We start from the raw sequence: 54,574 nt of genomic DNA, 5'->3' as shown, positions 1-54,574 counted from the left end.
GATGGCCCAGCCGGTCCGCCCCGCGAGCGTGAAGGCGACCGTCCCGAAGAGCGCCCAGACCAGCCCCCACAAGCTCAGCCAGAAGCGCGCCCGCAGGGCACTGCGCGCGGTCGTCGGTTCACTGCCTGTACGCATCTCGATCTCCGCTCCTCTCTGCAACGTACTCCTCGCCGCGGGCGCCGACCAACGGGGGAGCGGGGCCGGCGCGGGACGTCGTTCACTCGGGCGGGTGAACTCGGCGGGGACGGGAACGGGCGTGCGGGTGCGGTCCGTTGGGCGGGCATGGAGCTGAAAATGCGTGAGGGGTACGAGGGGACGGGACCCGGGGCCATCACCCCGGACGGCTGCGCGGTCGAGCTCTACTCACGGCTGCCCGTCGGGGACGAACCGGAGATCATCGCGGCGGCCGTGCCGGTGGGCGCGCGCATCCTGGAGCTGGGCAGCGGCGTCGGGCGCATGACCCATGCCCTCCTGGAGCGCGGGTTCGAGGTGACTGCGGTGGACGAGTCCGCCGAGATGCTGGAGCGCGTACGCGGGGCGCGGACGATATGCAGCCCGATCGAGGACCTGGACCTGGGCGAGAGGTTCGACGTGGTGCTGCTCGCGTCGTTCCTCGTGCACGCCGGGGACGCCGATGTGCGGCGGGGCCTGCTGCGCACGTGTGTGCGGCACGTTGCGGAGGGCGGCTCCGTGCTGATCCAGCGGGAGGGCGAGGACTACCACGCGAACGTGCCGCGCGAGCGGGTGGACCCCAGCGGATTCACCGTGCGGATCGTGTCGTCGGAGCCAGTCGGCGACGGGGTCAACTCGGTACGCGCGGAGTACGAGTTCCCGGACGCGGTCTGGACCCAGACGTTCCGGGCACGACCGCTGACCAGGGAGCAGTTCGAGGAGGCGCTGGAGGAAACGGGCCTGAAGGTGGGCCAGTACCTGACGGAGGACCGGATCTGGGTGCGGGCGGTGCCGGACGTTCCAGGCGGCGGCTGAGGTGTGTGAGAGGTCGTACGGGTGGGGGAGGCCGGGCGGCCGACCCACTTCGATCGGCTCGAGTCGGTGAAAATCCGCCGGAGGGCGATGAGTTCCAGGACGAGGGGCGGTCTATCCCTGCGACATCATCACGGATCGCTTCCCCCGGGAGACCACCATGTCCGAGACCAACGCTCCCGCCACGGCCGCCCTCTCGGCCCCGGCCGGTGTCGTCGTCGCCGAGTCCGCGACCGCCCGCGGGCGGCGTGCCCGGATCGCGCTGCGCGGTCTCCAGGTGCTGCTCGCCCTCTTCTTCGGGATCGCGAGCGCCGTGCCCAAGCTGATCGCACACCCGTCGGCTGCCGAGTCGTTCGAGAAGCTCGGCTGGGGCAACGCGGGGATGTACACCATCGGCGTGCTCGAACTGGCCGGAGCGGTCGCCCTGTTGATCCCCGCGCTCCAGTCGGTGGCGGCCATGGCGCTGGGCGCGCTGATGGTGGGCGCGTTCGTCGTCCAGATCGCCGTCATGGACGGGCAGTACGCGGCGACGCCGATCATCCTGCTGGTGCCGCTGGTCCTCATCGCCTGGGCGCGGCGGAAGCACAACGCGGAACTGCTGCGCCTGCTGCGGCTCCGGGCGTGACCGTGCCAGGTGCGCTGCTCACGGCCTCGGTTTGCGCGACCCTCCACCGGGGCCGGGGCCGGGGCCGGGGCCGGGGCCGGGTGCGGGGCCTGGACCGGGGCCGGCCAGGCCGCGCAGGCGTTCCATTTCGCGGCGGTCCCGCTTCGTCGGGCGGCCCGCGCCGCGGTCGCGGATGCCGGCCGGGGCGATGGCCTCGCGGGGCGGGGGCGGCGGCGAGTTGTCGACGTAGCACTGGGCGGCCACGGGGGCGCCGACCCGCTTGCGGATCAGCCGTGTGACGACGACGACCCGCTCCCGGCCCTCGTGCCGCAGGCGTACCTCGTCGCCGACGCGTACCGCGTGGGCGGGCTTCACACGTTCGCCGTTGACGCGGACGTGCCCGCCGCGGCAGGCGGTGGCGCCCAGGGAACGGGTCTTGACCAGGCGTACGGCCCAGATCCAGCTGTCGACGCGGACGGTCTGGCCGCTCTGCGGCCCGGCGGACTCGGCAGCGGCGATGGCCGCCGCGATCTTCGGGTCCATGGCCTTCGGGTCCGTGGCCTTCGGGTCTGTGGCCTTCGAGTCCACGGCCTTCGTGTCGCCCGCCCCGTCGTACTCCGCGCCTTCAGAAGCCATGTCCCCGACCTTAGTCCTTCGAGTCACCTGTTTTCGGGCCGTCCGGGCGGGGAAACTGCCTCCAGGCGTCTCCACAAAGCAAGTTTTGCAAAAACTATTTTGGTAAATGCCCGTGGCGACCTACTCTCCCGGCATGGACAGCGACGAGCACAAGCGCGTACTCGACCCCGAGCACGACACGGACGCCCTGAAGGCCCTCACCCACCCCCTGCGCATCCAGCTGCTCGGGCTGCTGCGGCAGGACGGGCCCGCCACGGCCAGTGAGCTCGCCGCGCGGACGGGGGAGTCGTCGGCGTCGACCAGTTACCACCTGCGGGTGCTGGCGAAGTACGCGTTCATCGCCGAGGCCGAGCACCGCGACGGGCGGGAGCGGCGCTGGCGTGCCCGGCACACCGTGACGTCCTGGAGCAACGAGGCGATGGAGTCCTCCGAGGCGGGCCGTGCCTTCGTCAGCCTGGCGCGGCGGCGGCAGCTGGAGCACCTGGAGACGTCCCTCGCCCGGCACGAGGCGGACATGGCCGCCGGGCGGTTCGGCCAGGAGTGGGTGGAGCCGTCCGGGATCAGCGACCTCATGCCCCGGCTGACGGCCCAGTCGCTCACCGAGCTGTGGGACGCCGTGGCCCGGAAGCTGGAGGAGCTGACGGCCCGGGACGCGGACGACCCCCGCGCCGAGAACGTCCTGTTCCTCGCCGCCGGACTGCCGCTCGCCCCGCACGACCGCAGGGACACGGACCCCGAGGAGACGGACCGCGAGGACGCCTCGTGACCGAGCTGACCCAGCTGACCGAGCTGCGGACGGTCCGCCGCCGCTACGTCACCGTCTGCGCGCTCTTATGGCTGCCGGCGGGCCTCGGATTGGCCTCGATGGTCCTGCTGTTCGGCGACCGCGGCATGTCCCTGGCCGCGGTCGCGGGGCTCTTCGCCGCCCACTCGCTGACCGTGGCCGCGCTGGAGCTGCCCACGGGCGGGCTGTCCGACGTCGTCGGACGCCGGCCGGTCCTGGCCACGGCCGGCGTACTCAACGTGGTCGCCTGCGTCCTGGTCGGCCTCGGTACCACCGCATGGGTGCTCACCGCCGGCATGGTGCTCATGGGCGTGGCCCGGGCCCTGGCCAGCGGCACCGCCGAGGCCTGGTACGTCGACACCGTCCAGGAGCGCTCCGGCCGGGACGCCGAGCTGCGCACGGGCCTTGCCCGGGGCGGCTCCGCGACCTCCGCCGCGCTCGCGGCCGGCATCCTGCTCGGTGGTGCCCTGCCCTGGCTGCTCGGTCTCGGGCCCGACCTCGGCGGCCGGTTGAGCGAGGCGACATCCGGTGCGGTACTGCCCTTGTCCGTGCCCATCCTGCTGGCGGCTGCCGTCAGGGTCGTCTTCGTCTGCTACGTGCTGGCCGTGCTGCGGGAGCCGCCGCGACCGCCGGCCACCCTGCGTTCGGTGCTGCGCGGCGTCCCGGTCACCGTCCTGGACGGGCTGCGGCTGGGCGGCCGGGACACGCTGGTCCGCCGGGTCCTGCTCACCGCCGCGGCCGTGGGCTGCGCCCTGGCCACCATCGAACTGCTCATCCCGGGCCGCACCGTAGAGCTGACCGGAGCGCCCGGCTCCGGAGCGATGGTGTACGCCGCGCTCTCCTGCGCGGGCTTCGTCTGCAACGGTGTCGGCAGCCACCTCGCGCCGCTCGCCGCCCGGATCGCGGGCAGTGGCGAGCGGGCCGTGCTGGTCTGTCTCGGGACGGGCGCGGGCGGCATGCTGCTGCTCGGTGTCACCGCGCCCACCACGCACCCGCTCGCCACGGCCCTCGCGGTCGTCGGCTTCTGCTTGCTCTACCTCGGCATCGGCGCCGCGTCCCCGAACCAGAACGACCTGCTGCACCGCCGCGTGGCCAGCGCCGGCCGCGCCACCGCCCTGTCCGTCCAGTCCCTCGCCCTGCAACTGGTCGGCGCGCTCACCGGCCTCGTCGTCGGCGCGTTGCGGCCGGGCCCGCTGCCGTGGCTGCTGACCGGTGCGGTGCTGTTGTCCGGTGCCCTGCTCTGGCCACGCCGCGTCGAGGCACGGTCCGCGCCGGACACGGCCATCACCCCGGAATCGCGTGCCGGCCTGTCCTGAGCCTTCTGCCTCCCGGTGAGGGGGGCGGTCCGAGCTGCCGCCTACGGTGGAGTCATGGACGCCAGCGGTCTTCCTCTCCTGGACCAGCGCATCGCGGACTGCCGGGCCTGTCCGCGACTCGTCTCCTGGCGGGAGGAGGTTGCCCGGGTGAAGCGAGCCGCCTATGCGGACTGGACGTACTGGGGGCGGCCGGTGCCCGGGTTCGGGCCGGCGGACGCCCGGCTGCTGATCGTCGGACTCGCCCCCGCCGCGCACGGCGGCAACCGCACCGGCCGGATGTTCACGGGCGACCGCTCGGGGGACGTCCTGTACGAGGCGCTGTACGACGTCGGCCTGGCCTCCCGGCCCACCGCCGAGCACGCCCACGACGGCCTGGAGCTGTACGGCGTACGCGTCACCTCGCCCGTGCACTGCGCCCCGCCCGCGAACAAACCCACCCCTCAGGAGCGGGACACCTGCCGCCCCTGGCTCGTGCAGGAGCTGCGACTGCTGCGTCCGACGCTGCGGGCCGTGGTCGTGCTCGGCGCCTTCGGCTGGCAGGCCGCGCTGCCCGCGTTCGCCGAGGCGGGCTGGTCCGTGCCCCGGCCCCGGCCCGCCTTCGGCCACGGCGCCCGGTACCACCTGGACGGCCTGGAGCTCTTCGGCTGCTTCCACGTCAGCCAGCGCAACACCTTCACCGGACGGCTCACCCCGGCGATGCTGCGTGACGTCCTGCGGACGGCCGCGCGGGCGGCGGAACTGCCCGCCGAAAGCGGCTAAGGAGCCTCCTCCCCGGAAGCCTCCTCCCCGAACAGATGCCGCACCGTGGAGCGGTAGTTGGTCCGTACGTGCGTGAGCGCGTGCGCGCGGGCGCGGTCCGGGTCGCCCGAGGCGATCGCCTCGTACAGCTCGCGGTGCTCCACGAGGAGCTGCGGCCACTCCTCGTTGCGCCGGGTCATCCAGCGCAGCCGGCCGGCGACCGGTTCCAGGGCCTCGGTCAGCAGGCTGTTGGCGGCCATCGCCACGATGCGGTCGTGCAGGCGGCTGTTGAGGTCCGTGATCAGCTCGGCGTCCCCGGCCTCGGTGGCGGCGGCCGCGCGGTCGAGGAGCTCCTGGACCTCGGCCAGGTCCTGCGGTGTCGCGCGGGACGCGGCGAGTCCGGCGGCGTAGACCTCCAGGGCCTCGCGCAGTTCGAACAGTTCCTTGACGTCGTTCGGGGTGAGACGGCGTACGACCGTGCGGCGGGGCGTCTCGAAGTGGACGAAGCCCTCGGCGACGAGCGCCCGGATCGCTTCCCGGACCGGAACGCGCGAGACGCCGAAGCGCTCCGCCAGCTCGCGTTCGACCAGGCGGTCGCCGGGACGGAGGCTGCCCGCGATGATTTCCTGCCGCAGGTCGGCCGTGACGCGTTCGCGCACCGCTCCGAGGGGTTCGATCTTCGTCATGAAGCCCATCCTCGCCGACGCGGAGGGTCTTTTACGGAGCGTCAACAAGAGCGACATCGGTCAGAACGGTTGACGGGGAGACCATGTGCGCAGTTTGGTATACCAAACCCTCGTAGAGCAGTCCTCCTTCGTCCCCTTGCTCATGGAGGCCCCCGTGTCCCTCGCCGACCGTGCCGAAGCCACCGGCACACCAGCGTTCGTCCCCGACCCCCGGCTCACCAACGAAGACCTCGCGCCCGCCAAGAAGCGCAACTGGAAGGTCTTCGACCTCTTCGCCATGTGGATGTCCGATGTCCACAACCTCGGCAACTACACCTTCGCCGCCGGACTGCTCTTCCTCGGCATGAACGTCTGGCAGATCTTCACGTCCCTGCTCGTCGGGTTCGTGATCATCTACATCGGCATGAACTGGATGGGGAAGATCGGGCAGCGCCACGGCGTACCCTTCCCGGTCGTCAGCCGGATCGCCTTCGGCGTCTGGGGCGCCAACATCCCGGCGCTGATCAGGGCCGTGATCGCCATCATGTGGTACGGCATCCAGACCTACCTGGCCTCCGTCGCCGTCAACGTGATGCTGCTCGCGGCCTGGCCGGGCCTGGAGTCGTGGACGCACAACTCGTTCCTCGGGCTGGACGCGCTCGGCTGGGTCTCCTTCATCGCGCTGTGGCTGGTCCAGGCGGCGATCATCAGCCGGGGCATGGAATCGGTCCGCAAGTTCCAGGACTTCTGCGGTCCGGCGATCTGGCTCGTGATGATCGCGCTGGCCGTGTGGATCCTCGCCAAGGCCGGCTGGACGATCTCGCTCACCTCCACCCCGCACCCGGTGTCCGTGGGTGAGCAGTGGCGCCAGTGGTTCGGCGCGATCGGCCTGGTCCTCGCCACGTACGGCACGCTGATGCTCAACTTCTGCGACTTCTCCCGCTTCGCGCCCGACTACAAGTCCGTCAGGCGCGGCAACTTCTGGGGCCTGCCCGTCAACTCCACGGCCTTCGTGATCGTGTCGGTCATCGTCACCGCGGGCGCCTTCGAGGTCTTCGGCAAGGAGATCACCGACCCGGCCTACCTCGTCGCGGAGATCGGCAACACCTGGGTGCTGGTGCTGGGCGCGCTGACCTTCGCCATCGCCACCATGGGCGTCAACATCGTCGCCAACTTCGTCTCGCCGGCGTACGACCTCGCCAACGTCTGGCCGCAGAAGATCACCTTCAAGATCGGCGGCATGATCAGCACGGTGGCGGCCCTGCTCGTCACGCCCTGGAACCTCTTCTCCAACCCGACCGTCGTGAACTACTTCCTCGGCGGCCTCGGCGCCTTCCTCGGCCCGCTGTTCGGCGTGATCATGGTCGACTACTACTGGGTCAAGCGCGGCCGGGTGAACGTGGACGAACTCTTCGACGCCACGCCCGGCTCCCGCTACCACTACCGCAAGGGCTTCAACCCGAAGGCGCTGTGGGCGTTCCTGCCGGCGGCCGGTGTCGCGGCGGTCCTCGCGCTGGTGAAGACCTTCAGCGACGTGGCGCCCTACTCCTGGTTCATCGGCACGGCCATCGCGGCCGGCCTGTACGCGGCCCTGTGCCGCCCCGAGCGCGCCACCGCGGAGGTCTGAGAAACGTGCGAATCGTCGTCACCAACTGCAACACCACGCAGGAGATGACCGAGGAGATCGTACGAGGTGCCCGGGCCGCCGCAGGCCCGGGCACCGCCGTGACCGGACTGACCCCCGACTGGGGGCCGGAGTCCGCGGAGGGCTGGCTCGACAGCTACCTGTCCGCCGCGGCCGTCCTGGACATGCTGCGCACGTACGACGGACCGCCGTACGACGCCGTCGTCATGGCCGGCTTCGGGGAACACGGGCGCGAGGGCGTCCGGGAACTGGTGGACGTACCGGTCGTCGACATCACCGAGGCGGCGGCGCATCTGGCCTGTCTGCTGGGCCGCCGCTACGGCGTCGTCACCACGCTGGCCAGGTCCGTCGGCCAGATCGAGGACAGCCTGGAGACGGCGGGCGTGGCCCGGAACTGCGCCGCGATCGTCGGCACGGGCCTGAACGTGCTCGACCTCGGCGACGACGAGCGCACCGAGACGGCGTTCCTGGCCGCTGCGGAGCGGGCGTGCGCGGCGGGGGCCGAGGTGCTGGTGCTGGGCTGCGCCGGTATGACGGGGTTGCAGCGGGTGGTCGGTGAGAAGCTGGGCCTGCCGGTCGTCGACGGGGTCGCCGCGGCGGTCAAACTGGCGGAATCGCTGGTGGCGCTGGGGCTGACGACGAGCCGGGCGGGGAGCTACGCCGAACCGCTGGCGAAACGGAGGGTGTGGGGGCGGCCCGCACCGGACCAGGTCATGCCGGGCCGTCCAGTGTGACGTCGTCGCGATGAGCGCCGTACAACGCCACCTGGCGGGCCATGACCTCCCGCATCGAGGTACCGCGCGGGATGCCGTACACCGTGCCGGGGAAGTCCAGCGCCTCCTGCACCTGCCACAGTTCGTCGTGCTCGCCCGGGGCGAAGAGCCGGGCCCGGGACGCTCCCGCCGCGATCCAGCCGATGGGCAGGACGGTGCCGGGCGGCAGCACGGAGTTGACGTGCAGCACGCTGTGGATCCGCAGTTCGGATCCGGCGCTCGCGACGGCGCCCGGGAAGACGCAGGCGCCGGTGGCCACGAAGACCTCGTCCTCCAGGGTCGCCCCGTTGACATGGGCGTGGGGGCCGACGAGCACGGCGTCACCGATCACCGCGGGGTGCCCGGCCCGCCCCCGCACGAGCGCGTTCTCCATGACGACGACGTCCGAGCCCACCCGCACCTCCCCGTCCTCGGCGGTGAGTACGGCCCCGTGCAGCACCCGGCTGCGCTCACCGAGGACGACGGCCCCGCACAGGACGGCCGTCGGGGCGACGTACGCGGACTCGGGGACGACGGGGCGCCGCCCTCGGTGTTCGATCAACATGGCGCTCTCCTCAGGCCTCAGGCCGGCGGCTCGCCGGGCACGACCGCTGTCGCCGTAATCTCCACCAGCTGATCCGTGTACCCGAGGCACGCCACGCCGATCAGCGTCGACGAGTGCGGACCGGCACTGAGCCCGGACGCCTCGACGACGTCCCACACGGCGGACAGCACGGCCGGCTCACTTCCCACGACGTACACGTCGCTCGCCACGACGTGCGCCAGGTCGCTGCCGACGGCGCGTAGTTGCTCGCGAAGGTTGTCGATCACCTGTTCGGCCTGCCGCACGGGATCCCCGGGGCCGACGAGTGCGCCGTCGGCGTCCAGCGGGACGGACCCGGCGAGGAAGGCGAGTTTCGTGCCGGCCTCCACGACGGAGGCGTGGGAGTACGTGGGCGGCGGAAACAGGCTCGGGACGGTGACTCGCTGGATCACGGGGGTCTCCGATCTAGGGGCGGCAGCCGAGGGCAACCCACCGATCATGCGAGCCCCGGCCCGCGGACGCATCCGTATTTCGGTTCACCCCGACCGGGCCGTCCTCCTACGCTTCTCCGGACACCGTCACCCGCCCGCCCAGGAGCAGTGCCCGTGCCCACCCTCCCGGACCAGACCTTCCTCGGCACCACCGCCGACCGCCTCGCCGCCCTCCCGGCCGTCAGGGCCGTCACCCTCGGCGGCTCCCGCGCACAGGGCACCGAACGCCCGGACAGCGACTGGGATCTGGCGATCTACTACCGGGGCGCCTTCGATCCGGAGGACCTCCGGGCCGTCGGCTGGGAAGGCGAGGTCTCCGAACTCGGCGCGTGGGGCGGCGGCGTCTTCAACGGCGGCGCCTGGCTGACCGTCGACGGCCGGCGCGTGGATGTGCACTACCGCGATCTCGACGTCGTCGACCACGAGGTGGCGGAAGCGGAAGAGGGCCGCTTCCGGGTCGAGCCGCTGATGTTCCACCTGGCGGGCATCCCGACGTACCTGCTCGCCGCCGAACTCGCGATCAACAAGGTACTGCGGGGGGAACTGCCGCGCCCCGCGGCCTACCCGCCGGCCCTGCGCGAGACCGCCTCTGCCCATTGGCACGGCATGGCCACGGCCACCCTCGCGTATGCGAAGGCGGGCCACGCCCCGAAAGGCGCCGTCACCCAGGTCGCGGGCGCGATCGCCCTCGCCGCGACACAGACGGCGCACGCGGTGCTGGCGGCACGGGGGGAGTGGGTCACGAACGAGAAGGGCCTCGTCGCGCGTGCCGGGCTGGACGAAGCGGACGCACTGGTCACGAATCTGACGTCGAGACCGGACACCCTCGCCCGGGCGGTCGCCGACGCGGAAGCACTCTTCGCCCGCGCCGTGGAGCCGGCCCCCTGAACGCCGGCCCGTGGGACGCGACGCGGTGCACGACAGCTGACGGCTGCCTTCACGCGAGCACGGTCCACGTCGTGATGCCGAGCGAGAGCGCGGCGATCGCTGTGGGCCAGGCCAGTCTCGACAGGCGTCCGGACTCCAGGAAAGCGGCTGCCAGCACCTCTGCCACCAGCGCCAGCGCGGTGGCTGCGGCAAGGTACAGGCCTCGATCACCGGCCGCGTCCGCCGCCTCCTTGTGGCGGTTCTGCTCGGCCCGCATCTCCGGCCAGTCTTCGGGCCGGGCCCGCAGGGCGACCACGGACGCGGAGGAAACACCGTCGCCGACGCCGGGTGGGCGGCCCATGTACTCCGCCGTGAGACGCAACCGGGAGGCATGCCGCGTCTCGGCTGCGGCGACGGCCCGTTCGTGTACTGCGCCGGGAGTGTCCTCCTGGTAGAGGACCGCGGCTTCGCGGGCCGCCGCATGGATGTCGGCGACCTGGGACGCGGTGACGGCTTGCGCCAGAAAGGCCTGCCGCTGTCCGCTGGCCACGATGGCGGCTCCGAGCCGGAGTGCCTGGCGGGACGCCTCGGCCTGCGCACGCTGCTCGCCGGAGGCGGCCGCCAACTGGAGCAGAGGCAGCAGGAACAGCAGCAGGACCACGAGCAGGTGCATCCGGGTGCCGCGTCGCTGTGCGGAAGGGGCGGTCGCCGGCTGCGGAATGGGGTCGACACCTCTCAGGAAGCGGCGCGGCCGACCGGTGGGTGGCGGGTTGCGCCACGCCTCAGGGCGCAGAACGCTCGCGGCGACCAGTGCCGAGAGGATCGCCACGCCGGCCACGACCAGGGAGACACGTCCCCACGCCGCCCAGCTGTCGCCCTCCGCCATCGTCTTGTCCGGTGAGAGGCGGTAGATGCCCGGAGTCCGTTCCTCCTGGTGTGCCAGGCGACGGGGAACGTCGTAGCCCTTGCGGGGATCCAGGTACTGATCGGTGCCGATGATGCTCTCGGGGGCGGCACTGTGACGGAGGCTGACCGCCTCCTGCTCGGCGAGATAGAACTCCGATGCCGCGAGCCGGCCGTCGTCCTTGAGCGCCTGGAGCGCTTCGGCCCGGGTCGTGGCAGCCGCCACTCTGAACGCGAGTGGTGCCTCGTCGGCGTACACATGCCGGGCCTCCTCCTGCACCGCCGCGTGCAGTTTGAGTTCCTCGGCGGCCGCGTCCTGATAGGAGTCCCCGGCCATCTTGAACTGCCAGGTGGCCAGCAGCGTCGCCAGCGCGATCGCGGCTGTCAGCGCGAACTGAACACGCGTACGCAGACAGAACCGCCGCCGGGACGGGGACGAGCCGGCCGGGCCGGTGGGCGCGGGGCTCGTCACTTCGACACCCACCTGAAGGTGAAGCGCGTTTCGTCCTCACGGATGAGCGACAGTTCGCGATCCGCGATCTTCCACTCGAAGCGCTCCGTCTTGAACGGGGCGGGACTGCTCGTGAAGTCCCGCTCGGGGTTCTCAGGGTTCTTCCTGGTCAGGGTCGCGGAGCGGGGCTTGAGGACGAGGGCGTTCGTCGAGGCCTCGTACGTCCCCTCGACCACGTGGACGAGTTGGTAGACCTCCTGTCCCATGGGATACGAGGTCATCCCGAAGTACTTGTACTTCCCCTCGCCCGTGAACCGGTACGCCAGTGTGGTGTTGCTGCCCGGCTGCGCGCTCTCCCACGCCCCCACGAGATCCCGGGGCGTGGCGGCCCTGGTTCGTGAGCCGGGCGTCGAGCGCTCTTCACCCTTGCCGCCGTCCGAACAGGCAGCGACGCCGGAAAGCAGCAGCATCGCCGAGAACGCGAGGAGCGGCGGGCGAAGCCGGCCGGTGGTCCTGCCCGGCCCCGTGCTGGTCATGAGCACTTCCCCCGTACGTAGCTGAAGCCGTCGATGTACAGCAGGTCGCCCAGAGTCGGGTCGGAGTACATGGACCACGGGTAGGAGATGACGGGCCGGCCGTCGACGATGAGCGTCATCTGCGCACTGTCGAAGCGCGCCATCCCGGAGTCACCCTGTCCGCTCGCATTGCGCCGGACGTAACTCCCGTCGCCGCCGAAGATGTAGGTCCAGTGCGGCGCCTCGTCCGTTCCCCCGCACCAACTCCCCACCACGCGCGGTGGAGTACGGAAGGAGACGCCGCTCGACGCGTTCCCGGCCGAGTTCGATTCCCGTGTCTCGTCGCCCTTGCAGGCTCCCATGGCCATCAGAACCGGAGCGAGCAGCACAACGCAGAAGAGACGTGAGACAGAAACATGGGCACGCAACTCTTCCCCCCAATCGTTCGTGTGTGGTGGGCAGGAACGCTACGGAGGAGCAGCCCGGAGCACCCCAGGGGCGAACCCGGGGGAATCCCGGGGGCGCGAGCCGGTGTGAAAGCGAGGGCGGGACGGCGCCCCGGGCGCCCGTGCCGCGCCACGTCGTCAGGCGCCAGGGGTCAGCTGCTCGATCAGCCCCATGCGTGAGGTGATGCCGAGCTTGGTGTAGCTGTTGCTGAGGTGGTACTCGATGGTCTTCACGCTGAGCACGAGTTCGCGGGCGATCTGCTGGTTCGTCATTCCCCGCACGGCCAGTCTGGCGACGGTGAGCTCCTGTGCGGTCAGCACCGGATGCCCGGCGTTTTGAGGACGCACCGTCACGCGTCCGCACCCGGAGAGTTCCCTGGCACACCGCTCGAGGTACGGCGTGGCCTGGAGCCGCTGGAAGGTACGGTGCGCGGCTTCGAGCTCGCCCGCCGCTTCCTTGCGCCGGCCTGAGCGCCGCAGAAAAGTGCCGTAGGAGAGGCGCACCAGCGCCTCTTCCCAGCAGCCCTCTGCTTGTGAGCAGTGCCGTAGACCGTCCCGGAAGGCCTGGTCGGCGGCGTCCGCGTGGCCGCGGGCCTCCTCCAGCAGCCCGCGGCAGCGCGCGGCAGCCGCCTGTTCGATCGGCCGGCTCCGCTCGGTGGCCCGCCTCTCGTACGGGGTGAGCACCTCGTGGGCTTCCTCCGTGCGCCCGGTGCGGGTCAGGGCTTCGGCGAGCAGGGGGCGCCAACCGACGAGGCCGGGTTCCTCGATGCCGTACCGGTGGACGATCTCCGGGCGCAGGAAGGGGCTCAGCTGCTGGATGACCCCCTCGTGATCGCCACGGGCGGTGTGGACCAGAGCGAGTGCGGTGGCGGCGAAGGCGGAATCGTTGACGTCTCCGAGCACGCGGGCGTGTTCGGCCGCCGCTCCGGCGTGTGCTTCGGCGGCCCGGAACTCGCCCCGGCCGGCGAGGGGGCACGCGGTCATGGCGTGCACCACGGCGAGGATCGAGATCTGGTCGGTGTCCTCGGCCAGGGACACGGCATGGGTGCCGTGAGCGATGGCTTCGTCCCACTGCCCGGCCCGGTACGCGGCATCCGTGAGGAAGCCCAGCGCCACCAGGGCCGCGTAGGGCAACCCGCCACGACGGTGGGAGGCGAAGGCTTCCTCCAGGTCCCTGCGCGCCTCGCGGAGCTGCCCGTTCCACAGGCGCAGCATGCCGCGGGCGAGGAGGCCGTCCAACTGCTCCGGGGTGTCCCGTGGTCCCGCGTCCCGTAGATGGGCGAGGGACCGCATGCCTTCTTCGTAGTCGCCGGAGACGGCCAGACCGATGGCGAGGGAGTCGCGCAGGAAGGACGACCGGTTGCCCGGGGGCAGGTCGAGTCCGCGCCGGGCCCAGTGGATGATGCGCGGCGCGTCCCCCTGGATCAGACACAGCCAGGCCATCTGCTCGGCCGCCTTGCGGAGCGTCTCCGTTCCCGTGGTCGCGTCGCACGTGTCCCAGCAGGCGGCGAGCTCTCGACGGGCTTCGTGGAGCCGGCCCGTGGTGAGCGCGAGGTGCCCCAGCACATAGTGCTGTTCCGCGTCGGGAGTCATGCCACGGATGGTCTGCTCGAGTTCGGCGGCCTGGCTGACGTCTCCGGCGAGCAGCAGGTACTCGGCGCCTCGGAGCAGCCACCGCGATCGCCGGCCGGGCTCGGCGGTCATCCGGGCGGCGGCCATCGTGGCGGAGGCCGCCGCGGACCAGACGCCTCTCGCGGACTGCTGCGCGGCGAACAGGGCGAGTTCCTCCGCGAGTTCCGCGTCCGGCCCGACAGCGGCGTGCAGCCGGTGTTGCAGTGCGATCCACGGCTCGTGCACGAGTTCGGCGGCCGAGCGGTGCAGGCGCGACCGTTCGGCCGGCTCCAGCCCGCGGTAGACGGCCGCGCGCAGCAGGGGATGGGGGAAGACCACCTGCGGCGGGGTGCCCACCGGGCTCTCGTCCAGCAGATCGCACGCCATCGCCTCGGTGAGCGCTCCCAGGGGCTCCGGTACGGCGCCCAACTCCGCCGCCAGATGGAGAGGGCCGGACATGCCGAGGACGGCAGCGGCCTGAACGAGGTGACGCGCTCCGGGGCCGCAGGCGCCGAGTCGCTCCGTGATGATCCGCTCGTACCTGCGGGGTGCCGGCAGGACGGAGTGGCCGCCGAGGACGTCGGCCGGGAACTGCTGGAGCAGCGCCTTGACGTGCAGGGGGTTTCCCTGCGTGTGGTCCCGCAGCCTGGCCATGGTCCGGCGAGGCAGTGGCGCGGGTCCGAGGGAAGCGTTCAGCGCCATCAGATCCGGCACCGGGAGGCCGTCGAGGCTCAGCCTGAGCGTGGTGTCGTCACTGATCAAGCGGTGGAGTCCCTGCGGCAGCCGCAGATCGGCCGAGTCCCGGGTGGCCAGCACGGTCAGCACCCGGTCCACACGGAGCCGCCGGAGGACGAAGGTGAGGGCATGGAGGGAAGGAGTGTCCGCCCAGTGGATGTCGTCGATCACCATGACCACCGGGTTCCGGCCGTGGAGCCGCCCCAGGGCGTCGAGGAACGCGGCCCCCGCGGCAACGGGGTCGTGCGCTGCGATGCCGGAACACGCCCCGTGAGCTGTCCCGGGCAGCGCCGCACCGGGCGTCTCGGGCAGCGCCGCACCGGGCGTTTCGGGAAGGTGGTGCATCAGTTGCGTGATGACGCCGTAGGCCAGTTCCCGCTCCATTTCCTCACCGCTGGCCGTCACCACGCGGCAGCCCCGGGCCTTGTCGGCGAGAAAGCGACGGATCAGAGAGGTCTTTCCGATCCCGGCGGCACCGTCGATGACGACGATCCGGGGCTCGCCGCGCGCCGCCCGGTCCAGCCAACCGCCCATCCTGGCGAGTTCCTCCTGCCTGCCCAGGAACAGCGCGTCGTTCGTCTGCCGCATTCATCCCCCCAAGCCGGCACTTCGCCGGGCAGCACTCACCCAGCATCAGGGCTGCGCCCGGGGCCCGCGCAGGCTTCCGCGGAAGTGCTGACGCGGTGCCGGAGAATGTGTTTAGGGCGGCTTGCGGATTGCGTTCATAAAGAACCCGGCTCTCCCGCACTCCGTCACGTTCAGGAAACCTTTCCTCCAGGAACCCCGCCTACTGTGGGCACCCATACCCCAGCCCCGGCCACCGTCGCCCGAAGGCCCACCCCTGCCCTCGACGAGTCGACAGGAGCCCTGTGTCCCGGTCCCGCCGTGTCCATCTCGCCTTGCCGCCCTGGCTCGCGCACGCCCTGCGCGCTCAGCGGGGGCCGGTGCCCTGGAGCGCGGTGACGCGGGGGGCACTCTCGGCGGGGCCGCTGCTGCTGGTGGCCGTGCAGGCCGGGCGTACCTCGCTCGGGGTCGTCGCCGCCATCGCCGCCATGCTCGCCGGGATCAACGACCGGCCCGGAAGCCGGCGTGCCTCGGTCAAGCGGATCGGGGTGCCCGCGCTGGGCGGTGCCCTGGGGCTCGTGGCCGGGACGTACGCCGGGCAGCAGACCGGCGCGGTCGTGCTGACCGTGCTCCTCACGTTCATCGGGCTCGTCGCCGGGAGCATCAGCGCGATCGGGCCGGTCGCGTCCGCCGTCGGGACCCAGTTGCTCGTCGCCTCGGCCATCGGGGCCGGGATGCCCCTGCCGGAGGCGGGGTGGGAGCGTGCGCTCGCCTACGTCGCGGGCGCCGGATGGCTGCTCGTGCTCCGGCTCGTGCTGCCCACGCCCGGCTCCCTCGCCGGGGACTTCCGCTTCGACGGGGAGCGGGAGGCCGTCGCCGGCGTGTACGACGCCGTCGCCGAGCTGCTCGACGCGGTCGGCGGGCCCGAGGCCATGCGCCGCCGGGCCGCGCTCACCGCGGCCCTCGACCACGCGCAGGACGCCCTCGCCGGGCCCCGGCTGCGGAGGTACGCCTCCTCCTCCGCCGAGCGGCGGCTGCACGCGCAGTACGCCGCCGCCCTGCCCCTCGCCGAGGCCGCGACCGCGCTGGCGTGGGCCGGAGAGGCCGTCGCCGAGCGGGCCTCCGAAGGACCCCGGCGGCTCGCCGCCGCCGTACGCGGCAACAGCCACACCGGGCCGCTGCCCGCGCCCTCCCGCTCGGCGCCCGCCCTGCGCGCCCTCGACGACGCCCTCCTGCACGCCGCCGAGGTGTTCGACCAGGGCAGGGGCGGCGATCTGCACACCCGGCCCCGCACCCCCAGGGACCGGCTGCGCGCCGCCTTCGGCAGCGCCGGACGCGAGTACGGGCTGCGGGTCGCCCTCTGCTTCGGGGCCAGTTCGGCGGTCGCCCAGGCCCTGCACCAGGGTCAGTGGTACGGGCAGCACGAGCACTGGTACTGGCTGCCGGCCACCGCCGTCTTCCTCGTCAAGCCCGACCTGGGTCCGCTGGCCTCGCGGGTACTGAACCGGGCCGCCGGGACCGTGCTCGGCGCCGTCGTCTTCGCCGGATTCGCCGCCGTCCTGCCCCGGCCCGAAGGGCTCATCGCGCTCGTCGCCCTCAGCGGAGCGCTCATCCCCGTCGCCACCCGGCACTTCGCCGCCCAGACCGCCGTCGTCACCGTCCTCGTCCTCGCCCTGGTCATGGTCGGCGGCGAGCCGCAGGCCTCCATGGGGCGGATCGGCGAGACGCTGCTGGCCTGCGCGATCGTGCTGATCACCGGGCACCTGCCGATGCCGGGACAGCGGGGCGGGGGCGTGCGTGCCCGGCTCGCCGCGGCGAACGACGCCGCGTACGCCTACCTCACCCACGTCCTCGACGAGGCCGACGCCCCGCGCATCGGCACCTCCGGCACGCCCTCCGAGCGCCCCGGTGCCTCCTTCGAGCGCCCCATCACCCCCTCCGACCGCCCGATCACCCCCTCCGACCGCCCGATCACCCCCTCCGACCGCCCGATCACGCCCTCCGACCGCCCCATCACGCCCTCCGACTCCCGCGCCACGCCCTCCGACCACCGCGTCGCCCCCGCCGACCACCGCGCAACCCGCTGGACCCTGCGTCGCGAGGCCTACCGCACCCTCGCCGAGGCCCGGACGGCCATCTCCCTGGCCGCGCACGAACTGCCCGCCCTCGCCCGGCACACCGAGGGCGCGGACGAGGTGGCCGACCTCCTCGAACGCCTCGTCGACACCACCACCGCCTGCGCCGTCCACCTCGACGACACCGGACGGATCGGTCCCGAGCACACCGAGCGCCTCACCGCCCTCCTCGACGAACTCGCCGGACCGGGAGAGCGGGTGGGGCTGCGGCCGCCCAGGACGCGCCGCGCCGGATGACCCACAGCTGATCCCTCAGCCGACCCGTATCCACACCGGCGCGTGGTCCGACCCGGGCGCGCCCCGCCGCTCCGCCGGGTCCGGGCCGACCGACGGCAGACCGGGCGGGCCCTCGCCGGGCAGGCCCGTGCCCGCTGCCGTCACCCGGTGCACCAGCCGGTGGCTCACCAGCACATGGTCGATCAGCTCGCGCCGCCCGGAGTTGACGCGGGAGTAGCGCTGTCCGGGCGGGATGAGCGGGGCCACGTCCCACAGCCGGGTCGCGTCGCCCTCGTCGGCCTGCTCGTGGCCCGGCGTGCCGATCTCGGAGCCGGGCGGGCCGAGCAGGATCTGCGTGGTGGCGGCCTGTACCTCGTCGTTGAGGTCGCCCAGTACGGCCACGTCCCTGCCCTGCCCGTCGCCGTCCAGGAGTTCGTCCGCGAGGGCGCGCAGGGCCGTCGCCTCGGCGGCCCGCCGGTACAGGGCGTAGGCGCCGTAGCGGGCCCGTTCGCCCTCGTCGCGCGGCTGGAACCGGCCGTTCGGGTACGACAGCAGCTTCGACTTCAGGTGGCAGACGGCCACCCGCAGCGGCCCGTCCCCGACCTCCACGGCCTCCACGGCAAGGAAGCCCCGCCCCGTCCGCGTCACCGTCGTCCCCGAGTCGTCCACCTGCAGGGGACGCAGCTCCGCCGGGAGGGCCGTGGTGTCGGCCAGCACCTTCACGGCCGTACGGCTCAGGAACCCGACCCGTATGCCCCGGCTGTCCGGATGCCCGGACAGTGCGACATGCCAGTCGTCGTCGAGCATCCCGGCCAGGTCCTCCAGGGCCTCGGGGTCCCCGACCTCCTGCACGCCGAGCAGTGTCGGGTCGAGTTCCGTGATCACGGCGGCGAGGGCGGCGAGCTTGGTCCGGTAGGCGGCCTCGTCCTTCGGACCGAACGGGCCGCCGGGCCGGTAGAGGTTCTCCAGGTTCCAGGTGCCGAGGAGCATGCCGGGCTCCTTTCAGAAGCCGACAGGTCGTACGTTGGCGCGATGACGCCTTCCGCCGCGGACAGTCCCGCGGACCTCATCATCAGCGCATGTACCGTCCTCGTGCACGACGATCAAGAGCGCATCGGGTTCGAGGAGGACGCCGCGATCGTCGTACGGAACGGGGTCGTCGAGGCCGTGACGACCACCGCCGGGGCCGCGGACCTGCCCGCCGCCGAGCGCCTCGACGCCCGGGGCCAGGTCGCCCTGCCCGGTCTGATCAACTGTCACACGCACGCGCCGATGGTCGCGCTGCGCGGCCTCGCCGAGGACCTGCCGACACAGGAGTGGTTCAACGACGTCGTCTGGCCCGTGGAGTCGAACCTCACGGAGAAGGACGTCGAGTTGGGGGCGCGGCTCGCCTGCGCCGAGATGATCCGCGCCGGCGTCACCTGCTTCGCCGACCACTACTTCGCCATGGCCGCGGTGGCGGACGTGGTCGCGGACTGCGGCATGCGGGCGCTGCTGGGGGAGGCCTACTTCTCCTCGCAGGGACCCGAAGGCCGGGAGCGGTCACTGGAGTTCGCGCTACGGCACCGCGGCTTCGCCGACGGCCGCGTCACCACCGCCCTCGCCCCGCACTCCCCTTACACGGTCGGCGACACCGATCTCGCCGCCACCGCCCGGCTCGCCGGCGAACACGGCCTGCCCGTGCACCTCCACGCCGCCGAGAACCGCGACCAGACCGAGACCAGCCTCGCCCGCCACGGTGTCACCCCGATCGAGGTCCTGGAACGCACCGGCATCCTCGACACGGACGTGCTCCTCGCCCACGGCACCGGCATCGTCGACCGCGACCTGCCCGTCCTGGAGCGGGCGGCGGGTTCCGCGGCCGTCGCCACCGCGCCCCGCGGCTACCTCAAATTCGCCTGGCCCGGCACCACCCCGGTCCGTGCCCTGCGCGACATCGGCGTCGACGTCGGGCTCGCCACCGACGGCGCCGCCTCCAACAACTCCCTCGACGTATGGGAGTCCATGGCCCTCACCTCCCTGGTCCAGAAATCCTCCGAGGGCGACCCCCGCTGGCTCACCTCCCGCCAGGCCCTGCACCACGCCACTCTCCAGAGCGCCCGTGCCGTGGGACTGGGGGACAGCGTCGGCAGCATCGCGCCGGGGCGGCGGGCGGACATCGTCCTGGTCGACCTCACCGGACCGCACACCCAGCCGGTCCACGACCTCGCCGCCACGCTCGTGCACAGCGCCCGCTCCTCCGACGTGCGCACCACGATCGTCGACGGCCGGATCCTGATGCGCGACCGGACGCTCCTGACGATCGACGTTCCGGCGGTGGTACGCGAGCTGGAGGAGCGCCTGCCCGCCCTCGTCGACCGCAGCCACGGCCGGCGCATCCAGGACTACGACACCTGACGTTCTCGACGGACCTCCGAATTGTCACGACGAGTGTGGCGACTGATACGTAAAGTGAAAAGATAGACCAAGCGGCTGAGAGTTTGGTCACACTCAGCGGTGAATGAGTGTCAACTACGTCTCAGAACCGTCACTTCGCGAGCCGTTCACCCCATGGTTGGCGTTTAACTCTACGAGTACAGCGCGACATGGAGGTGCAGGGTGAACGGGCGAACAGTGCTCGAGAGCTTTCCCGCCGGTGGGCCGCGTGGCTCCTGGCCGGCGGAGGAGTTCGCGCAGGCGCGGCGTCTGGAGGGCCTGCCTGCCGAGGTCGTCATGGATCTCGCCACGGACATGTTCCTGGTGATCGTGCGCAGCGGGGACGGTGCCGACGCCGCGGCCTGACGCGTGCCCCGAGCCGGGCGTGGCTCAGCCGGCCTTCGGCGCCGGCACCTGCGCGACCGGCTGGACCGCGGAGGGCTGTGGGGCCGTCGTCGGCTGCGGAGCCGTCGTGGGTGACGTGGCGAACTGCTCCGCCTGGAGGGCGTACAGCTCGGCGTAGAGGCCGCCGGTCGCCAGCAGCTCGTCCGGAGTGCCGGACTCCACGAGCCGGCCCTGGTCCAGGACGTGCACCAGATCAGCGTGGCGGACGGACGCCAGCCGGTGCGTGATCAGTACGACCGTCTGGCCGCTGTCGGCCAGGGCGCGGATCCGCTCGAAGACCTCCAGCTCGGCCCGGGCGTCCAGGGCCGCCGTCGGCTCGTCCACGATCAGGATGCGGCCCCTGCGGTAGGCCGCCCGGGCGATGCCCAGCCGCTGCCACTGGCCGCCCGACAGTTCGTGCCCGCCGCTGAAGTTGCGGGCGAGCAGCGTGTCCAGCCCGCGCGGCAGGTCCGCGATCACCGTCTCGGCCCCGGCCTCGGCGATCGACGCGGCCAGCCGCTGCTCGCACACCGGCGCCGACGTGCGTCCCAGGGCGACGTTCACCCGGGCCGTGAACGGCCACCGCTTGAAGTCCTGCGCCACCATCGCGATCCGCTCGGCCAGCCGGTGCCGGTCGGCGGTCGCCGTGTCCACGCCGTCCCACAGGATCCGCCCCTTCTCCGGGGTGTACAGCCCGGCGAGCAGCTTGACCAGGGTCGTCTTGCCGGAGCCGTTCTCGCCGACCAGCGCCACGATCCGGCCTAGCGGGAGGGTGAGCGACACGTCGTCGAGGGCGGGACGGGCGGAGTCACCCGGGTAACGGAACGTGACGTTCTCGAAGCGGATCTCGCGCGGATCCTCCGGCAGCGGCGCGCCGCCCGCCGGGATCGCCCACTGGTCCGCCTCGGTGTAGAGCCGATGCAGATCGCCGACGAAGAGGGCCTCCTCGTGCAGCGCGTTGACCTCCACCACGAGCGTGTCGAGGCTCTGCGAGCCGGTCCGGATCGCGATCACGGCCGTACCGGCCACCGACAGGGCCATCGCGCCCGCCAGCAGCAGCCCGCCGAGCGTCGCGTACGTCGCCACCGTCGCCAGGCCCGTCCACGCCGCCGCGATCAGGCCGGTACGGGCGGCGAGCCGGGCCAGACGGGCCTGCTCGGCCTCCGCCGTCTCCGACATCGCGCGGAAGTGCCGCAGCAGGAACGCGCCCACCCCGTGCACCCGGATCTCGGGGGCCGCCTCGGGCTCGATCAGCAGATTGCCGAGCAGCCGGCCCGCACGGGCGTGCTGCACCCAGGCGTGGAAGGACTCGTAGCGCCGCCGGGCCACGGTCAGCGCGCTCCAGGCGCTCGGCAGCGTCATGGTCACCAGCAGCGGCAGGAGCGCCGGGTGCAGCACGGTCAGCACACCGGCCGCCGCGACCAGCGAGATCATCGCGTTGATCACGCGGGTCCCGTACATGATCATCCGGCGGGCGGAGGCAGCGCCGTACTGGGCGGTGTCCAGCAGCTTGTGGAAGGCGTGGTCCTCGATCGCGGCCAGCTCGACGGCGGCGGCCCGCTCCAGGTACTGCTCGGTCGCCACCCGCTCCACCTTGGGCTCGAGCCGTCCGGTGGCGTAGGTGCTGGCGGCCCGCAGCAGCGCCGCGAGCAGCATCACGACGGCCACGGTGACCAGCGCGGGGACGGCGCCGCGCAGCCGGCCCTCGATCGCACCGCCGCCCATCAGCCGTGCCAGCACGCTGTTGACCGCGAGCAGCGCCACCGCCTGTGCCACGCCCCGGCCCGCCTCGGCGGCCAGCACGACCCGCGCGGCGCCCCGGTCGGCCTGCCGGGCGAGCCGCAGGCTGGACGCCAGCAGGGACGGCAGCCGGGTGATCATGGCGCGGAAGTTCAGCTCCAGGAAGGCGTCGGCGTGCTGGTTCCAGCCCATGTCGTAGCGCAGCGGTCCGCCGAAGAGCAGCCGCTCCGACTCGGACACCTCCGGCGCGGTCCGCTTCTTCGCCACCGTCGACCGACCTCCCTGCTCATGCCCCGCTCGTGGACGAACGGTCACTATGGCCGGGGCGGAGCCCGCCCGGGCAGGGCGCAGCCCGGGGCGCCGGAGGCGCGCGGGCGCACGACCCGACGGGGTGAGGCGTGGGGCGGCGCGGAGTCGTAGGGGTGGTGCGTACGCCTCGACCGAGCCGCGTTCCACGAGGCCGACGAGCTGTACGAGTACCAGGAGTTCTGCGAGCTCTGCGAGTTCTAGGCGCTGACCGGCCGCGACCAGGCCGGTGCGGTCCCCGTCACCCGGCACAGGGCCAGGTACAGCGGAATCGGCGGGGTGTACGGCAGCGTGCCGTCCGGGCGGTGGATCAGTTCCGGCAGCTCGGGGACGTCCGGGACGACCGCGCCGGTGGCGTAGTGCGCCGGGAGCGGCCAGTCCAGGGCCTGGTCGGAGTCGGACGGCACCAGCCACCACCAGTGCGTCTCGTCGGCGTAAACGCAGCCCATGCGGGGCAACCGGGGCATGACCAGCGGCCCGAGACGGGCGGGTACCGCGACCGCGTCGCAGCCGAGCGGGGCGGTCATGCCGTCGGGCACGGGCAGCCGCAGAGCCGGGCCCGTCGTCCGCAGCTCGCGCCGGAGCCGGGCCAGGGTGTCGAGGTGCAGGACGCGGCCGCCGCGCCCGGGGCTCATGCCGGCCCCCGCTCTCGGCGTCGCTGCTGCGCGGGGACTTCCTGAGCGCCCTTCGTGCGGCGCGCCCGGTGTGCTCCGTCCCCGTCGCCCGGGTCGTCGGACGGGCCCGGCTTCGGACGCGCGCCCCAGCCCAGGTCGTTCCGGGGCTCCGCCGGATCGCGCGGGGTGTCGTCCTCGCGCGGCAGGTCGGCCCAGACCAGCAGCCCGGGGCCGTGCTCCTGGGCACCCCAGGCCTCGCAGAGGGCGTCGACGAGGAGCAGTCCCCTCCCGTGCTCCTCCTCGGGCAGGGTGCGGCCGGCCGCGTGGGGCTGGCCCGGGGCGCAGCCCTCGTCACGCACGGCTATCCGCACCAGGTCGTCCCCGTCGTGCAACTCGCACACTATGTGCGTGCTCGCCGTGTGCACGATGGCGTTGGTGACCAGCTCGGAAACCACCAGCGCCGCGCTGTCGCACGTGTCCTCGCACACCGACCAGCCGGTCAGCCGGGCCCGCGTCAGGCGTCTGGCCTGTGCGGGAGAACCCGGATGTGCGGCCAGCTCGAAACGGAACCGGCGCTCGGCAGCGGCCCCGACGGGGCCTGCTTCCGGGCTGGCACCCAGGCCGTAAGGGCCTGCGGCGGCGTCTGTTCCTAAGGGCGCGGACGGAATCACGCTTGCCACTATCGCCCCGCCGTGAACACTTGGCAAGTGTCACTCTGAAAATTGCAGAGTGCTGTGTGACGGTCTGGAAGGCCGTGGCACACTGCTCGCAACAGCACCCCGCACGGCGCCAGTTGAGACCGTCGAAGGCTTGTTCGGAACGTCTGTTCGGATAGTCAGCTCTTCGAAAAGGCCTTCGAATGGCGCCGCCGGGCTGTCAGCGTTCTTTTGTGGCCGGCTCGTCAGAACTCTTGGTGGAGGTGGGGCGTGAGCGAACCGCGGTCCGCGCCGACGGTGGGCCAGGTCGTCCTCGGCCGGCGCCTGCTGGACCTGCGGGAACGCGCCGGGATGAAGCGCGAGGAGGCCGCCCGCATCCTCCGTGTCGCCCCCGCCACGGTCCGCCGTATGGAGATGGCCGAGGTCGCGCTCAAAATCCCGTATCTGCAACTCCTCCTGAAGGCCTACGGAATCTCCGGCGAGGAGGCCGACGCCTTCGTCCTGCTGGCCGAGGAAGCGAACAAACCCGGCTGGTGGCAGCGTTTCCACGACATCCTGCCCGGCTGGTTCTCGATGTACGTGAGCCTGGAGGGCGCGGCCGGCCTCATCCGCAGTTACGAGCCCCATTTCGTCCCCGGGCTGCTGCAGACAGAGGACTACGCGCGCGCAGTGCTCCGCTCGGGCGCCATCGGCCAGACCCGGCCCGACGACATCGAGCGCCATGTCGCCCTGCGGATGCAGCGCCAGGAACTGCTCACCCGCAAGGACGCGCCCCGGCTGTGGGTCGTGATGGACGAGACCGTGCTGCGGCGCCCGGTCGGCGGCCCGGAGGTGATGCGTGCCCAGATCGACCGGCTGATCGAGGCCACGAAGCTGCCCAATGTGACGTTGCAGATCGCCCAATTCGCCAGTGGGCCGCACCCGGGCACGTACGGGCCGTTCGTGCTGTTCCGATTTGTCATGCCCGAACTGCCGGACATGGTCTACAGCGAGTACCTGACCGGCGCGGTCTATCTCGACGAGCGCGCCGAGGTGGCGACCCACCTCGAGGTCATGGACCGCATGGCGGCGCAGGCCGCTACGGCACAACGCACGAAGGAGATCCTCAGGGATCTCCGCAAGGAGCTGTGAATGGATCGCATCAAGCCGCGCAAACACGTCTACAACGGCATGCCCGCGCGCGACTTGGGCAGCGAAGGCTGGCACAAGCCGTGGAGCGGCGGGAACGGCGGGAACTGCCTTGAGGCGATGAAACTCGCCGACGGCCGGATCGCCGTCCGGCAGTCCACCGACCCGGACGGACCGGCGCTGATCTACACCACGGACGAGATGACGGCCTTCATCGAAGGGGCGAAGGCGGGGGAGGCGGACTTCCTGCTGTCCTGATGCGATCGCCTTTTCTGACGCTCGGCTTTCCGTCGCTCGACTTTCTGACTTTGGTGCTGAATTGACCACCCTTTGTGCCTTACGGAGTGCCTCATGACCGGGCAGGACCCCATACCGGCCGTCCAGATCGACACGACCAGACCCCACCCCGCGCGGATGTACGACTGGTACCTCGGCGGCAAGGACAACTACCCGGTCGACGAGGAGATGGGCCGGCAGATGCTCACTCTCGACCCGCGGGTGCCGGTCATGGCGCGGGTCAACCGCGCGTTCATGCACCGGGCCACCCGCTGGCTGGCCGGGAACGGCGTACGGCAGTTCCTGGACGTCGGCACCGGCATCCCGACCGAGCCCAACCTCCACCAGGTGGCCCAGGAGATCGCCCCCGACGCCCGGGTCGTCTACTGCGACAACGACCCCATCGTGCTGGCCCACGCGGCGGCCCTGCTGCGTGGCACGGACGAGGGGGCGACCGAGTACCTCCAGGCCGACGTGCGCGACCCGGACGCCATCCTGGAGGGCGCGAGGAAGGTCCTGGACTTCACCCGGCCCGTCGCGCTGTCGCTCATCGCGCTGCTGCACTTCGTCTCCGACGAGGACGGCGCGCACGACCTGGTCCGCCGGCTGCTCGCCGAACTGCCCTCCGGCAGCTACCTGGTCATCACCCACGCCACGGCCGACTTCACCCCGGAGGAGTCGAAGGCGGCCACCGAGAAGCTCCGTGCCGCGGGTGTCACCCTGGCCCTGCGCTCCCGCGAGGAGTTCACCCGCTTCTTCGACGGCCTCGACCTCGTCGAGCCCGGCGTCGAGGTGCCCCACCGCTGGCACCCCGAACTGGGCGAGCCCGTACCGGGGCAGGACGACGGGGTGATCCCGGGGTACGGGGCGGTCGCGCGCAAGCCGTAGCGCCACACGCTTCTCGGGCCGGTCACGGCGGCGGCAGTGCACGGCACAGCGCCTCCAGGGCCGGCCCGTACGCATGCTCGGAGGGCGTCGCGTACCCCACGACGAGGCCGTCGCCCGCCGCCATGTCCGTGTCCGGGTGCCGGAACGCCGCGAGGCCGTCCAGGGCGATGCCCTGCCAGGCGGCGGCCTTGACCGTGGACGCCTCGGTGCCGGGCGGCAGCCGCAGCACCGCGTGCAGCCCGGCCGCGATACCGGTGGCCTCGATGTGCGGCGCGTGCTCGGCGAGCGCCGTGAGGAGCCGGTCCCGGCGGCCGCGGTACCGCTGCCGCATCCGCCGTACGTGACGGTCGTACGCCCCGGAGACGACGAAGTCCGCGAGGCTCAGCTGGTCGAGGACGCTCGCCCACGCCTCCCGGTCCCCCTTGACGGCCAGGACGGCGTCGACGTACCGCTCCGGTAGCACCATCCAGCCCAGCCGCACCGCAGGCGACAGGCTCTTGCTGACCGAGCCGATGTGGATCACGTGCTCGGGGTCGAGGCCCTGGACCGCGCCGACCGGCTTGCGGTCGTAGCGGAACTCCCCGTCGTAGTCGTCCTCCAGGACCAGCCCGCCACGCGCGCGTGCCCAGTCGATCACGGCGGCCCGGCGCGCGGGGTGCAGCGGGCCGCCGGTCGGGAACTGGTGCGCCGGCGTGAGCAGCACGGCACGCTCGCGCCCCAACCGGTCGACCCGGGCGCCGTGTTCGTCGAGGAGGAGCGGCACGGTCCGCACCCCGGCCGCCGCGAGGACCTCCCGGTGGAATCCGAGCCCGTACGCCTCCACCGCCAAGGGGCCGCGCAGGACGCCCCCTCCGAACAGCAGCCGCAGCGCGTGCGCGAAGCCGGAGCAGATCACGATCCTGCCCGGCTCGGTGCGCACACCACGCGCGCGTGCCAGGTACTCGGTGAGCGCTTCCCGCAGTTCGGTCCGGCCGGCGGGGTCACCCGGGCCGAACACCTCGTTGGGCGCCTGCTGGAGGGCCCTGCGGTAGGAGGCCAGCCACGCCGTGCGCGGGAACGACGAGGCGTCCGGCGTGCCCTGCGTCAGGTCGTGCCGGGGTCCACGCGCGCGTGCAGGTGCCTTTCGGGGCACGCGCGCGGCGGACCGCAGCGGCTCCGCACGCTCCGCGACCCGGGTGCCCGAGCCCTGCCGGGCGGTGAGCCAGCCCTCCGCGACGAGTTCCGCGTAGGCGTCGGCCACCGTGTTGCGGGCGACACCGAGATCGGCCGCGAGCGAGCGGTACGGCGGCAGCCGCGTGCCCGGAGCGAGCCGCCCGCTGCGTACGGCCTCCCGCAGGGCCCGGATCAGCGCCGCGCGCCGGCCGCCCGGCCCGGTCAGCTCCAGATGCAGGTCGGACCCGATCCGTTCCGCGGAATTGACCCATGAAGTCGCCATGAAAATGCACCCTACAGCGGGTCTTTCCGGCTCGTAGGTTGAGGGACATGACGACGCACACGAGCACGAACAGCACGCAGGTGAAGGCGCCCCGGCTGGAGTTCGCCAAGTCCGCCCCGAAGGCCTTCCGGGCACTGATCGCCTTCGACGCCGCCGCCCGCGAGGGCCTCGACCCGGCCCTCGTCGAACTGATCCAGATCCGCGCCTCGCACCTCAACCACTGCGCGTACTGCCTGCACATGCACACCAACGACGCCCGCAAGGCCGGCGAGAGCGAGGACCGGCTGCACATGGTCGCCGTGTGGCGCGAGGCCCGGCACTTCTTCACCGAGCGGGAGCAGGCGGCCCTCGCCCTCACGGAGGCGATGACGCTCGTCGCCGACGCGGGTGTCCCGGACGAGGTCTACGCAGCGGCCGCCGCGTTGTTCGACGAGCGCGAACTGGCCCAGGTCCTCGCCTTGATCTGCACGATCAACACCTGGAACAGGGTGGCGCTGTCGACGGGGAAGGTGGCGGGGACCGACGAGCGGTGATCCCCTCCTGCCCGGCCTGCTCTCCTAGACAGCCATGGGCCGGTCGTACGGTCCGATCGGTGACGGCAGCCTCGAACTGCCCGTCAGATACCGGTCGACCGCCGCCGCCACGGCCCGCCCCTCGGCGATCGCCCAGACGATGAGCGACTGGCCCCGTGCGGCGTCCCCCGCGGCGAACACGCCGGGCACGTTCGTGGCGAAACCGGCGTCCCGCGCGATCGTGCCGCGGGGCTGCAGTTCCAGCCCCAGCTGGTCGACGAGCCCGTCCTTCCGGTCGGGCCCGGAGAAGCCGAGTGCGAGCAGCACGAGGTCGGCGGGGAGCGTCCGCCCGGTGCCCTCCACCGGGCGGCGCCGCGCGTCCACCTCGACCAGGTGCAGCGACCGCACACGGCCCTCCGCGTCACCCTCGAAGCGCAGCGTGGACGCCGCGAACAGCCGCGCGTCCGCGTCGGCCACCGGAGCCGTCCGCAGGTCACGGGCCTCCTCGTGCGCGGCGGACAGCCGGTAGATCCGCACCGGATACGTCGGCCAGGGCTCGGTGTCCTCGTCGCGCTCGGGGTCCGGCAGCGCGTAGATGTCCAGCTGTGTCACGGACGCGGCGCCCTCCCGGACGGCCGTGCCCAGGCAGTCGGCCCCGGTGTCGCCGCCGCCGACGATGACGACGTGCTTCCCGGCGGCCGACAGCGGGGACGTCTCCAGATCGCCCTCGCGCACCCGGTTGGCCAGCGGGAGATACTCCATCGCCTGGTGAATGCCGGTCAGCTCCCGCCCGGGCACGTCGAGTTCGCGCCAGGTGGTCGCCCCCGTGGCGAGCACCACGGCGTCGTAGCGGGTCCGCAGCTCATCCGCCCGGATGTCCCGCCCGACCGACGTCGACGTACGGAACTTGGTCCCCTCGGCCCGCAGCTGCTCCAGCCGCCGCTCCAGATGGTGCTTCTCCATCTTGAACGCGGGGATGCCATACCGCATCAGCCCGCCGAGCCGGTCGTCCCTCTCGTACACGGCGACCGTGTGCCCCGCCCGGGTCAGCTGCTGGGCCGCCGCCAGCCCGGTGGGCCCCGAACCGATCACCGCGACCGTCTTGCCGGACAGCCGCTCCGGCGGCCGCGCCGGGGCGAAGCCCTCCTCCCACGCCCGGTCGGCGATCGCGCACTCGACGTTCTTGATGGTGACGGCCGGCTGGTTGATCGCCAGCACACAGCCCGCCTCGCACGGCGCCGGGCACAACCGGCCGGTGAACTCCGGGAAGTTGTTCGTGGCGTGCAGCCGGTCGGCGGCCGCCCGCCAGTCCTCCCTCGACACCAGGTCGTTCCACTCGGGGATCAGGTTGCCCAGCGGGCAGGCCTCGTGGCAGAAGGGGATGCCGCAGTCCATGCAGCGGTCGGCCTGCTTGCCGATGATCGGCAGCAGCGCCCCGGGGACATAGACCTCGTCCCAGTCCCGGACCCTCTCCTCGACGGGCCTGCGCGGCCAGTCCTGGCGGGGGGTGGTCATGAAACCCTTGGGGTCGGCCATGGCCGTCTTCCTTGCGTGCGCGGGTGACAGGCCGTGCGTCGTCGGGCGGCACTCCTTCCGGCAACGATACGTCCGCGGCGGCACACCCGCAGGGGACGGGACAGGGCCTGCCGGCGCGCTCAGGTCAGGGCCTGCCGGCGCTCAGGTGAGTGCGAGCACGTACGCCACCGCCGCCCCGGCCGAGGCGGCCGTGCGGACGTGGTTCCACATCGTCCACTCGCGCACGTACGCCGGCCAGTACGCGGCCGCCTCCGTGGTGCCCGGCTCCATCTTCAGCAGCGCGTCGTTGCGCGGCACGTTCGCGACCATGGTGAGCCCGAACGAGCCGAACAGGTACAGCGCGCTGCCCACCAGCAGCTCCACGGTCCCCTCCTCCGGCCACAGCACGAACGTCACCACGGCGATCACCGCGCACAGCACGGCCGACCCGAGGAAAACGACCATGAAGGGCGGTGTCACCGCGGCCACGTTGATCGCGTTCATCGCGGCGACCCCCTGTGCGGGCGGCAGCGTGGCGAGGCCCCGCATGACGAAGGTCGAGAAGCCGCAGAACACCCCGGCCACCAGGCCGGTCCCGAGCACACCCAGCACCGTCAGCACGAAGTACGGTCCGTCGATCATGTCAGCCTCTCCCGCCCGTCGAGCCGGGATCCTGCCCCGGCACCCTTCCTCACCACAAGTGAAATCCCGTACGAGCACGGTGACCATGGCCGAGCGGCGCGCGGCCATACGCGTGCGTCTGGCCCACCGGTGGGCCGGACCAGCATTCGGCGGCCGCACGGACCAGCATTCGGCGGCCACACGGATCGGGTCCGGCGGCCACACGGATCGGGTTCGGCGGCCACACGGATCACGGTGCGCGTGAGCATCACCGAATGACCGACCGGCCCGGGTCACCCGGCGGAGCCGAACCCCGCTTCGGTCCACCCCCTGAGCACGGTCTCCACCGCCGCCGCGATCCGCCGCCGCGCCTCGTGCCGCGGCACCCCGCTCATCAGCAGCCGGTCGTACGGCGTGTCCAGATGCCGTACGGACGCCACGACCGCCGAGGTCACCGCCCCCTCCGTCAGCGCCCGCCCGGCCGCGCTGCGGCCCACCCGCCCACTGCCCCGCTCCGAGGCGTGCGCCGCGATGGCCCGCGCACGGTCGGCCGGACAGCCGGGAAACAGCCGCCGTATCTCCGCCGCGAACGCCTCGGCGAACAGGGCGTCCTGAGCCGCCCGTCGCCGCGCGTCCCGCACCCGTCGCCGCCGTCGTGCCTCGGCGTCCGCCAGACACCGCTGCTCGGCCCTCGCGAGCGCCGCATCCTCGACCAGAACGCCCTGCCGCTCGTAGCGGCTCCTGCGCCGGTTGAACCGCACGACCACCGCCGACAGCGCGCTCTCCTCCCGCGATCTGCGTGTCAGCGCGGTGTCGCCGCGCGGCAGGAACACCAAGTGCCCGAGGTCGGCACAGTCGAGGCAGCGCGGGGCAGCGTCCTCCAGGACGAGCAGGGGCAGCGGCCCTCGCCGGCACTCGGCGCAGTGCCGTCGCTTGAGGGGCTGGAAGACGAGGAGTCCGGCGGGGGTGCGGGGTGGGAGCGTCGCGCGCGGGGCCGTACGGCGGTCCGGGACCATAGGGGCTTCCTTCCCGCTGACGCGGCGCACACTGCATCCGCCGGAAGAGACCCCGGGGATCGAGGCGCCTCTCGTTCCGCCGCATCCGCCCCGGTGTCCGCGGCGCTCGTGGGCCCGGCACGTCCTGCCGCGGTCTGACGCATCATGGGCCGTGTGCGACTCGAAGCGATCACCTGGGACCGGCTCGGCGACACGCTCGCCGAGCGCCTGCTCGATCTGAAGCCCGCCGACGGCAGCCCCTGGCCGCGGATCGCCTTCGACGGCGCCCCCGCCGCCCGCCCGGGAGACCTCGCCCGGCGGGTCTCCGAGGCGCTGCGCATACGCGGCCGCTCCTCGCTCGTCGTGGGCACGGAGGGCTTTCTGCGCCCCGCCTCCGTGCGACTGGAGTACGGCCACCGGGACGTGGAGTCCTACTACAGCGGCTGGTACGACACCAACGCCCTGTGGCGCGAGGTGTTCGGCCCCCTCGAAGCCGGGGGTGACGGCCGCGTCCTGCCGGATCTGTGGGACCCGGACGCCGACCGGGCCACCCGCAGCCCCTACGTCCGACTCCCGCCAGGCGGCGTGCTGTTGCTGCACGGGCCCTTCCTCCTTCGGCACTGGTTCCCCTTCGATCTGAGCGTCCACTTCCTGCTCTCCCCGGGCGCCCTGCGCCGCCGCACGCCCGAGGACGGGCACTGGACCCTGCCGGCCTTCGAGCGGTACGAGCACGAGACCGACCCGGTCAGCACGGCCGACGTCCTGGTACGGGCCGATGATCCGCGCCATCCGGCGTGGGGCGGCTGAGCCGCTGTCCCGCCGGCCCAGGGCGCTGTTCCGTGTGCGGGTGCCGGGTGACGCGGCGAGAATGAAGGACGCCGGGACTCGCGGTGCCTCCCGCGCCGCGCCGGCCGTCCGGCACCGGGAGGTACTCCATGACCACCGCCGGAGACATCATGCACCGCGGCGCCCAGTGGATCCCCGCCCACGAAACCCTCGACCGCGCCGCCCAGCTCATGCGCGAACTGAACGTCGGCGCCCTGCCCATCAGCGACGAGAACGAACGGCTCTGCGGCATCCTCACCGACCGCGACATCGTCGTCGGCTGCGTCGCCATGGGCCACGACCCCGCCGAGGTCACCGCGGGCGAGATGGCCAAGGGCACGCCTCGCTGGATCGACGCGGACGCCGACGTCGGCGAGGTGCTCCACGAGATGCAGGAGCACCAGATCCGCCGGCTTCCCGTCATCCAGGACAAGCGCCTGGTCGGCATGATCAGCGAAGCCGACCTGGCCCGGCACCTGGCGGGCGACCAGATCGCCTCCTGGGCCGAGAGCGTCTACGCCAGGACCACCCCGCGCTGACCGCGCCTCACCCCACCACGACCCCGCAGGTCACGACCCCGGTCAGAGCCAGCCGCTGCGCCGGAACCCCCGGTAGAGCACCAGGCACGCGACGGATATGACGCCGATGACCATGCCGTAGCCGTACCGCCAGTGCAGCTCCGGCATGTGGTCGAAGTTCATGCCGTACACCCCGCAGACCATCGTCGGCACGGCGATGATCGCGGCCCACGCCGTGATCTTCCGCATGTCCTCGTTCTGCGCGACCGTGACCTGCGCGAGGTGCGCCTGGAGGATGGAGTTGAGCAGCTCGTCGAAGGAGGCGATCTGCTCCTTCGCCCGCAGCAGGTGGTCCGAGACGTCCCGGAAGTACGCCTGTATCTCCGGATCGACCACCCGGATCGGCCGGGTGGCGAGATCCTCCAGCGGCCGGCTGAGCGGCACCACCGCCCGCTTCAGCTCCAGGAGTTCACGCTTGAGCTGGTAGATGCGCCCCGGGTCGGCCCGCGCGCCGGTCTCCGCGAACACGTCCGTCTCGACCTGGTCGATGTCCTCCTGCACGGAGTCCGTGACGGTCAGGTAGTCGTCCACCACGTGGTCCGCGATCGCGTGCAGCACCGCGGACGGGCCCTTGGCCAGCTGGCCGGGGTCGGACTCCAGCTCCTCGCGCAGCGGGCCCAGCGAGCCGTGCATGCCGTGCCGCACCGTGATCACGAAGTCCTTACCGACGAAGACCATGATCTCGCCGGTGTTCACCACCTCGCTGGTGGCCGTGAGTTCCTCGTGCTCGACGTAACAGACCGTTTTGAACACCGCGAAGAGCGTCTCGCCGTAGCGCTCCACCTTGGGGCGCTGGTGGGCCTCGACGGCGTCCTCCACGGCCAGGGGGTGCAGGTCGAAGAGCTCGGCGATGCCCGCGAACTCCCGGTCGGTCGGCTCGTGCAGGCCGAGCCAGACGAAGCCCTCGCCCTTCTTGCGGACCCACTCCATGGCGTCCACCAGGTCGCCGCGAGCGGTGGTGCGGACACCGTCCCGGTACGTCACGCAGTTCACCACCGAGGAGCCCAGCGGGGAGCGGGCCGGGTGACTCAGGTCGACGCGCGGGCGCCGCCGGGCCAGCCGAGCCACCTTGCGGAGGCCGCCGACCCCGCCGAGGCCCGTGACCTTCCGCAGATTCCCTGCCATGGACATCTGCATCTCCTTGCGTGGAGCTCCTCGCGCCGTTCCCGCGCCTTGGCGCGTCAGTCTGCCAGGCCGACGTGAGCTGCGGGTAAGCCTGTGGAAGCGGCTCGTTCCGCTTTGTTCCCGGCTGTGGATGAACGACTCCGGGTGCCCTCGCCCCGAGACTTCGACGCGCGTCGGACGCCGTGCGGTTCTCCGCACCGGAGCGTCGCCCATCACGGACAAGTCGGATAACTGGGATGATCGCGGCATGACGCGAACCGACGGGTACCTCCTGGACCACCGGCAGACCGAGGCGGCAGAGCACTTCAGCGCCTTCGCCGCTCTCTTCGACCCCACGACGTTCCGGCACCTCGAAGCGCTCGGCGTCGGATCCGGCTGGCGGTGCTGGGAGGTCGTAGCCGGCGGCACCTCCGTGGTGTCCTGGCTGGCGAAGAGGGTCGGCCGGACCGGACGCGTCGTCGCGACCGCCACCGACATCTCACGGCTCGCCCCCGTCGCCCGGCCGCCCGTCGACGTGCGTGTGCACGACTTCGGCGCCGAGGAGCCGCCGGGGGAGGGCTTCGACCTGGTACACGCCCGTCTCGCCCTCGTCCACGTGGCCGACCGGGCACGGGCGTTGCGGTCCATGGTCCAGGCGCTGCGCCCCGGCGGACGCATCCTCGTCGAGGACGCCGACCCCGCCCTTCAGCCGCTGCTCTGCCCCGACGAGTACGGCCCCGAGCAGCAGCTCGCCAACCGGCTGCGGCACGGCTTCCGCAGGCTGCTCGCCGACCGCGGGACCGAACTGCCCTGCGGCCGCGTCCTGCCCCGGCTGCTCCGGGAGGCCGGCGTGACCCGTGTGCACGCCGACGCCTACTTCCCCGTCGCCTCGCCGGCCTGCGCCGCCCTGGAGTCGGTGACGATCCGCCAGATCCGCGACCAGCTCGTCACCGCGGGCCTCGCCACGGACCAGGACATCGACCGGCATCTCGCGAACGTCACGTCCGGCGCCCTCGACCTGACGACGGCTCCGATGATCTCGGCGTGGGGGCGCAAGCAGTAGCCAGGGGCGTGCGGGGAACCGGGGATCAGCCGGGCAGCGGCGGTCTGCCGCCCACCCGTTCCACCGCCGCCGCACCCGCCCGGCAGCCCTCTTCCGCCGCCTCCTGCGGCCCGGCACCCGCGAGCAGGGCGGCGAGGAACGCGCCGGTGAAGGCGTCACCGGCGCCCGTGGTGTCCCGTGGCGTCGCCGCTGTGGCGGGCACGCGGGCGCACACCTTTCCCGAGCGGGCCACGAGCGCCCCCTCGTGCCCCTGCTTGGCGACCACCAGCGGAACACGCAGGCTCAGCTCGGCCGCCGCGTCGGCCGCGTCGGTCAGCCCCGTCAGCAGACACGCCTCGTCCCGGCTGGGCAGCAGCACGTCCACGCCCTCGACGAGCGCCAGGAACCGCCCGGAGCCCAGCTCCCGGAGGAAACCGGCCGACGCGGGATCCAGGCTCACCGGCACGCCACGCGCGCGTGCGGCCTGCAGAGCCACCGTCACCAGGGCGCGGCTCGGTTCGGAGAACAGGAGGTAGCCCGACAGGTGCAGCCGGGCCACACCGTCGAGCAGCGCGTCCGACCAGTCGGCGGGTTCGAACCGCAACGACGCGCCGCTGTCGGTGAGCAGTGTCCGCTCCGCCGAAGCGCCCCCGTCCACCAGACAGATCACCGTGCCGGTCGGTGCCAGCGGGTCGACGACGAGCTGCGGACGCACACCGTGGACCACCAGCTCACGCTCGTGCCAGGCGGCGGCCTCCGCCCCCACGCGCCCGAGCAGCCGGACCTCGGCCGCGCCCCGGTGCGCGGCCCAGCACGCCACGTTGGCGCCCGCCCCGCCCGGCACCGTCCGGATCGAGGCAACCGTGTCCGTACCGGCAGCGAGCGGCCTCACATGCCGCGCGACGACGTCCGTGATGACGTCCCCGACGACCAGCAGCGCCCCGCCCGCTGTCGAGATTCCCGCCGAGTCGGCTCCGCCGGCCGCACCGCGGCCGGCCCCGGCCCCGGTCATCCCCGTGCCCAGGCCGCCGCGATCCGCGCCGCCAGGCGTACGTTGCCGCGGACCGCCGCCAGGTTGGCGCTCAGGGAGGCGCCGTCGGTGTGCCGTACGAGGTGGTCGAGCAGGAACGGTGTGACCGCCTGGCCGGTGACGCCCTCCTCCTCGCACGCGTGCAGCGCGTCCGCGAGCACGCGCGCGTGCAGCTCCGGATCGAGCTGTTCCTCCACGGGGACGGGGTTGGCGACGATCAGCGCCGATTCCGGCCCGGCGAGCGCGTCCTGGGCGCGCATGACGTCCGCCACCTGCTCCGGCGTCCCGAGCGTCCAGTCCACCGGATGGCCCGAGTCGGACAGGTAGAAGCCGGGGAACCGGTCGGTGCCGTATCCGGCCACCGCGACACCCAGCGTCTCCAGCCGCTGCAAGGTCGCAGGCACGTCCAGGATCGACTTCACCCCGGCACACACCACGGTGATCCGCGTCCGCGCCAGCAAGCCCAGGTCGGCCGACTCGTCCTGCGTCACCGTCCACTCCCGGTGCACGCCGCCGAGCCCGCCCGTCGCGAACACGCGCACGCCCGCCAGCGCCGCCAGCATCGCCGTCGCCGACACCGTGGTCGCCCCGCTCGCCCCGGAGGCCGTCGCGAGCGGCAGGTCGCGGTGGCCCAGCTTGCGGATGCCGTCCTCGTTCGCGACCCGCTCCAGCTGCTCCTTGTCCAGCCCGACATGGGGCCGCCCGTCCAGCACGGCGATCGTCGCGGGCACCGCGCCCTCCTGCCGCACCGCCGTCTCCAGCTCCAGCGCCACCTGGAGGTTGCGCGGCCGCGGCAGCCCGTGGGCGATGATCGTGGACTCCAGGGCCACCACGGGCCGACGCGCCTCGATCGCCTCCCGTACTTCCTCTGACACCACCAGCACCACGCGCCTGCCTCCTGTCGGTCGGTCTTCCCTCATCTCTGGCGGGCGGCGCGCCGCGCCAAACCCTTGCGGGCTGTCGGCGAGGTCACGAGCCTGGAGTGCATGACGGACAACACACCGCGACTCGACCACGTCGTCCTCTGGGTGCGCGACCCGGTCGCTGCCGCAGACTTCTACGAGAAAGCCGTCGGCCTGGAGACGGTCAGGCTCACCGAGTTCGCCGCCGGTGAGGTGCCGTTCCCCTCCGTACGCGTCAACGACGAGACGATTCTCGACCTCATGCCGCTGACCTTCGCGGAACGCATGACGATGCTGCCCGGCGCCGCCGACAGCGCGGGGCACCCCGTCAACCACGTCTGCCTGTCACTGCCCCGGGGCGACTTCGACGCCCTCCTCAGCCGCCTGGAGGAACGCTCCGTACCGGTGTCGGACCTCTCGTACGACTCCTTCGGGGCCCGGGGCAAGGCCACGCGCAGCTTCTACTTCCGCGACCCGGACGGCAACGTCTTCGAGGCGCGGCACTACGACTGACCGGGCGCGGCCTCAGAACAGCGGCTCGGGCAGCACCCCTTCGAGGGCCAGCAGCTTCCGCTTGGTCTCCAGGCCGCCCCCGAAGCCCCCGATGCCACCGCCGCTCTCGACGACCCGGTGACAGGGCACCACCACAGGCAGCGGATTGGCGCCCATCGCCGTGCCCACGGCCTGGGCCGCGCCCGGCTGGCCGACCCGCCCGGCCAGATCGCCGTACCCGACGACCGTGCCGTACGGCACACCGGATGCCAGCTCGCGCAGGACCTCCCGGTTGAAGCCGGAGATCAGCGACCAGTCCAGCGGCAGGTCGAAGTCGCGGCGCTCACCCGCGAAGTACGCCTCGACCTGACGTATCGCCTCGGCCAGCAGCGGGGAGCCGGGCGCCTCGGCGGGCTCGGTGCCGAGCCGGGACGCCAGCCGCTCGACCGCCCGGTCCCGCACCGCGTCCGTGGCATGGAACACGACGTTCACCAGGCCCTCCCGGGTGGCCGCCAGCAACAGCGGGCCGATGCCGCTGTCGACGACGGCCCATACGACCCGCTGCCCGACCTGCCCATGGCTGTCCATGCGCCCACCGTACGACCCACCACTGACAACGCCGCCCCGGCCGGTACACCGCCCGTCGGCAGCCGGCCTGGCTCACCCGCCCACGGCCTCCCGGACCACGTCCGGCTTGTTCGTGATGATCCCGTCGACCCCGTACCCGGCCACCCGCTGGGCCGTCGCCGGGTCGTCGACCGTCCAGGTGAGGACCTCCAGCGGCCTGCCGTGCGGTCCGGTGAACGCCTGGACGGAGGAGGCGTACGCCGGGGACAGCGAGCCGTACGACGGGTTGATCTGGTCGGCGAAGCCGGCGAGGACCGGCAGGTCCGACACGGGCGGCGTGCCCAGGAGGCCGGTCTTCACGGCGGGCTTCAGCTCGTGCACGGTTCGCACGCTGTCCGCGCTGAAGCTCTGCACGATCAGCCGGCCGGCCAGATGCGACCGCTCCAGCCAGCCCTCGTTGCCGAGGACCTTGAGCGTCTGCCGCTCGATGCCCGGGTACAGCTCCGGGTTCTTGATCTCCAGAAGAAGCTTCTGGTGATGACGCTCGACGCGGTTCACGAACTGCTCCAGCGTCGGCACGCGCGCGCCCGCGTACGCGGGACCGAACCAGCTGCCCGCGTCGAGGCGGGCGATCTCGGCGGCGGTGAAGTCCTTCACCTTCCAGGGAGCCCGGTCGGGATAGACCTCCTCGACGTCGGTGGTGCGCCGCAGGTTGTCGTCGTGGAGGACGACGAGCTCACCGTCCCTGGTCCGCTGCACGTCGTTCTCCACCCAGCGGATGCCCAGCGCGGCCGCCCTGTCCACGGCGGCCAGCGTGTTCTCGGGGGCGTACGCCGAGGCCCCCCGGTGCGCGATGACCAGCGGCGAACCGCCTGCGGCCCGCGCGGGGGAGACGGGGAACAGGAGTGCGGCGGTCCCCAGGAGCGCGGTGGTCGAGGCGGCAACAGCGCGCGCGTGCATACGTACTCCTCGCGTCGAGCGATCACACCGTCACAGACAGCTCAACTGTGACAGCAGAGGGTCAACGAGAGAGGGGTGCAGGATGGCCACAGGTTGAACGAAGGGGACCCAACTCCGCACACGGGTACCGCACAACTGGGGCAAGGGCGTGTTTCTTTGCCGGAAAGTCGTTCGACCATTCCGGTGGGGGTCATACTCTCTGCGTCAACCCTGACCGCTGCCGCGGTCCTGGGAGGGGGCGCACATCGGGAATTCCGGGACGCAAAGGGCGGGAAGGGCAGCCGCGCATGCAGGGCACGGTCGACGGATTCAGCTACGGCCTGGTCACACCCCTGGTGGCCTACCTCATGGCCTGTCTCGGAGGTGCCCTGGGCCTGCGCTGCACCACCAGATCCATGCTCGTCGCCCAGTCCTGGCGCCCCGGCTGGCTCGCTCTCGGCTCGGCCGCCATCGGCTCCGGCATATGGACCATGCACTTCATCGCGATGATGGGGTTCACGGTCCGGGGAGCCACGATCCACTACGACAAGCCGATGACCTTCGCGAGTCTGGCCGTCGCGATCGTGATGGTGGGCATCGGGATCTTCATCGTCGGCTACAAGGGAGCCCGCGGGACGGCCCTCTTCACCGGCGGCACCATCACCGGCCTGGGCATCGCGTCGATGCACTACCTCGGCATGGCCAGCATGCACCTGGACGGAAAGCTGGAGTACGACACGCTCACCGTCGGCATCTCCGTCGCGATCGCCATGGCCGCCGCCACCGCCGCCCTGTGGGCGGCCGGCCAGGTCAGGGGCCTGCTGTGGAGCGTGGGTGCCAGCCTCGTCATGGGACTCGCCGTCAGCGGCATGCACTACACCGGTATGGCCGCCCTCAGCGTCCACCTGCACGGCATGGCCGAACCCGCCGCGGGAGAGTCGCCCGCGGCCCTGCTCGCGCCGATGCTGGTCGGCCCGCTCGCCTTCCTCCTCCTCGCGGGCGTCGTGGTGATGTTCGACCCGCTGATGGTCATGGGGAAGCCCGCGGTCGTGCCCGTCGAGCAGAGGCCGGGCGTCCCCGCCCACATCCACAGCGACCACAATCCGCAGCGCCTGCGGTTGCGCCCCCGCCGCACCGTGGAGCACCGCGGCTCCCGAACCCCGCAGAACCGCTGATCGGAACGCATTGTCAGTGCGGGGTCGTACGGTGGATCCCATGCGGCCCGTTTCCCAGATCGAACGCACGGTGGCGCCCTTCGAGGTCGTCAGCCCCTACCAGCCGAGCGGCGACCAGCCGACGGCCATCGCCGAGCTCGCCCAGCGCATCCAGGCGGGCGAGAAGGACGTCGTCCTGCTGGGCGCGACCGGCACCGGCAAGTCCGCCACCACCGCGTGGATGATCGAGAAGCTCCAGCGCCCCACGCTCGTGATGGCGCCGAACAAGACGCTCGCGGCCCAGCTGGCGAACGAGTTCCGGGAGCTCCTCCCGAACAACGCGGTCGAGTACTTCGTCTCGTACTACGACTACTACCAGCCCGAGGCCTACGTCCCGCAGTCGGACACCTACATCGAGAAGGACTCCTCGATCAACGAGGAGGTCGAGCGCCTGCGCCACTCCGCGACCAACTCGCTGCTCACCCGCCGCGACGTCGTCGTGGTCGCCTCGGTCTCCTGCATCTACGGCCTCGGTACACCGCAGGAGTACGTGGACCGCATGGTCCCCCTCCGCGTCGGCGAGGAGCACGACCGCGACGAGCTGCTGCGCCGCTTCGTGGACATCCAGTACACGCGCAACGACATGGCCTTCAGCCGCGGCACCTTCCGCGTCCGCGGCGACACGATCGAGATCTTCCCGGTCTACGAGGAGCTGGCCGTCCGCATCGAGATGTTCGGCGACGAGATCGAGGCGCTGTCCACGCTGCACCCGGTCACCGGCGAGATCATCAGCGACGACCAGCAGCTGTACGTCTTCCCGGCCTCCCACTACGTCGCAGGGCCCGAGCGTCTGGAGCGGGCCGTCAACGACATCGAGAAGGAGCTGGGCGAGCGCCTCGCCGAGCTGGAGAAGCAGGGCAAGCTCCTGGAGGCCCAGCGCCTCAGGATGCGCACGACGTACGACATCGAGATGCTCCGCCAGATCGGCTCCTGCTCCGGCGTGGAGAACTACTCGATGCACTTCGACGGCCGTCTGCCCGGCTCCCCGCCCAACACCCTGCTGGACTACTTCCCGGACGACTTCCTCCTCGTCATCGACGAGTCGCACGTCACGGTCCCGCAGATCGGCGCCATGTACGAGGGCGACGCCTCCCGCAAGCGCACCCTCGTCGACCACGGCTTCCGGCTGCCCTCCGCCCTGGACAACCGCCCGCTGAAGTGGGAGGAGTTCCAGGAGCGCATCGGCCAGACGGTCTACCTGTCGGCCACCCCGGGCACCTACGAGCTCTCCCGCTCGGACGGTTTCGTCGAGCAGATCATCCGCCCCACCGGCCTCGTCGACCCGGAAGTCGTCGTCAAGCCCACCGAGGGGCAGATCGACGACCTGGTGCACGAGATCCGGCAGCGCACCGAGAAGGACGAGCGCGTCCTGGTCACCACGCTCACCAAGAAGATGGCCGAGGACCTCACGGACTACTTCCTGGAGCTGGGCATCCAGGTGCGCTATCTGCACAGCGACGTCGACACCCTGCGCCGCGTCGAACTCCTGCGTGAGCTGCGCGCCGGCGAGTACGACGTGCTGGTCGGCATCAACCTCCTGCGGGAGGGCCTCGACCTGCCCGAGGTGTCTCTGGTGGCGATCCTGGACGCCGACAAGGAGGGCTTCCTGCGTTCGGGCACCTCCCTGATCCAGACCATCGGCCGCGCCGCGCGCAACGTCTCCGGCCAGGTCCACATGTACGCCGACAAGATCACCCCGGCGATGGAGAAGGCCATCGAGGAGACCAACCGGCGCCGGGAGAAGCAGATCGCGTACAACAAGGAGCGGGGCATCGACCCCCAGCCCCTCCGCAAGAAGATCAACGACATCGTCGCCCAGATCGCCCGCGAGGACATCGACACCGAGCAGCTGCTCGGCTCGGGCTACCGCAAGGCGAAGAAGGACGGCGGGGGCACCAAGTCGCCCGTCCCCTCCCTGGGCAGGGGCGCCGAGGGCGCCAAGCCGGCCAAGGGCAAGGGCAAGGCCAAGGAGACGGTGCCGACCGACCGCCCCGCGGCCGAGCTCAGCGAACAGATCGAGGAGCTCACCGCACGCATGCGGGCCGCCGCCGCGGACCTCCAGTTCGAGATCGCGGCCCGGCTGCGCGACGAGGTCTCCGAGATGAAGAAGGAACTGCGCCAGATGAAGGAGGCGGGCCTGGCCTGACAGCGGACCGCGTACGCGCAGTGTTGCAAGACCGACACAAAGTGCGGACCGGGCTACGTCACTGTCAGTGCCCCTGCGTAGTGTTCTGATCAACCGCGACTGCGCGGCAACAGGGGACGTCCGAGAGGGGAATCAGCGCGTGACCGTCAACATGACCAAGGGTCAGGCCATCAGTCTGCAGAAGAACGACGGTGGCAGCCTGACTGCGGTGCGCATGGGTCTCGGCTGGCAGGCGGCTCCCCGGCGCGGCCTGTTCGGCTCGCGTACGCGAGAGATCGACCTCGACGCCTCGGCCGTCCTGTTCGCCGACAAGCAGCCGGTCGACGTCGTCTTCTTCCGCCACCTGGTGAGCGACGACGGCTCGGTGCGCCACACCGGTGACAACCTGGTCGGCGGTGTCGGCCAGGGCGGCGACGACGAGGCGATCCTCGTCGACCTCTCGCGCGTCCCGGTCCACATCGACCAGATCGTCTTCACCGTGAACTCCTTCACGGGCCAGACGTTCCAGGAGGTGCAGAACGCGTTCTGCCGCCTGGTCGACGAGACCAACGGCCAGGAGCTCGCCCGCTACACACTGGCCGGCGGCGGCCAGTACACGGCCCAGATCATGGCCAAGGTGCACCGCTCGGGCCCGGGCTGGACGATGACGGCCATCGGCAACCCGGCCAACGGCCGCACCTTCCAGGACCTGATGCCCGCGATCCTGCCCGTCCTCTGAGGCCCCGGGGGCGACCGGCCCGGGCGGGCCGGCGTGCGGCACACGACACCACACAACGACACAGGGGGAGAAGGCGATGACGGCCGAGCTGGTGCGGGGGCAGAACCACCCGCTCTCCCAGGTCCGCCTCGAGATCCGGGTCTCGGCCGGCACGCCGATCGTGGCCGCGGCCGCGCTCAGCGACGAGAACGGCCGGATCCACGGCGTGGAGTGGGTCGCCCACCCGGGCGCGCCCACCCAGCCGGGGCTCGAGGTCTCCCGGCAGGCCGCCGCCGATCATCGCCTCGCCGTGGACCTGGACGCCGTGCCGGAGGCCGTCCACCGTGTCGGTGTGCTGCTCGCCCTGCCCGCCGCCGGGGCGGGCCCGGCCCGTTTCGGCGCCGTGGCCGCCCCGTTCGTCGCCGTCACCGGTCTCGACGGCGCCGAGATCGCCAGCTACACCATCACCGGTCTGGAAGCCGAGTCCGCGGTCGTCGCCCTGGAGCTCTACCGCCGGCAGGGCGCGTGGAAGGTGCGCGCCGTCGGCCAGGGCTACGCGGGCGGCCTCGCCGAACTCCTCGCCGACCAGGGCCTGCCCGAGGCCCGCCGGCTCGCCGGCAGTATCGACGACGCGGTGGCCCAGGGGCTGGCCCGCTCGGTGCAGGCGCCCCCGCCGCGCACGGCGGACGGCGACCGCTCCCGGCAGACGGCGGCCCCGGCCCTCGGCCCGGACCAGGGCGGCGCCGCGCCTCAGCCGGGCCAGGCACCACCGATGTCGCCGTACGGCCCTCAGACGCCCGACGGGGCGGGGCAGCCCGCGCCGCAGACGCCGTCGTATCCCGGGGCGGCACCGGACCCCAACGCCGTCACTCAGCCGTCCACTCCCACCGCGGGCGGCCCGGTCGACTACAGCCACCCGCGCCGCCAGAACGCCGCTCCGCCCCCGCCGCCGCCCACCGCACCCCCGGCCGCACCCGGTCAGCCCGCCCGGCCCGTCGCGGGCGACGCGACCGGCTGGTCCATGGACGAGCGGCTCTACAACCAGGTGTGGGGCATGTTCGAGGACCTGGCCCGCAGCACCGCCGCCTATCGCAGCGCCGTCGACTTCGCCGAGTCCCGCATGGACAAGGAGCTGGAGCAGGTCCTCTCCGACCCGCGCAGCCGGATCGGCGGACAGGGCGACGCCGCCCGCGAGGCGGCCCGCGCCCGGCACGACCAGCTCGTCGCCCAGGCCGGCGAGGCCCTCGACCGGGACCTCATCCAGCTCACGGCCGAGGCCGAGGTCGTCGAACCGGCCCTCCCACCGGCGTACGCCCGCTGGGACAGCCCTGTCTGGCACGCCTACCGGGTACCGATGGAGATCCCCATGGCCCTGCGCCTGGGCGACCTCCATCTCCCCGAGGCGGACCGGATCCGCATCCCGATGCTGGTCCGGCTGCCGCTGGAGCGCGGCCTGTGGATCGACAGCGGCCGGACCGGATCGTCCGACGGTTCGTTCGCGGACTCGCACGCCCTGGCGCGCCTCGCCCTGGAGTCGGCGGTCGCGCACGCGGCCCGGCTGCTCGCCGTCTATCCGGCGGGGGAGTTCACCGTCCACGTCATCGACCCGGCCGGCTCGGGCGCGCAGCCGCTCGCGCCCCTCGTGCAGACCGGTGTGCTCGCGGCCCCGCCCGCGCTCGGCGCCGCAGGAGTGGCGGACGTGCTGAGCCGGCTCACCCAGCGGGTCGACCTGGTGCAGATGGCGGTACGGGGAGGGGCCGCCGACTCCCTCCCGCCGGGCTTCGACACCTCCCAGCAGCTACTCATCGTCAACGACTTCCCGCACGGCTTCGACGACCGCGCCGTGAACCAGCTGCGCTACCTCGCCGACGAGGGCCCCGCCTTCGGCGTCCATCTGATGATGGTGGCCGACCGCGAGGAGTCGTCCGGGTACGGGCCTTTGCTCGACCCGCTGTGGCGTTCGCTGCTGCGACTGACGCCGGTGCCCGACGATCACCTCGCCGACCCGTGGGTCGGTCATGCCTGGACGTACGAGCCCTCGCTCGTGCCGCCGGGCAGCCAGGTCCTCCAGCAGGTGCTCACCCAGGTCGCGGCCGCCCGCACCAAGTATGTGTAAAGCCGCCTGATAGCCCTCTGAGCAGGGGTTTTGGCCTTTCTTTTGCCAAACGCTTTACCTGTTCTTGGTGATTGGGGTACTGTTGACGGCACGGAGGGGAGTACTCCCTGTCTGCTGCGGCGTACCCGTCAATACGGATCAGGCCAGATCCCGGGGCGTCGGCCCATCCTTGGGTGGAAGAGACCTCCGGCAGCGACGACGCTGACATTTGCCGTTACGACTGCCGGAGGCGCAGTGGATGTTTCCGTGACCCTATGGGTCCTGACGATCGTGGGGCTCGCCGCCCTCATCGCGGTCGATTTCTTCATCGGCCGCAAGCCGCACGACGTATCGATCAAGGAAGCCGGGATCTGGACGGTCGTCTGGATCGTCCTGGCCGCGCTCTTCGGGCTCGGCCTGCTGATGTTCGGCGGTGGTCAGCCCGCCGGCGAGTTCTTCGCGGGCTTCATCACCGAGAAGTCGCTGAGCGTCGACAACCTCTTCGTCTTCGTCCTGATCATGGCGAAGTTCGCGGTTCCCTCGCAGTACCAGCAGCGGGTGCTGCTGATCGGTGTCCTCATAGCCCTGGTTCTGCGGGCGATCTTCATCGCCGCCGGTGCCGCGATCCTCGCCAGCTTCTCGTGGGTGTTCTACCTCTTCGGCGCCTTCCTCATCTGGACCGCCTGGAAGCTCATCCAGGAGGCCCGCGCGGACGAGGAGGACGAGGAGTGGGAGGAGAACAAGCTCCTCAAGGCCGCTGAGCGCCGCTTCGGCGTGGCCGACCGCTACCACGGCACCAAGCTGTGGATCCAGCAGAACGGCAAGCGGGTCATGACCCCGATGCTGGTCGTGATGCTCGCGATCGGCATGACGGACGTGCTGTTCGCGCTCGACTCAATCCCCGCGATCTTCGGCCTGACGCAGGACCCGTACATCGTCTTCACCGCCAACGCGTTCGCTCTGATGGGTCTGCGTCAGCTGTACTTCCTCATCGGCGGTCTGCTGAGGAGGCTGGTCCACCTCAGTTACGGCCTGTCGATCATCCTCGGCTTCATTGGCGTGAAGCTGGTGCTGCACGCGCTGCACGAGTCCGGGGTGCACGTGCCCGAGATCAGCATTCCGGTCTCGCTCGGCGTGATCTGCGCCGTCCTGATCGTCACCACGATCACCAGCCTGCGGGCTTCGAAGAAGCAGGCAGCGGCCGAGGCGGCACAGGAGCAAAGCGGAGGCGCTCCGAAGGACAGCATCGACGTCTGACCACGGGGGACGTAGAAGGAACCATCACCGGGACCGGTGGCCGGCGAATTGCCGACCACCGGTCCCGGTGCTTGTTTGTTCTTGAGCGCGTCCCCCGGCCCGGGGGCGCCGTGGCCGGCCGGAGGTGCCATGAAGTTCGTACAGATCATCGACTTCGAGACCGAGCGCTTGGACGAGATGGACCGCGTGCTCGAGGATGCGGGGAGGCGCCTCGCCGGCCGGTCGAGCGTCCCCAGGCATCGCTTCCTTCTGAGGGACCGCGACAATCCGCGCCGCTATCTGGCGCTGATCGAGTTCGCGTCCTACGAGGAGGCCATGCGCAACAGCGAGGACCCCGAGACCAGCAGGTTGGCGGAGCAACTGGGCGCGCTCTGCATCGGCGAGCGGGTGTACACCAACTGCGACCTGGTGGACGAGCGCGAGCTCGCCTGACCCCGCGGCACGCGTGACAGAGCCCCGCACGACCGGAGTGCGGGGCCCTTGCCCGTCTGCGACGATCACTCCATGATCGCTCGGCGCAGGCCGCTCACGGCACGGTGGACGACCCTGGTGCCCTTGCTCGCGGCCGTGCTGCTGATCTTCACCTGGGGGCGCGATCTGCCGGCCGCGGTCGTCGCGCTGGCGACCCTGGTCCTCGCGGGAGCCGTCCTGGCCGCCGTGCACCACGCCGAGGTGGTGGCCCACCGGGTCGGCGAACCGTTCGGCTCGCTCGTCCTCGCCGTGGCCGTCACGATCATCGAGGTCGCCCTCATCGTCACCCTGATGGCCGACGGCGGGGACAAGAGCTCGACACTGGCCCGCGACACGGTCTTCGCAGCCGTGATGATCACCTGCAACGGCATCGTCGGCCTCTGCCTCCTGGTCGCCTCCCTGCGGCACGGAACGGCCGTCTTCAACCCCGAGGGCACCGGCGCCGCACTCGCGACCGTCGCCACCCTGGCCACGCTCAGCCTCGTGCTGCCGACGTTCACCACGAGCAAGCCGGGCCCGGAATTCTCCACCGTGCAGCTGACCTTCGCCGCGCTCTCCTCGCTGATCCTGTACGGGCTGTTCGTCGCCACGCAGACCGTGCGGCACCGGGACTACTTCCTGCCGATCACCCGGCAGGGCGAGGTGATCACCGCGGAGGAGCACGCGGCGGCGCCGACCGCCCGTACCGCCCTGATCAGCCTGGGGCTGCTCGGCCTCGCCCTGGTCGGCGTGGTCGGTCTGGCCAAAGGGGTGTCGCCCACCATCGAGTCCGGGGTGGAGGCCGCCGGGCTGCACCACGCCGTCGTCGGTGTGATCATCGCGCTGCTGGTGCTGCTCCCGGAGACCATCGCCGCGCTGCGCTCCGCGCGTCGTGACCGGGTGCAGACCAGCCTGAACCTCGCCCTCGGGTCGGCCATGGCCAGCATCGGCCTGACCATCCCGGCGGTCGCGCTCGCCTCCGTCTGGCTCTCCGGCCCGCTGGTGCTCGGCCTCGGCGCCACGCACATGGTGCTGCTCGCCCTGACCGTGGTGGTGGCCTCGCTGACCGTGGTACCGGGCCGGGCCACACCGCTCCAGGGCGGGGTCCATCTGGTGCTGTTCGCGGCTTATCTGGAGCTGGCGATCAACCCGTAGACGCTCGCCGGGGACGCGCGCAAAAAGCCGGGGACGCGCGCAAGAGACGCGCAAACGCTCACGCAAGCGTTTACGCGCCTCACCACCAAGTCACCCAGAAGCCGGCTCCGCAGCCGCCCCCACCGGCACTGGACGCGTCTCCGGCAACAGCGCGAAGCATCCCAGGCTCAGCAGCGCGATCGCCGTCAGATACGCGGCCACGCCCCAGGGCACCCGCCCGCCCTGCTCGGCCAGCGCCGTTGCCACGATCGGTGTGAGCGCGCCCCCGATGACCCCGCCGAGGTTGTAGCCGACCGCGGCGCCCGTGCAGCGCACCCGCGGCTCGTACAGCTCCGGCAGATACGCGGCGATCACGGCGAACATCGTGATGAACGAGAGCATCGCCCCGAGGAAGCCGAGGAACATCGGCAGCGGCGCGCCGGTGGCGAGGAGCGCGACCATCGGGAACATCCACAGGGCGGCGGCCGCGCATCCGGCCAGGCACAGGGGCCGCCGGCCGTACCGGTCCCCGAGCAGCGCCACCAGCGGCGTGAGCGCGCCCTTCACGACCACCGCGCCCATGATGCAGGTCAGCATGACGCTGCGGCTCACCCCGAGCCGTTCCGTCCCGTAGGCGAGCGACCAGGTCGTCACGGCGTAGAAGATCGCATAGCCGATCGCGAGCGCCCCGCCGGTCAGCAGCAGGAGCCGCCAGTGGTCGCGCAGGACCTCGACGAGCGGCACGCGCGCGTGGTCGTCGATCTCGAGGAAACTGGGGCTCTCGGCGAGCGAGGAGCGCAGCCACAGCCCCACGACGGCCAGCACCCCCGCCGCCCAGAACGGCACCCGCCACCCCCATGAGGCGAACTGCGCCTCGGACAGCGTCGCCGAGAGCCCCAGCACCACACCGTTGGCGAGGAGGAACCCCAGCGCGGGCCCGACCTGCGGGAAGCTCGACCACAGCCCGCGCCGCCCGGCCGGCGCGTGCTCCACCGTCAGCAGCACCGCCCCGCCCCACTCCCCGCCGAGCCCCAGCCCCTGCAGGAAACGCAGCACCAGGAGCAGCAGCGGAGCGACGACGCCGATCGTCCCGTACGTCGGCACACAGCCGACCGCGACCGTGGAGGCGCCGGTCAGCAGCAGGGAGGCGACGAGGACCGGCCGCCGCCCGTGCCGGTCCCCGATGTGCCCGAACAGCACCGACCCCAGCGGCCGCGCGATGAAGCCCACGCCGAAGGTGGCGAAGGCGGCCAGCGTCTCGGCCACCGGCGAGAAGGTCGGGAAGAACAGCGGCCCGAAGATCAGGGCCGCCGCGGTGCCGTAGACGAAGAAGTCGTAGAACTCGATGGCTGTGCCCGCGAGCGAGGCGGCCGCCAGGCGCGGCATGGAAGGTGCCTTTACGGTGCGTACGTCGTGCATGCCGCGTCAACTACCCACCGTGACGGCGGGTTACGGGGGCGCGCGGGGGCCTCGGGGGCCCTCAGTACGTGACCGTGATGCGCCGGGCCGGTCCGTCCACGCGTACGGTGCCGCCGTACGGGATCACCAGCTGCGGATCGGTGTGCCCGAAGTCCACGTCGAAGACGATCGTGGTGTCGGGCGCGTAGGTTCGCATGGCGCGCAGCACGGCCTCCCGCTGGTCGGACGCGTGACGAGCGGCCTCCTCGGGGCTGTTGGGCCGCTCGAAGGACCAGGTCTTCGGGCGGCCCATGAGGAGGGCCGAGAAGCGCTGGAGCAGCCCGCGTTCGCCCATGTTGCGAAGGGTGCAGAAGACCTCCGTGGCGCTCGGCATGTCCTCCGAGGTCTCCAGGAGCAGCACGCCGCCGTCGTACTCGGACAGGTCGTGCGCGATCTCGCGGTCGGCCATCAGCAGCCAGCCGACGATCTCCAGGCAGCCGCCCCAACTGCGGCCCTCGACCACCCGGTCGGCGTTGACCCAGGTCCAGCCGGTCCCGGGCCGGGTCTCCGGCTCCGCGTCGAAGGTCGCCGGATCCGCCCAGTCCCGGTCGATGTCACGCCACCGCTCGGCGGGCCGCAACTCGAAGGGGCCGGAGGTGAACAGGGCGGCGCGCAGGGACGCGGCGGTCTGCGGATGCATGGCCACCGGGCGGCCCAGCTCGCACATCACACTCGCCCCGTGAAAGGCGACGATGCCGCTGTTGTGGAGGTAGGCGAGCAGGTTCGTGTTGTCGCTCATCCCGAAGAACGGCTTCGGGTTGGCCCGGATCAACTCCCGGTCCAGCAGCGGCAGCACGGTGATCTGGTCGTCCCCGCCGATCGACGCGATGACCGCCTTGATGTCCGGGTCGGCGAAGGCCGCGTGGATGTCGTCGGCCCGCTCCTGGGCCGATGAGTCCATCTTGCGGGTCGCCGGATACTCGACCGGCTCCAGTCCGTACTCCTTGCGCAGCCGCTCCAGGCCCAGCTCGTAGGGGAGCGGTAAGAGCCCGGGCAGGCCGGAGGAGGGCGAGAGCACGGCGATGCGGTCACCGGGAGACGGCTTGGGAGGGTAGGAGAGTCTCGTCATGCCGGCAGGCTACGGACCGGCGGGCTGCCGGCGCACCGTGATAAACCGGGTCCGAGCAGCGGTCCGCCACGGGCCGCGGCGACCTCGAACGGACCGGAGGAACCGTGCCCCGCACCCTGGCCAACGCCCCGATCATGATCCTCAACGGCCCCAACCTGAACCTCCTCGGCCAGCGTCAGCCCGAGATCTACGGTTCCGACACCCTCGCCGACGTCGAGGCCCTGTGCGCCAAGGCGGCGGCCGCGCACGGCGGCACGGTCGACTTCCGCCAGTCCAACCACGAGGGCGAGCTGGTGGACTGGATCCACGAGGCGCGGCTGAACCACTGCGGCATCGTGATCAACCCGGGCGCCTACTCGCACACCTCCGTCGCCATCCTGGACGCCCTCAACACCTGTGACGGCATGCCGGTGTTGGAGGTCCACATCTCCAACATCCACAAGCGGGAGTCGTTCCGGCACCACTCCTACGTCTCGCTGCGCGCCGACGGGGTCATCGCGGGGTGCGGGGTACAGGGGTACGTCTTCGGCGTGGAGCGGGTCGCGGCGCTGGCCGGGGCGGGGCGCGCCGACACCTGAGGTCTTCGGCGACCGTCCCGCCGCCAGGGATCACAACCGTCCCGCCTCCACGATCCTCCGCAGAAAGCGCTGCGTGCGCTCCTGCCGCGGTTCCCCGAAGACCTGCTCGGCGGTGCCGCGTTCCAGCACCACGCCGCCCTCCAGGAAGCACACCTGGTCGGCGACCTCCCGTGCGAAGGCCATCTCGTGCGTCGCCAGCACCATGGTCATGCCCTCGTCCTTCAGGTCGCGGACCACGGTGAGGACCTCGCCCACCAGCTCGGGATCGAGAGCGGCAGTGATCTCGTCGAGCAGCAGCAGCCGGGGGCGTACGGCCAGGGCGCGCACGATCGCCACCCGCTGTTGCTGTCCGCCGCTCAGCCGGTCCGGGTACTCGCCCGCCTTCCCGCCGAGCCCGAGCCGTTCCAGCAGCTCACGCGCGCGTGCCTCGGCCTCGGCGCGGGGCACGCCGTGCACGCGGCGCGGAGCGAGTGTGATGTTCTCCAGCACCGTCAGGTGCGGGAAGAGGTTGTACGCCTGGAAGACCACGCCGATCCGGCGGCGCACGGCGTCCTGGTCGGCGCGCGGGTCGGTGATCTCCTCGCCGTCCAGCCAGATCGCCCCGTCGTCGATCTCCTCCAGCAGGTTCGCGCACCGCAGCAGCGTCGACTTGCCGGAGCCGGAGGCGCCGATCAGCGCGGTGACCGTGTGCGGGGCGACCTCCAGGTCGACGTCCCGCAGGACGACCGAGCCGCCGAAGGACTTGCGGACGGCCTCCATGCGCAGCACGGGCGCGTCGGGCGCGTCGCTCATGTGATTCCTCCCTGGGCCCGCCGGCGGTCCATCCGCGCCGTCACCCAGTCCGTGAAGCGGGTCATGGGGATGGTCAGCGCGACGAAGACCAGACCCGCGACGATGTACGGCGTGTAGTTGAGGCTGCGGCCCACGATGATGTCGGCGGCCCGTACGGCGTCCACGGCACCGCCGATCGAGACCAGCCCGGTGTCCTTCTGGAGCGACACCAGGTCGTTCAGCAGCGGCGGCACCTGACGGCGCACCGCCTGGGGCAGCACCACGTACCGCAGTGCCTGCCGGTTGCTGAGCCCGAGTGAGCGGGCCGCGGCGCGCTGCGAGGGGTGCACGGACTCGATGCCGGCCCGGAACACCTCGGCGACGTACGCCGAGTACGTCAGGGTGAGCGCGGTGCCGCCGAGGAGCACGGGGTCGACGGTCACCCCCTGGAGCCGCAGTGCCGGGACGCCGAGGACCACGATCATCAGGTTGATGATCAGCGGCAGCCCCCGGAAGAAGTCCGTGTAGGCGGCGGCCAGGACGCGCAGCGGGAAGAACACCGGGCCGCGCAGCGTACGGGCGACGGCGATCAGCATGCCGAGGACGAGCACCGCGGCCCCGCAGACCAGCAGCAGCCGGACGTTCAGCCACAGCCCTTCGAGGACTTTCGGGAACGCCTCGCGCGCGTACCCCCAGTCGAAGAAGGTCTCCTTGGTGCGCGGCCAGCCGGGGGCGTTGACGACGACCAGGTAGAGGACGGCTCCGGTGACGAGGGTGGAGATCGCGCCGATCGCGGTGGCGCGCCGGGCGCGGGCGCGCTTGTAGCGCTCACGGTCCAGGCGACGCTGCGACGGCACGTAGCCGTCCCGCGCGTCGTGTGCGCCGGAGCCGACCGCCGGCTCGTCCTTGTTCACCGTCACTTGAGCACCGGAGCGTCGACGGCGTCCGACAGCCACTGCTGCTCGATCCTCGCCAGCGTGCCGTCCTCGCGCAGCGCGTCCACGGCCCGCGAGACGCAGGAGGTGAGTGCGCTGCCCTTGTCGAGCACGAGTCCGAACTGCTCCGGCGTACCGCCCTGGTTCTCGAACTGGCCGACGATCGTCGCGTCCGTGACCTCGGCCCCGGTGATGTAGAAGGCGGTCGGCAGGTCCACGACGATGGCGTCGACCTGGCCGTTCTTCAGCGCGGACTTGGCCTGGTCGTTCTTGCCGAACACGGCGGCCGCCCGGGTGGGCCGCACCACGTCGTCGATGTAGTCGAGGCTGGTCGTGCCGACCTGCGCGCCCAGCTTCGCGTCCTTCAGGTCCGCGACGCTCTTCGCCTTCGCCGCCCTGGAGCCCTTCAGGGCGACGACGGCCTGGCGCACGTCGTAGTAGCCGGACGAGAAGTCCACGGCCTTCTTGCGCTCGTCGCTGACGGACACCTGGTTGATGTCGAAGTCGAACGTCTTCTCACCGGGCGCGAAGGCCTTGTTGAACGGGACGGTCTGCCAGACCACCTTGTCCTTGCCGTAACCGAGTTGCCGCGCTACGGCGTACGCGACCGCCGACTCGAAGCCCTTGCCGCTCGCGGGGTCGTCGTCCTTGAACCACGGCTCGTAGGCGGGTTCGTCGGTGGCGATCGTCAGCTTGCCCGAGGCCCGGGTGTCCAACTTGCCTTTCTCGCACGTGTTTCCGGCCGAGGACGTGCCGGACGCGGGCTCCTCCGGCTGGGGTGCACAGCCGACGGCGGTGGCGAGCAGGGCGACGGTGACGGCGGCGGCAGCGCGGCGCGGGGCACGCGAGGCAGGATGCATGGCGCGAGATTGGCAGCCGCCGGTCCTGTTTGTCGAGGTCACGACGGCATCTGCTCGCATCGTGGGAGCGGGTGTTGCGTTCGTGTGAACACTCCGTGGCGCGCGCCGGGTTCGGCGGTCGCCGGGGCCGCCGGTCGAGGGCGGGGATCGACAGACCGGCGGCCCATCCGCCCAGGAGCCGTCATCCTGCGCGGGGCTGCTACCAGTTGACTGCGCAACTACGTACAGGGGGAGCGTACGTACGACACCGGCGTGTGCGAATGATTCACACGGGGCGCGTGCGCGGCAGCACTCACCACCCGCGCGCGTGCCACTCCGGCAACTGCGGGCGTTCCGCGCCCAGCGTCGTGTCGTTGCCGTGCCCCGGGTAGACCCACGTCTCGTCCGGGAGGACGTCGAAGATCTTGGTCTCCACATCGCGGATGAGGCTGGCGAACGCCTTGGGGTCCTTGTGGGTGTTGCCCACACCGCCGGGGAAGAGGCAGTCCCCGGTGAACACATGGGGATGTCCGTGGGGATCGTCGTAGACGAGGGCGATCGAACCGGGCGTGTGCCCGACCAGGTGGCGCGCGGTGAGTTCCACGCGCCCCACCCGGATGGTGTCGCCGTCGTCGACCAGCACGTCGGTCCGCACCGGGATGCCGTCGGCGTCGTCCCGGCCCGCGTAGGTGCGGGCTCCGGTGGCCGCGACGACCTCGGCGAGCGCCTGCCAGTGGTCGCCGTGCTGGTGGGTGGTGACGACGGACGCGATGCCGTCGTCACCGATCATGCCGAGCAGCGTCTGCGCCTCGTTCGCGGCGTCGATCAGCAACTGCTCGTCCGTGGCCCGGCAGCGCAGCAGATAGGCGTTGTTGTTCATCGGACCGACCGCGATCTTGGTGATCATCAGGTCCTTGAGCTCGTGCACGTCGGCAGGTCCGCCGACCGTCACCTGTCCGCTGTACGTCATGTGCGCCAGCCTATAGCGGGGGAGCGGGCCGGGTCCTACAGCGGGGGCAGTGCCGGAAGGGCTCCGCCGTCCACCGTCAGCGCGGCTCCCGAACGGCGGCCGGCGAGCCAGCCCAGCAGGTCCGCCGGGGGGCCGGTGACGGTCACCCCGGGCCCGTCGTCGGCCTCCCGTCCCGTGCTCCACGCGTGCGTGCCGTCCGTGAGGCGCGTGGGCGGCACGTCGTGATGCCCGGAGAACCGGTCGGCGAGGAAGGCGATCTCCCGCTGCGTGAAGTCCGCCGGCAGGTCTTCCAGCTCGTACCCGATCCCCAGGTCCACGTGGTGCAGCTCCACCTCCACCCACCGCCGGAACGGCACCCGGGACGCCGAGTCCGTGACCCCGTTCCGCAGCTCCAC

At 71.8% G+C, this 54,574-nt stretch carries 56 protein-coding genes (2 of these 56 only partly in view); 27 read left to right on the top strand and 29 right to left on the bottom strand.

The window, feature by feature from the left end; genetic code table 11:
* Nucleotides 1-135, bottom strand: the 5' portion of a protein-coding gene (locus tag ACH4G3_RS27090) for a DUF6343 family protein (RefSeq protein WP_397626953.1). It extends 129 nt beyond the left edge of the window; the window shows 135 of its 264 coding nt (coding positions 1-135); it begins with the start codon at nucleotides 133-135; its stop codon lies beyond the left edge, outside the window.
* Between the two features lie 147 nt (nucleotides 136-282).
* Here ACH4G3_RS27090 and ACH4G3_RS27085 point away from each other — a divergent pair, with 147 nt between their 5' ends.
* Complete coding sequence (locus ACH4G3_RS27085; protein ID WP_397626952.1) at nucleotides 283-987, top strand: class I SAM-dependent methyltransferase; 705 nt, start codon at nucleotides 283-285, stop codon at nucleotides 985-987.
* Between the two features lie 157 nt (nucleotides 988-1,144).
* Complete coding sequence (locus ACH4G3_RS27080; RefSeq protein ID WP_397626951.1) at nucleotides 1,145-1,609, top strand: DoxX family protein; 465 nt, start codon at nucleotides 1,145-1,147, stop codon at nucleotides 1,607-1,609.
* A gap of 18 nt (nucleotides 1,610-1,627) precedes the next feature.
* On the opposite strand, the gene ACH4G3_RS27075 is transcribed toward ACH4G3_RS27080, so the two are convergent.
* Nucleotides 1,628-2,224 (bottom strand): RNA-binding S4 domain-containing protein, encoded by a 597-nt coding sequence (locus ACH4G3_RS27075; protein ID WP_397626950.1) that lies wholly within the window; start codon nucleotides 2,222-2,224, stop codon nucleotides 1,628-1,630.
* 133 nt (nucleotides 2,225-2,357) lie between these two features.
* On the opposite strand from ACH4G3_RS27075, the gene ACH4G3_RS27070 reads away from it, so the two are divergent.
* The 3 genes from ACH4G3_RS27070 to ACH4G3_RS27060 are packed head-to-tail and all read left to right on the top strand — an operon-like array spanning nucleotide 2,358 to nucleotide 5,083.
* Complete coding sequence (locus ACH4G3_RS27070) at nucleotides 2,358-2,990, top strand: helix-turn-helix domain-containing protein (protein WP_397626949.1); 633 nt, start codon at nucleotides 2,358-2,360, stop codon at nucleotides 2,988-2,990.
* Nucleotides 2,987-4,324 (top strand): MFS transporter, encoded by a 1,338-nt coding sequence (locus ACH4G3_RS27065; protein ID WP_397626948.1) that lies wholly within the window; start codon nucleotides 2,987-2,989, stop codon nucleotides 4,322-4,324. The genes ACH4G3_RS27070 and ACH4G3_RS27065 overlap by 4 nt, the downstream gene beginning before the upstream one ends.
* Nucleotides 4,325-4,378: 54 nt before the next feature.
* Nucleotides 4,379-5,083 carry a uracil-DNA glycosylase gene (locus ACH4G3_RS27060; protein ID WP_397626947.1) on the top strand — a complete coding sequence of 235 codons (705 nt, stop codon included), beginning with the start codon at nucleotides 4,379-4,381 and terminating at the stop codon, nucleotides 5,081-5,083.
* Here ACH4G3_RS27060 and ACH4G3_RS27055 read toward each other — a convergent pair.
* Nucleotides 5,080-5,748, bottom strand: a complete 669-nt coding sequence (locus ACH4G3_RS27055) for a GntR family transcriptional regulator (protein WP_397626946.1) — start codon at nucleotides 5,746-5,748, stop codon at nucleotides 5,080-5,082. The two genes, ACH4G3_RS27060 and ACH4G3_RS27055, sit on opposite strands and share 4 nt — an antisense overlap.
* A 154-nt stretch (nucleotides 5,749-5,902) precedes the next feature.
* On the opposite strand from ACH4G3_RS27055, the gene ACH4G3_RS27050 reads away from it, so the two are divergent.
* Together ACH4G3_RS27050 and ACH4G3_RS27045 are read left to right on the top strand one after the other, a co-directional pair.
* Complete coding sequence (locus ACH4G3_RS27050; protein WP_397627240.1) at nucleotides 5,903-7,354, top strand: NCS1 family nucleobase:cation symporter-1; 1,452 nt, start codon at nucleotides 5,903-5,905, stop codon at nucleotides 7,352-7,354.
* Between the two features lie 5 nt (nucleotides 7,355-7,359).
* Nucleotides 7,360-8,106, top strand: a complete 747-nt coding sequence (locus tag ACH4G3_RS27045) for an aspartate/glutamate racemase family protein (RefSeq protein WP_397626945.1) — start codon at nucleotides 7,360-7,362, stop codon at nucleotides 8,104-8,106.
* Here the strand turns inward: ACH4G3_RS27045 and ACH4G3_RS27040 are convergent.
* Complete coding sequence (locus ACH4G3_RS27040) at nucleotides 8,084-8,689, bottom strand: gamma carbonic anhydrase family protein (RefSeq protein WP_397626944.1); 606 nt, start codon at nucleotides 8,687-8,689, stop codon at nucleotides 8,084-8,086. The two genes, ACH4G3_RS27045 and ACH4G3_RS27040, sit on opposite strands and share 23 nt — an antisense overlap.
* A 17-nt stretch (nucleotides 8,690-8,706) precedes the next feature.
* Nucleotides 8,707-9,120, bottom strand: coding sequence for a RidA family protein (locus ACH4G3_RS27035; protein ID WP_397626943.1), 414 nt, complete (start codon nucleotides 9,118-9,120; stop codon nucleotides 8,707-8,709).
* Nucleotides 9,121-9,267: 147 nt separating this feature from the next.
* Here ACH4G3_RS27035 and ACH4G3_RS27030 point away from each other — a divergent pair, with 147 nt between their 5' ends.
* On the top strand, nucleotides 9,268-10,047 hold the full coding sequence (locus tag ACH4G3_RS27030; RefSeq protein WP_397626942.1) for a nucleotidyltransferase family protein: 780 nt from the start codon (nucleotides 9,268-9,270) through the stop codon (nucleotides 10,045-10,047).
* Between the two features lie 49 nt (nucleotides 10,048-10,096).
* On the opposite strand, the gene ACH4G3_RS27025 is transcribed toward ACH4G3_RS27030, so the two are convergent.
* From ACH4G3_RS27025 to ACH4G3_RS27010, 4 genes are all read right to left on the bottom strand, one after another.
* Nucleotides 10,097-11,401 carry a hypothetical protein gene (locus ACH4G3_RS27025; RefSeq protein ID WP_397626941.1) on the bottom strand — a complete coding sequence of 435 codons (1,305 nt, stop codon included), beginning with the start codon at nucleotides 11,399-11,401 and terminating at the stop codon, nucleotides 10,097-10,099.
* On the bottom strand, nucleotides 11,398-11,916 hold the full coding sequence (locus tag ACH4G3_RS27020; RefSeq protein WP_397626940.1) for a hypothetical protein: 519 nt from the start codon (nucleotides 11,914-11,916) through the stop codon (nucleotides 11,398-11,400). Before ACH4G3_RS27020 ends, ACH4G3_RS27025 begins: the two co-directional genes overlap by 4 nt.
* The gene (locus tag ACH4G3_RS27015) at nucleotides 11,913-12,257 is read right to left on the bottom strand and encodes a hypothetical protein (RefSeq protein ID WP_397626939.1); all 345 of its coding nucleotides are present in this window, start codon (nucleotides 12,255-12,257) and stop codon (nucleotides 11,913-11,915) included. The genes ACH4G3_RS27020 and ACH4G3_RS27015 overlap by 4 nt, the downstream gene beginning before the upstream one ends.
* A 222-nt stretch (nucleotides 12,258-12,479) precedes the next feature.
* Nucleotides 12,480-15,275 carry an AAA family ATPase gene (locus ACH4G3_RS27010; RefSeq protein ID WP_397626938.1) on the bottom strand — a complete coding sequence of 932 codons (2,796 nt, stop codon included), beginning with the start codon at nucleotides 15,273-15,275 and terminating at the stop codon, nucleotides 12,480-12,482.
* A gap of 281 nt (nucleotides 15,276-15,556) precedes the next feature.
* Between ACH4G3_RS27010 and ACH4G3_RS27005 the strand changes: the two genes are divergently transcribed.
* Nucleotides 15,557-17,623, top strand: a complete 2,067-nt coding sequence (locus tag ACH4G3_RS27005; protein ID WP_397626937.1) for an FUSC family protein — start codon at nucleotides 15,557-15,559, stop codon at nucleotides 17,621-17,623.
* 15 nt (nucleotides 17,624-17,638) lie between these two features.
* Here the strand turns inward: ACH4G3_RS27005 and ACH4G3_RS27000 are convergent, their stop codons facing one another.
* Nucleotides 17,639-18,592 carry an endonuclease/exonuclease/phosphatase family protein gene (locus ACH4G3_RS27000; RefSeq protein WP_397626936.1) on the bottom strand — a complete coding sequence of 318 codons (954 nt, stop codon included), beginning with the start codon at nucleotides 18,590-18,592 and terminating at the stop codon, nucleotides 17,639-17,641.
* A 42-nt stretch (nucleotides 18,593-18,634) separates the two neighbouring features.
* Here ACH4G3_RS27000 and ACH4G3_RS26995 point away from each other — a divergent pair, with 42 nt between their 5' ends.
* The gene (locus ACH4G3_RS26995) at nucleotides 18,635-19,999 is read left to right on the top strand and encodes an amidohydrolase (protein WP_397626935.1); all 1,365 of its coding nucleotides are present in this window, start codon (nucleotides 18,635-18,637) and stop codon (nucleotides 19,997-19,999) included.
* 201 nt (nucleotides 20,000-20,200) lie between these two features.
* Complete coding sequence (locus tag ACH4G3_RS26990) at nucleotides 20,201-20,383, top strand: hypothetical protein (protein ID WP_037674458.1); 183 nt, start codon at nucleotides 20,201-20,203, stop codon at nucleotides 20,381-20,383.
* A gap of 24 nt (nucleotides 20,384-20,407) precedes the next feature.
* Here ACH4G3_RS26990 and ACH4G3_RS26985 read toward each other — a convergent pair whose 3' ends face one another.
* From ACH4G3_RS26985 to ACH4G3_RS26975, 3 genes are all read right to left on the bottom strand, one after another.
* Nucleotides 20,408-22,408 carry an ABC transporter ATP-binding protein gene (locus ACH4G3_RS26985; RefSeq protein ID WP_397626934.1) on the bottom strand — a complete coding sequence of 667 codons (2,001 nt, stop codon included), beginning with the start codon at nucleotides 22,406-22,408 and terminating at the stop codon, nucleotides 20,408-20,410.
* 239 nt (nucleotides 22,409-22,647) lie between these two features.
* Entirely contained in the window at nucleotides 22,648-23,082 is a 435-nt protein-coding gene (locus tag ACH4G3_RS26980) for a hypothetical protein (protein ID WP_397626933.1), read from the bottom strand.
* Entirely contained in the window at nucleotides 23,079-23,741 is a 663-nt protein-coding gene (locus tag ACH4G3_RS26975) for an ATP-binding protein (protein WP_397626932.1), read from the bottom strand. Before ACH4G3_RS26975 ends, ACH4G3_RS26980 begins: the two co-directional genes overlap by 4 nt.
* A 246-nt stretch (nucleotides 23,742-23,987) precedes the next feature.
* Between ACH4G3_RS26975 and ACH4G3_RS26970 the strand changes: the two genes are divergently transcribed.
* From ACH4G3_RS26970 to ACH4G3_RS26960, 3 genes are all read left to right on the top strand, one after another.
* Complete coding sequence (locus ACH4G3_RS26970) at nucleotides 23,988-24,848, top strand: helix-turn-helix domain-containing protein (RefSeq protein WP_397626931.1); 861 nt, start codon at nucleotides 23,988-23,990, stop codon at nucleotides 24,846-24,848.
* Complete coding sequence (locus tag ACH4G3_RS26965) at nucleotides 24,849-25,103, top strand: DUF397 domain-containing protein (protein ID WP_020277664.1); 255 nt, start codon at nucleotides 24,849-24,851, stop codon at nucleotides 25,101-25,103.
* A gap of 93 nt (nucleotides 25,104-25,196) precedes the next feature.
* Entirely contained in the window at nucleotides 25,197-26,009 is an 813-nt protein-coding gene (locus ACH4G3_RS26960; protein ID WP_397626930.1) for an SAM-dependent methyltransferase, read from the top strand.
* 22 nt (nucleotides 26,010-26,031) lie between these two features.
* Here ACH4G3_RS26960 and pdxR read toward each other — a convergent pair whose 3' ends face one another.
* Nucleotides 26,032-27,444 (bottom strand): MocR-like pyridoxine biosynthesis transcription factor PdxR, encoded by a 1,413-nt coding sequence (gene pdxR, locus ACH4G3_RS26955; RefSeq protein ID WP_397626929.1) that lies wholly within the window; start codon nucleotides 27,442-27,444, stop codon nucleotides 26,032-26,034.
* 47 nt (nucleotides 27,445-27,491) lie between these two features.
* Between pdxR and ACH4G3_RS26950 the strand changes: the two genes are divergently transcribed.
* Nucleotides 27,492-27,977, top strand: a complete 486-nt coding sequence (locus ACH4G3_RS26950) for a carboxymuconolactone decarboxylase family protein (protein WP_397626928.1) — start codon at nucleotides 27,492-27,494, stop codon at nucleotides 27,975-27,977.
* A gap of 24 nt (nucleotides 27,978-28,001) precedes the next feature.
* Here ACH4G3_RS26950 and ACH4G3_RS26945 read toward each other — a convergent pair whose 3' ends face one another.
* The 3 genes from ACH4G3_RS26945 to ACH4G3_RS26935 all read right to left on the bottom strand — a co-directional run bounded on the left by ACH4G3_RS26945 (nucleotide 28,002) and on the right by ACH4G3_RS26935 (nucleotide 31,108).
* Nucleotides 28,002-29,492 (bottom strand): glutamate synthase subunit beta, encoded by a 1,491-nt coding sequence (locus tag ACH4G3_RS26945; RefSeq protein WP_397626927.1) that lies wholly within the window; start codon nucleotides 29,490-29,492, stop codon nucleotides 28,002-28,004.
* Between the two features lie 141 nt (nucleotides 29,493-29,633).
* Complete coding sequence (locus ACH4G3_RS26940; RefSeq protein ID WP_397626926.1) at nucleotides 29,634-30,113, bottom strand: anthrone oxygenase family protein; 480 nt, start codon at nucleotides 30,111-30,113, stop codon at nucleotides 29,634-29,636.
* A 272-nt stretch (nucleotides 30,114-30,385) separates the two neighbouring features.
* A complete protein-coding gene (locus ACH4G3_RS26935) occupies nucleotides 30,386-31,108 on the bottom strand; it encodes a DUF2293 domain-containing protein (protein ID WP_397626925.1) in 723 nt (240 codons plus the stop codon).
* 144 nt (nucleotides 31,109-31,252) lie between these two features.
* Here ACH4G3_RS26935 and ACH4G3_RS26930 point away from each other — a divergent pair, with 144 nt between their 5' ends.
* Nucleotides 31,253-31,894 (top strand): nucleoside/nucleotide kinase family protein, encoded by a 642-nt coding sequence (locus ACH4G3_RS26930; RefSeq protein WP_397626924.1) that lies wholly within the window; start codon nucleotides 31,253-31,255, stop codon nucleotides 31,892-31,894.
* 128 nt (nucleotides 31,895-32,022) lie between these two features.
* Nucleotides 32,023-32,451, top strand: a complete 429-nt coding sequence (locus ACH4G3_RS26925; RefSeq protein WP_020277626.1) for a CBS domain-containing protein — start codon at nucleotides 32,023-32,025, stop codon at nucleotides 32,449-32,451.
* Nucleotides 32,452-32,493: 42 nt separating this feature from the next.
* Here ACH4G3_RS26925 and ACH4G3_RS26920 read toward each other — a convergent pair whose 3' ends face one another.
* Nucleotides 32,494-33,621, bottom strand: a complete 1,128-nt coding sequence (locus tag ACH4G3_RS26920; RefSeq protein WP_354739090.1) for a magnesium and cobalt transport protein CorA — start codon at nucleotides 33,619-33,621, stop codon at nucleotides 32,494-32,496.
* Between the two features lie 241 nt (nucleotides 33,622-33,862).
* Here ACH4G3_RS26920 and ACH4G3_RS26915 point away from each other — a divergent pair, with 241 nt between their 5' ends.
* Entirely contained in the window at nucleotides 33,863-34,657 is a 795-nt protein-coding gene (locus tag ACH4G3_RS26915; protein ID WP_397626923.1) for a class I SAM-dependent methyltransferase, read from the top strand.
* A gap of 25 nt (nucleotides 34,658-34,682) precedes the next feature.
* Here ACH4G3_RS26915 and ACH4G3_RS26910 read toward each other — a convergent pair whose 3' ends face one another.
* Nucleotides 34,683-35,648: a carbohydrate kinase family protein gene (locus ACH4G3_RS26910; RefSeq protein ID WP_397626922.1), complete on the bottom strand. Its 966-nt coding sequence runs from the start codon at nucleotides 35,646-35,648 to the stop codon at nucleotides 34,683-34,685.
* Nucleotides 35,645-36,553, bottom strand: a complete 909-nt coding sequence (locus ACH4G3_RS26905) for a pseudouridine-5'-phosphate glycosidase (protein ID WP_397626921.1) — start codon at nucleotides 36,551-36,553, stop codon at nucleotides 35,645-35,647. Before ACH4G3_RS26905 ends, ACH4G3_RS26910 begins: the two co-directional genes overlap by 4 nt.
* Before the next feature lie 99 nt (nucleotides 36,554-36,652).
* Between ACH4G3_RS26905 and ACH4G3_RS26900 the strand changes: the two genes are divergently transcribed.
* Nucleotides 36,653-37,081 (top strand): VOC family protein, encoded by a 429-nt coding sequence (locus ACH4G3_RS26900; RefSeq protein ID WP_397626920.1) that lies wholly within the window; start codon nucleotides 36,653-36,655, stop codon nucleotides 37,079-37,081.
* Nucleotides 37,082-37,093: 12 nt separating this feature from the next.
* On the opposite strand, the gene ACH4G3_RS26895 is transcribed toward ACH4G3_RS26900, so the two are convergent.
* Complete coding sequence (locus tag ACH4G3_RS26895; RefSeq protein ID WP_397626919.1) at nucleotides 37,094-37,648, bottom strand: methylated-DNA--[protein]-cysteine S-methyltransferase; 555 nt, start codon at nucleotides 37,646-37,648, stop codon at nucleotides 37,094-37,096.
* Between the two features lie 72 nt (nucleotides 37,649-37,720).
* Nucleotides 37,721-38,587 carry a glycerophosphodiester phosphodiesterase gene (locus tag ACH4G3_RS26890; protein ID WP_397626918.1) on the bottom strand — a complete coding sequence of 289 codons (867 nt, stop codon included), beginning with the start codon at nucleotides 38,585-38,587 and terminating at the stop codon, nucleotides 37,721-37,723.
* 287 nt (nucleotides 38,588-38,874) lie between these two features.
* Here ACH4G3_RS26890 and ACH4G3_RS26885 point away from each other — a divergent pair, with 287 nt between their 5' ends.
* The 7 genes from ACH4G3_RS26885 to ACH4G3_RS26855 all read left to right on the top strand — a co-directional run bounded on the left by ACH4G3_RS26885 (nucleotide 38,875) and on the right by ACH4G3_RS26855 (nucleotide 47,580).
* Complete coding sequence (locus ACH4G3_RS26885; protein ID WP_397626917.1) at nucleotides 38,875-39,741, top strand: MHYT domain-containing protein; 867 nt, start codon at nucleotides 38,875-38,877, stop codon at nucleotides 39,739-39,741.
* A gap of 40 nt (nucleotides 39,742-39,781) precedes the next feature.
* A complete protein-coding gene (uvrB, locus tag ACH4G3_RS26880) occupies nucleotides 39,782-41,926 on the top strand; it encodes an excinuclease ABC subunit UvrB (protein WP_397626916.1) in 2,145 nt (714 codons plus the stop codon).
* 139 nt (nucleotides 41,927-42,065) lie between these two features.
* Complete coding sequence (locus ACH4G3_RS26875) at nucleotides 42,066-42,644, top strand: TerD family protein (protein WP_020277616.1); 579 nt, start codon at nucleotides 42,066-42,068, stop codon at nucleotides 42,642-42,644.
* A 76-nt stretch (nucleotides 42,645-42,720) separates the two neighbouring features.
* The gene (locus ACH4G3_RS26870; RefSeq protein ID WP_397626915.1) at nucleotides 42,721-44,739 is read left to right on the top strand and encodes a TerD family protein; all 2,019 of its coding nucleotides are present in this window, start codon (nucleotides 42,721-42,723) and stop codon (nucleotides 44,737-44,739) included.
* A gap of 234 nt (nucleotides 44,740-44,973) precedes the next feature.
* Nucleotides 44,974-45,975 carry a TerC/Alx family metal homeostasis membrane protein gene (locus ACH4G3_RS26865; protein WP_397626914.1) on the top strand — a complete coding sequence of 334 codons (1,002 nt, stop codon included), beginning with the start codon at nucleotides 44,974-44,976 and terminating at the stop codon, nucleotides 45,973-45,975.
* A gap of 129 nt (nucleotides 45,976-46,104) precedes the next feature.
* The gene (locus tag ACH4G3_RS26860; protein WP_397626913.1) at nucleotides 46,105-46,407 is read left to right on the top strand and encodes a hypothetical protein; all 303 of its coding nucleotides are present in this window, start codon (nucleotides 46,105-46,107) and stop codon (nucleotides 46,405-46,407) included.
* 72 nt (nucleotides 46,408-46,479) lie between these two features.
* Nucleotides 46,480-47,580, top strand: coding sequence for a calcium:cation antiporter (locus ACH4G3_RS26855; RefSeq protein WP_397626912.1), 1,101 nt, complete (start codon nucleotides 46,480-46,482; stop codon nucleotides 47,578-47,580).
* Nucleotides 47,581-47,670: 90 nt separating this feature from the next.
* Here the strand turns inward: ACH4G3_RS26855 and ACH4G3_RS26850 are convergent, their stop codons facing one another.
* Nucleotides 47,671-48,945: an MFS transporter gene (locus tag ACH4G3_RS26850; protein WP_397626911.1), complete on the bottom strand. Its 1,275-nt coding sequence runs from the start codon at nucleotides 48,943-48,945 to the stop codon at nucleotides 47,671-47,673.
* 94 nt (nucleotides 48,946-49,039) lie between these two features.
* The gene (locus ACH4G3_RS26845) at nucleotides 49,040-50,086 is read right to left on the bottom strand and encodes a S66 family peptidase (protein ID WP_397626910.1); all 1,047 of its coding nucleotides are present in this window, start codon (nucleotides 50,084-50,086) and stop codon (nucleotides 49,040-49,042) included.
* A 104-nt stretch (nucleotides 50,087-50,190) separates the two neighbouring features.
* Between ACH4G3_RS26845 and aroQ the strand changes: the two genes are divergently transcribed.
* Entirely contained in the window at nucleotides 50,191-50,664 is a 474-nt protein-coding gene (gene aroQ, locus ACH4G3_RS26840; RefSeq protein ID WP_243381052.1) for a type II 3-dehydroquinate dehydratase, read from the top strand.
* A gap of 30 nt (nucleotides 50,665-50,694) precedes the next feature.
* On the opposite strand, the gene ACH4G3_RS26835 is transcribed toward aroQ, so the two are convergent.
* The 5 genes from ACH4G3_RS26835 to ACH4G3_RS26815 all read right to left on the bottom strand — a co-directional run.
* Nucleotides 50,695-51,456 carry an amino acid ABC transporter ATP-binding protein gene (locus tag ACH4G3_RS26835; protein ID WP_397626909.1) on the bottom strand — a complete coding sequence of 254 codons (762 nt, stop codon included), beginning with the start codon at nucleotides 51,454-51,456 and terminating at the stop codon, nucleotides 50,695-50,697.
* Nucleotides 51,453-52,355 (bottom strand): amino acid ABC transporter permease, encoded by a 903-nt coding sequence (locus ACH4G3_RS26830; protein ID WP_397626908.1) that lies wholly within the window; start codon nucleotides 52,353-52,355, stop codon nucleotides 51,453-51,455. The genes ACH4G3_RS26835 and ACH4G3_RS26830 overlap by 4 nt, the downstream gene beginning before the upstream one ends.
* Nucleotides 52,352-53,230, bottom strand: a complete 879-nt coding sequence (locus ACH4G3_RS26825) for an ABC transporter substrate-binding protein (protein WP_397626907.1) — start codon at nucleotides 53,228-53,230, stop codon at nucleotides 52,352-52,354. Before ACH4G3_RS26825 ends, ACH4G3_RS26830 begins: the two co-directional genes overlap by 4 nt.
* A gap of 292 nt (nucleotides 53,231-53,522) precedes the next feature.
* Nucleotides 53,523-54,179, bottom strand: coding sequence for an MBL fold metallo-hydrolase (locus ACH4G3_RS26820; RefSeq protein ID WP_397626906.1), 657 nt, complete (start codon nucleotides 54,177-54,179; stop codon nucleotides 53,523-53,525).
* A gap of 35 nt (nucleotides 54,180-54,214) precedes the next feature.
* Nucleotides 54,215-54,574 carry the 3' portion of a maleylpyruvate isomerase family mycothiol-dependent enzyme gene (locus ACH4G3_RS26815; RefSeq protein ID WP_397626905.1) on the bottom strand. 330 nt of this gene lie beyond the right edge of the window, so 360 of the gene's 690 nt are visible here — the last part of the coding sequence; the start codon falls outside the window, past its right edge; it ends in the stop codon at nucleotides 54,215-54,217.

The organism is Streptomyces afghaniensis, assembly GCF_044327915.1.
Lineage (GTDB): Bacteria > Actinomycetota > Actinomycetes > Streptomycetales > Streptomycetaceae > Streptomyces > Streptomyces afghaniensis.
The sequence above is the reverse complement of the archived record's forward strand: the minus strand, read 5'-3'. Positions and strand labels throughout refer to the sequence as shown.

Bases quoted from the DNA above. Each gene is read 5' to 3' on its own strand.
- ACH4G3_RS27085 (WP_397626952.1), top strand. From the start codon at position 283: ATGGAGCTGAAAATGCGTGAGGGGTACGAGGGGACGGGACCCGGGGCC.
- ACH4G3_RS27080 (WP_397626951.1), top strand. From the start codon at position 1,145: ATGTCCGAGACCAACGCTCCCGCCACGGCCGCCCTCTCGGCCCCGGCC.
- ACH4G3_RS27075 (WP_397626950.1), bottom strand. From the start codon at position 2,224: ATGGCTTCTGAAGGCGCGGAGTACGACGGGGCGGGCGACACGAAGGCC.
- ACH4G3_RS27070 (WP_397626949.1), top strand. From the start codon at position 2,358: ATGGACAGCGACGAGCACAAGCGCGTACTCGACCCCGAGCACGACACG.
- ACH4G3_RS27060 (WP_397626947.1), top strand. From the start codon at position 4,379: ATGGACGCCAGCGGTCTTCCTCTCCTGGACCAGCGCATCGCGGACTGC.
- ACH4G3_RS27055 (WP_397626946.1), bottom strand. From the start codon at position 5,748: ATGACGAAGATCGAACCCCTCGGAGCGGTGCGCGAACGCGTCACGGCC.
- ACH4G3_RS27040 (WP_397626944.1), bottom strand. From the start codon at position 8,689: ATGTTGATCGAACACCGAGGGCGGCGCCCCGTCGTCCCCGAGTCCGCG.
- ACH4G3_RS27020 (WP_397626940.1), bottom strand. From the start codon at position 11,916: ATGACCAGCACGGGGCCGGGCAGGACCACCGGCCGGCTTCGCCCGCCG.
- ACH4G3_RS27015 (WP_397626939.1), bottom strand. From the start codon at position 12,257: ATGGGAGCCTGCAAGGGCGACGAGACACGGGAATCGAACTCGGCCGGG.
- ACH4G3_RS27010 (WP_397626938.1), bottom strand. From the start codon at position 15,275: ATGCGGCAGACGAACGACGCGCTGTTCCTGGGCAGGCAGGAGGAACTC.
- ACH4G3_RS27000 (WP_397626936.1), bottom strand. From the start codon at position 18,592: ATGCTCCTCGGCACCTGGAACCTGGAGAACCTCTACCGGCCCGGCGGC.
- ACH4G3_RS26995 (WP_397626935.1), top strand. From the start codon at position 18,635: ATGACGCCTTCCGCCGCGGACAGTCCCGCGGACCTCATCATCAGCGCA.
- ACH4G3_RS26980 (WP_397626933.1), bottom strand. From the start codon at position 23,082: ATGAGCCCCGGGCGCGGCGGCCGCGTCCTGCACCTCGACACCCTGGCC.
- ACH4G3_RS26965 (WP_020277664.1), top strand. From the start codon at position 24,849: ATGGATCGCATCAAGCCGCGCAAACACGTCTACAACGGCATGCCCGCG.
- ACH4G3_RS26960 (WP_397626930.1), top strand. From the start codon at position 25,197: ATGACCGGGCAGGACCCCATACCGGCCGTCCAGATCGACACGACCAGA.
- pdxR (WP_397626929.1), bottom strand. From the start codon at position 27,444: ATGGCGACTTCATGGGTCAATTCCGCGGAACGGATCGGGTCCGACCTG.
- ACH4G3_RS26950 (WP_397626928.1), top strand. From the start codon at position 27,492: ATGACGACGCACACGAGCACGAACAGCACGCAGGTGAAGGCGCCCCGG.
- ACH4G3_RS26945 (WP_397626927.1), bottom strand. From the start codon at position 29,492: ATGGCCGACCCCAAGGGTTTCATGACCACCCCCCGCCAGGACTGGCCG.
- ACH4G3_RS26940 (WP_397626926.1), bottom strand. From the start codon at position 30,113: ATGATCGACGGACCGTACTTCGTGCTGACGGTGCTGGGTGTGCTCGGG.
- ACH4G3_RS26935 (WP_397626925.1), bottom strand. From the start codon at position 31,108: ATGGTCCCGGACCGCCGTACGGCCCCGCGCGCGACGCTCCCACCCCGC.
- ACH4G3_RS26930 (WP_397626924.1), top strand. From the start codon at position 31,253: ATGGGCCGTGTGCGACTCGAAGCGATCACCTGGGACCGGCTCGGCGAC.
- ACH4G3_RS26925 (WP_020277626.1), top strand. From the start codon at position 32,023: ATGACCACCGCCGGAGACATCATGCACCGCGGCGCCCAGTGGATCCCC.
- ACH4G3_RS26920 (WP_354739090.1), bottom strand. From the start codon at position 33,621: ATGTCCATGGCAGGGAATCTGCGGAAGGTCACGGGCCTCGGCGGGGTC.
- ACH4G3_RS26915 (WP_397626923.1), top strand. From the start codon at position 33,863: ATGACGCGAACCGACGGGTACCTCCTGGACCACCGGCAGACCGAGGCG.
- ACH4G3_RS26910 (WP_397626922.1), bottom strand. From the start codon at position 35,648: ATGACCGGGGCCGGGGCCGGCCGCGGTGCGGCCGGCGGAGCCGACTCG.
- ACH4G3_RS26900 (WP_397626920.1), top strand. From the start codon at position 36,653: ATGACGGACAACACACCGCGACTCGACCACGTCGTCCTCTGGGTGCGC.
- ACH4G3_RS26895 (WP_397626919.1), bottom strand. From the start codon at position 37,648: ATGGACAGCCATGGGCAGGTCGGGCAGCGGGTCGTATGGGCCGTCGTC.
- ACH4G3_RS26890 (WP_397626918.1), bottom strand. From the start codon at position 38,587: ATGCACGCGCGCGCTGTTGCCGCCTCGACCACCGCGCTCCTGGGGACC.
- ACH4G3_RS26885 (WP_397626917.1), top strand. From the start codon at position 38,875: ATGCAGGGCACGGTCGACGGATTCAGCTACGGCCTGGTCACACCCCTG.
- uvrB (WP_397626916.1), top strand. From the start codon at position 39,782: ATGCGGCCCGTTTCCCAGATCGAACGCACGGTGGCGCCCTTCGAGGTC.
- ACH4G3_RS26870 (WP_397626915.1), top strand. From the start codon at position 42,721: ATGACGGCCGAGCTGGTGCGGGGGCAGAACCACCCGCTCTCCCAGGTC.
- ACH4G3_RS26860 (WP_397626913.1), top strand. From the start codon at position 46,105: ATGAAGTTCGTACAGATCATCGACTTCGAGACCGAGCGCTTGGACGAG.
- ACH4G3_RS26855 (WP_397626912.1), top strand. From the start codon at position 46,480: ATGATCGCTCGGCGCAGGCCGCTCACGGCACGGTGGACGACCCTGGTG.
- ACH4G3_RS26850 (WP_397626911.1), bottom strand. From the start codon at position 48,945: ATGCCGCGCCTGGCGGCCGCCTCGCTCGCGGGCACAGCCATCGAGTTC.
- ACH4G3_RS26845 (WP_397626910.1), bottom strand. From the start codon at position 50,086: ATGACGAGACTCTCCTACCCTCCCAAGCCGTCTCCCGGTGACCGCATC.
- ACH4G3_RS26835 (WP_397626909.1), bottom strand. From the start codon at position 51,456: ATGAGCGACGCGCCCGACGCGCCCGTGCTGCGCATGGAGGCCGTCCGC.
- ACH4G3_RS26825 (WP_397626907.1), bottom strand. From the start codon at position 53,230: ATGCATCCTGCCTCGCGTGCCCCGCGCCGCGCTGCCGCCGCCGTCACC.
- ACH4G3_RS26820 (WP_397626906.1), bottom strand. From the start codon at position 54,179: ATGACGTACAGCGGACAGGTGACGGTCGGCGGACCTGCCGACGTGCAC.